Here is a 55,326-nt window from a genome sequence, read left to right on the forward strand (position 1 = left end):
ACGAGATGCCCGAATTCACCGTTCCCGACCCGATCACGGGCGAGGAGATATCGACGGCGCAGTTCGAGGGCGAGCGCGCGTTCCTGTGGACGATGTTCTACACCAACTGCCCCGACGGCGTCTGTCCGGCCCTCATCCTCCGCCTTCGGCGCGCGCAGGAGGTCGCCGCCGAGGAGGGGTTCGAAGACGAGGCGGCGTTCCTCCCCACCACGTTCGACCCCGAGCGCGACACCGCCGAGGTCCTCCGGGAGTACGCGGACCAGCGCGGGGTCGACCTCGACGCCGGCAACTGGCACTTCCTCCGCCCGGAGACGTACGAGCGCGGCCAGGAGCTGTTCGACGAGGAGTTCGGGCTCAAGATCGAGAAGGCGTTCGACAACGACTACGAGAGCTTGGAGTACACGTTCCCGCACTACGGGCTCATCCTCCTCGTCAACAAGCGTGGGATCGTCGAGCGCGCGTACCCGCGCGGCCCCGCGACCGACGTGGAACGGATCGTCGACGACTTCCGGCGGGTGGTCACGGCGTGAGGCGACGACACCTGCTGGCGGGGCTCGCGAGCGCCGGGGCGCTCGGCGGGGCCGGGGTCGTCGCGACCGGCGGGGTCCCGGACGCACTCGGGGGCGGCGACGCTCCAGAGCCGATCGAGCCGGTGACGCTCGACACGGTCGACGCGCCCGGGAGCCGAGGCGGTGAGGTGACGCTTCCCGCGCCCGGCCGGCCGACGTTCGTCGACTTCTTCGGGACGTGGTGTCCCCCCTGCGCCGAGCAGATGCCGGCCCTCGCGGCGGCCCACGATCGGATCGGCGACGAGGTGCTGTTCGTCTCCGTGACGACGGAGCCCGTCGGCGAGAGGATTAGCGAGGACAAGGTGGTGGATTGGTGGCGTAAACACGACGGTGACTGGCTCGTCGCCGCCGACGTCTCAGCCGAACTCGCGGCGCGGCTCGACGTCGGGAGGTATCCCAGTGCCCGCGCCATCGACGCCTCGGGACGGGTCCGGTGGGCGACCTCCGGGACGCACACCGCCGACGAGTTCGTCGCGGGCATCGAGCGGGCGCTCGACGGATGACGCGGCGACCCGACTCATGACCGACATCTCGCTCGCGACGAACGTCCCGCTGGCCGTGGCTGCGGGCGTAACAACGTTCTTTTCGCCGTGCGCGTACCCGCTCTTACCCGGGTACGTCGGCTTCTACGTGAACTCCGTCGACGCCGACTCCGCGTCCGTCGTCGGGGCGGGAGTTCGAGGTATCGCTGCCGCCGTCGGCGTGCTCGCGACGTTCGCGTTGCTCGCCGGCGCGACTGTCCGAGTCGGCTACTCGACGCTGTCGAACATCACCGTGTTCGAGACGCTCGTCGGAGCGCTACTGATCGCTTTCGGCCTGCTCGTGGTCGCCGGGCGCGCGCCGTCGGTGTCGGTGCCGCTGCCGGAGCGGCGGTCGAGCGTACTCGGATTCGGCGTGTTCGGCGCGGGGTACGCGCTCGCCGGCGCGGGCTGCGTGGCGCCGGTGTTCCTCAGCGTCGTCGCCCGCGCCATCGCGCTCCCGCTGGAGACGGCGGTACTGCTCGTAGGCATCTACGCCGGCACCGTCGCGGTCCTGATGGCCGCGACGACCGTCGCGACCGGCGTCGGCCTCGTCAGCAACGCGAACCGGGTGATGGCCCACGCCGGCCTGCTGAAGCGGATCGCCGGCGCCGTGATGGTCGTCGCGGGGATCGGACAGCTCTACCTCGCGCTGGTCGTGTACTGAGCCCGGGCGCGTCGCGGGCGCCCCGTGCGAGGCGCTCGCACGCCGCCCCATACCTTCTTAACCGATAGCGCGGAATTCCCGTACAGCCGAACCGCTGCGGTTCGGTCCCCGTACCATGAACCTAGACGAATTCACCGCCGCGAACGCACCGACGGACAGCGCGGAACCCTTCCAGCGCGAGAACAGCTACACCTTAGACGTCGACGTCGACGGCACCGTCATGGCGAAGGCCGGCTCGATGGTGGCGTTCACCGGCGACGTGTCGTTCACCGGGAAGGCCTCCGCGGAGGGCGGCATCACCGGCTTCCTCAAGGAGGCCGCCACCGGCGAGGGGACGCCGATCATGGCCGTCGAGGGGCAGGGCCACGTCTACTTCGCGGACGACGGCAAGAAGGTCCAGGTGATCGAACTCGGCGCCGGCGAGTCGATCACGGTCAACGGCGAGGACGTGCTCGCGTTCGAGGAGTCGCTCTCCTACGAGATCAACACCATCGACAGCCTCGCCGGCGCGCTTGCCGGCGGCTTCAGCAACGTCTACCTCGAAGGCCCGGGCTACGTCGCGATCACGACGCACGGCGATCCGATCGTCTTGGAACCGCCGGTGGCGACCGACCCGAGCGCGACGGTCGCGTGGGGCGGCACGTCGCCGGACGTGGAGGTCAACCGGAGCCTCTCGGACATGATCGGCCAGGAGTCGGGCGAGCGCTACCAGATGCGCTTCGACGGCGCCGACGGCTTCGTCGTGGTCCAGCCGCGCGAGGAACACGTCTAAGGCGGGAAGGCGACACCCCCGCGACCCGCGGTTACCGCGCGGCCAGCCAGTCGGCGAAGCCGCCGGTGAGGAAGCCGACGTAGTCGGTGACGCCGAGGACTAACGAGACGAAGATGACGAAGACGAGGGGGAGTCGAACGACCCAGATCCACGCGCCGTCGAAGCCGGCGGCGTCGCCCATCCCCGTCCGGAGCTCCTCGCGACCGACGCCGGGCACGACCCAGCCGACGAACAGCGCGAGCAGCAGCGATCCGAGGACGAGCAGGATGCCGTACGCGAGCCCGTCGTACAGGCCGAGGAAGATCGAGTCGACCGTCACCGGAACGCCGAGCAGGAACACCGCGGCGCCCAGCGCGGCCGACGCCGGGACGCGGGCGACGCCGACCTCGTCGATGAGGTAGGAGACGAGCACTTCGAGGATGCTGATCGCCGACGAGAGCGCGGCGATCCCGACCATGCCGAAGAAGACGATCCCGAGGATCCGGCCGCCGGGGATCCCGGCGAACGCGGCCGTGAGACTGACGAAGATCGCGCCGGGTCCGCCGGAGCCCGGTTCGATCCCGACCGTGAAGAGGACGGGGAAGACGACGAAGCCGACGAGGACGGCGACGAGCGTGTCGATCGTCGCGATGATCCCGGCGTCGGCAGCGAGGTTCCGGTCCTCGCCGAGGTAGGAGGCGTAGGTGATCATCACGCCCATCCCGAGCGAGAGCGTGAAGAACGCCTGTCCGGCCGCGGCGGGGAGTATCTCCGTCCAGTTCGCGGCGATCGTGCCGAAGTCCGGCGAGAGGTAGTAGGCGTACGCCGCGCTCGCGCCGTCTAGCGTGAACCCGTATCCGGCCAGGCCGACGAGGAGCACGAGGATGGCGGGGATCATCACCTTCACGCTCAGTTCGATCCCGCGCCTGACGCCGGCGGCGATGATGCCGACGACGAGCAGCATGAACAGGGCGTGGAAGACGAGCGTGTCGAGCCCCGTCGAGACCGTCTGGTACAGCGCCTCGGCCTCGGCCGGGTCGGTCAGCGTGTACCCCTCGGTGATCCCGATGAGCGTGTAGCGCAGGAACCAGCCGGCGACGACGCTGTAGTACGAGAGGATGATGAACCCGGTGACGACGAACAGCCACCCGGCGGACCCCCAGACGCCGCTGCCGAGTTCCCGCAGCGCGCCGACCGGGTTCCGGTCGGTCCGGCGCCCGATGACGAACTCCACGAGGATCGCCGGGAACCCGATCAGCGCGACGAACGCCAAGTAGGTGATCAGAAACGACGATCCGCCGTACTGGCCGGTGATGAACGGGAACCGCCAGACGTTCCCCAACCCGACCGCGCTGCCGACCGCGGCGAGGATGAAGCCCGCTCGCGTCGCCCACGTCTCGCGTGCCATTTGTGTGCCGGATGAATCCCCGTCCCCCGTAAAAACGTGTCTCTCCGGCGCTCTTACTACCGATAATCGAACATGATCAATCGGTCACCGGCGTCGGCGGAGGGGGGACGGCGCCGCGCGGCCGCGCAGGAACGGCGAGCCGGTTCGCGCCGCGCCGGGGACCGTGAATTTAATAGCCGGACGGGAACCTCTCGGTGTATGGAACGCGTAGACGTCGCGATCGTGGGCGGTGGGCCGGCCGGGTCGTCCGCGGCGCACGCGGCCGCGACCGGCGGCGCGGACGCCCTGGTCATAGAGAAGGGGGTCCCACGGGCCGACCGCGACCGTCTCGGTCCGGACTCGACCGACGCGGCCGGCATCCTGGACTACTGGGTGGACATCATGGGGATCCACCCCGACGAGTTCGACGACGGGGTCGTTCAGCGCGAGCTGAGCCGCGCGGAGTTCCGCGGGCCCGACGAGGCGGCGACGCTGACCTCGACCGGTATCGAGTCCTCGTACGACATGTTCGGCTACACCTTCCAGCGCGCCCGCTTCGACGACTGGCTCCGCGACCGCGCCGAGGACGCGGGCGCCGAGTACCGCGTCGGCACCTCGGTCCGCGGGGTCGACACCGACCTCTCGGTTGCGCCCGTCGACGACGGCCCGCGCCACGTGCTCGACCTCGCGGACGGGGGGAGCGTCGGCGCCGACTTCGTCGTCCTCGCCGACGGCCCGCAGCGGACGGTGACGAACCGCGTCCTCGACGAGTACCTGCCGGCGGACGCGCAGGCCTCCGAGCGGTTGGCCTCCCGCACGGCGAACCACATCGCCTACCAGGAGTACCGGCGCGTCCCCGAGGAGGTGTTCGAGGAGGTGAACGACGCCATCGTCTTCTGGTGGGGCGTGATGCCCGGAGAGACCGCGTACCCGTGGATCTTCCCGAACGCGGACCGGGTCTGCCGCGTCGGCCTGACGATGCCGATCGGCCTCGACATCGACGAGGTGGACGCCTCGGAGTACGCCCTCCTCCGCGAGGACGACGAGTCGATCCCGCAGGGCGGCGAGTACGTCCGCCGCCTCCTGGAGTGGCAGTACGGCGACGAGTACGACGTCGAGGAGGACTTCCCGCTGGTCGAGGAGGCGGGAAAGCGGAACGGGACGGAGACGTACCCGATCTCGTCGACGCGACCGATCGACTCGCCCGTAGACGCCGGCATCGCGGTCGCGGGCGGCGCGATGGGGACGACCTCGGCGTTCCACGAGGGCGGCGACCACGTGGCGGTCCGCACCGGCGCCATCGCGGGCGAACTCGCCGCCGAGGGCGACCTGGCCGCCTACAACCGCCGCTGGAAGGAGGCGATCGGCGACGAGGTCGTCCGCAACGTGACGATGGCCGACATGGTCGCCGACTACGGCCCGGACGACTGGAACCGCGTCATCGGGGCGGCCGACGCGATGCTCGCCGCCGAGGCCGGCGGGAACCTCCTCTCGCAGCCGTACCGGTCCGGCTGGGAGTCGCTGAAGCTGATGCTCGGCTACAAGTGGAACAAGCGCCGGGTGAAGGGCGACTACGTCGGCATCGACGAGAGCGAGTACGTCTACTGACCCGCGGCGCGCACCCCGGTCCGGAGCGGGATACCCAGAGCCAGCGCCGCGCTGGAGGCGCCGTTATCGGATGACCGGCGCCGCCAGTTCGACGGGCTCGCCGTCGAGTCCTCCGACGTCGACCGGCTCGACCTCGTGGGTCGGCCACCGACCGGTCTTCGTGAGCCGCTCGGTCAGCTCCGGCGCGACGAGGTGCGTGTCCTCGCTTTTCGTCCCCTGAACCGTCGGGTTCCACGCGTAGCCCATCGGCCACCGGACCGGCTCGTCGCCGCCGGGCGTCGCGAACCACTCCCGGCCCGCGAAGCCGGCCGCGCCGCCCTGGTGGTGGTTCTCCCACTCGTCGCCGAAGCCGACCGCGTCGTACGCGTCCCGGATGACGCCGAAGACGTCGCCGGCGGTGTCGGGAGCCTCGTCGCCTCTGAAGAGGGCACCGGCCGCCGCGGCCTCGGTAGCGCGGACCGCGGTCGCCGCGACGCGCGCCGCGGCGCGGTGGCGCTCCTCGAACCGGTCCGGGGCGTCGAAGGCGACGGTTCGCGTCATCGAGGCGTACAGGCCGGCGCGTTCGGCGGTGACGGACACGAGCGCGTAGTCGCCGAGCGCCGCGTCCGTCGGCGTGTAGTGGCGGAACGACTGCGCCCGCTCCGCGCCGCCGACGAGGACGACCGGCGTGTCCACGTCGCGGGAGGCGAGCGAGATGTCGATGCCGGCCGCGACCTCGTACTCGGGGTCCTCGGGTTCGAGGTTCCGGCAGACCGTCTCGACGGCGGCCGCGACCTCGCGGCCGAGCTCGCGGTACCGCTCGACGTCGTCGTCGGTGAGGGGCTGTCTGAGCCGGCTCCCGTCGACGGCCTCGAAGCCCGGCACGTCGAAGTCGGCGGCCGCGGGCGCGGGGGAGCGCTCGGCGACCGCCTCCGGGAGGGAGTCGGCGTGCCACGGGAACGACTCGACCGCGAACGCGTCCGGAAGCTCCTCCGCGGCGAGCCGCTCCGCCTCGATGTTGTCGGAGATTACGCGGAGCTCGCCGTCGTAACCGGCGGCCGCGACGCCAGTCGTCGCGTCGTCGTCGACGACGTTGTCGCCGCCGGTGAGCCACGCGAACCCGTTCGGGCGCGCGAACCAGACCGCTTCGAGCCCGCGCTCGGCGAGGTACGCGTCGAGCCTCTCCGTGCGGGCGGCAAGGTCGACCATACCCACGGACTCTCGCCGAACGGGTAAAACCGGTCGGAACCGCGCCGGCGGCCGAGAGGTCGCCGCGCGAGGTCGGTGGGGCTCGACCCCGGACGGCCCGAGACGACGCCGGATGACCCCGGCCGAACCCGAAATCGTCGCCGCGCCGTCTCCTGATCGGGCGCTCGACCCCGCGTCGGCGGGCGGGCGGAAACGAAAGGTTCAATTACGTCCCTCGGAAACGAGAAGATGCGTCAGCAAGCCCCTGCGGGTTGGTAGTCTAGTCCGGTTATGACACCTCCTTGACATGGAGGAGGCCGGCAGTTCAAATCTGCCCCAACCCACTTCCTTATACCCGAAAACCGCACGACGGCGAGAGACGTGTGTGCCGTCGAAGGAACTCGGATTACTGTGTTCTCAGATGGCGACGGGCACCGCTGGGGTGACCGCCGACCGACCGCTGATCGACCACCGACCGATGAAATCCACGAACCGTCGATCGAGTAGACTGTCGGAAAGGCGGCACCGCCGACTCGGTCGATCGACCGGTGGGGAACGGTACCGGACACGTACCTCTTTCCCTGTGTAGCGCAGTAAGGAGATATGAAACGAACAGGGGGTGCGCTCGAAGTCCTCCTGGTCGTGGGGATCGTCGTCCTCGCGGGCTGTGCCGGCGCGGCGCCCGGCGATCAGTCGCCGATTGGGCCGGACACGGGCGACGAGACCGCGGCCGAGACGGCGAACGGGACCGTCGAGGTCCACTACATCAACGTCGGACAGTCGGTCAGTACGCTGATCCGCGGGCCGCGGGGCGAGACGATGCTCGTCGACACGGGACATTACAACGACGACGGGGAGTACGTGCTGGAGTACCTCCGGCGACACGACGTCACGCGGATCGACCACCTCGTCACCTCGCACAACGACGCGGACCACATCGGCGGCAACGCGGCGATCATCGGGTACTACGAGACGGAGGCCGACGGGATCGGAGCCGTCTACGACCCCGGGGTCGCCGCGAGCACGCAGACGTACGCCGAGTACCTCGACGCCGTCGAGGAACACGACGTGACGCTGTACGAGACGCGCGAGGGCGACGCGATCTCGTTCGGCGCGGTCGAGGTCGACGTGCTCGGGCCGCCCGAGCCGTACCTCGAAGGCGAAGCGCGCAACGAGAACAGCATCGTGCTGAAGCTCGCGCACGGCGAGACGAGCTTCCTGCTCTCCGGCGACGCCGAAGACGACCAGGAAGCGTACCTGATCGACACGTACGGCGCGGAGCTGCGGTCGACCGTGCTGAAGGCCGGCCACCACGGCTCGTCGAGCTCGTCGAGCGGCCCGTTCGTCGACGCGGTGGCGCCGCGGGCGGTCGTGGTGTCGAGCGCGTACGACTCGCAGTACGGGCACCCGACCCAGGAGGTGCTCCGGCGGTTCGCGGAGCGGTCGATCCCGACGTACTGGACCGCGACGCACGGGAACGTCGTCCTCGTGAGCGACGGGAGCGGCGTCTCCGTGCGGACGCAGCGCGACGCCCCCACCGGCCCGCTCGCGCTCCGCGACGCCGAACCGATCGACCCCGGCGCGGGGGGCGAGGTCGTCGAGCGCGCTCGCCTCGGTGGCGACCCGGTCGCGGGCGGGACCGACGGCGAGACCGGGGGCGACGACGGGGACGACGGGACGGCGACCGGCGCGGACGCGCTGGCGGTCGCCGCGATCAACGCGGACGCCGAGGGCGCCGACGGGGAGAACCTCAACGACGAGTACGTGGTCTTCGAGAACACGGGCGGGGAGCCGATCGACCTGTCCGGGTGGACCGTCGCGGACGAGGCGGGCCACAGCTACGAGTTCCCGGAGGGGTTCGCGCTCGACGCCGGGGAGACGGTCACGCTGCGGACCGGGAGCGGCGCGGACACAGAGAGGGACCTATACTGGGGGGCGGGGTCGCCGGTCTGGAACAACGCCGGCGACACCGTGATACTCTCGAACGCCGAGGGGGACCGCGTGCTGGAGGTGAGCTACGAGTGAGCGACGTCGACCTCCCGGACGGCGAGTACACCGCGGTCGTCGACGCCGTCGAGGACGGGCTCGCGACCGTGTTCTTCGAGCGGGACGGGGAGGAGGTGGGAGACGCGGTGGTGGACGCCGCGCGGCTCCCGCCGGACGGGCGACGCGCCGACGCCGTCCTCTCGGTGACTCTCGACGGCGAGCGCATCGAGTCCGCCGCCTACGATCCCGAGCGGACGGAGGCGCGCTCGGAGGCGGCGCAGGACCGGTTCGACCGGCTCTCGGAGCGGCCGCCGTCCGACGAGGACGCCTGACCGCTCGGGCGGTCGGCGCGCGCCGCGCCGCACGGACCGGAAGCGGAGCGCGGCGGGGCTCGCGGGGGCGGGCGATGCGAAGTTTCTTTAGCGTCACCCCGGAGGGTACGGGTAGATGAGCGACGGAGGCGGCCGACGACCGGACCGGGGCGAATCGCCGACTTCGAAGCGTGACGCGTCCGATTCTCTCGCTTCGGAGGCGTCGACCGCGGCCGCTTCGGTTACCGACGACGGGTCGCCGTCCGGGCGGCTGGTCGTCGTCTGCGGGCTCCCCGGCGTCGGCAAGACGACCGTCGCCGAACGGGTCGCCGACCGCGTCGACGGCCGGATCCGCCGCACCGACGTGATCCGCAAGGAGCTGTTCGACGACCCCGAGTACACCGACGCGGAGACCGCGGCCGTCTACGCCGAACTCCTCTCGCGCGCCCGCGACGACGTCGACGCCGGCGACGCCGTCGTCCTCGACGCGACGTTCGCTGACGCGCGGTTCCGCGCGGACGCCCGCGAGACCGCCGCCGCGGCCGCCGCCGAGTTCGACCTGGTCGAGGTCGCCTGCGACGAGGCCGTCGTCGAGCGATGGATCGAGCGGCGCGACGGGATCAGCGACGCGGACTTCGACATCCACCTCCGGTTCAAGGAGCTGTTCGACGAGATCGCGACCGACCACGTGGTCGTCGACAACTCCGGGACGCAGGCGGAGACGTTCGCGCAGGTCGACGCCGCGTTCGGCGGCCGCGCGCCCGGCGAGGACGCGCCGAGCGAGGAGGCCTCCGCCGCCGGCGACGACCGCTCGGCCGCGGTCACCGACGCGGAGTGAGGGCCCCGCCCGCGACGCGGAAATCGTGTGAACAGACCGCATGACGGGGGTACACACGCGTCTCCCATCACTTATACGGGCGAGCGCACTACGGGTGGTATGAGCGAAGAATCCGGGCGGAAGAACCTCCGCATGCCCAACGACGACGAAGTGTTCGCCGTGGTGACGGAACACCTCGGCGGCAACCACGTTCAGCTGCGCTGCGCCGACGGCGTGGAGCGCCTCGGTCGGATCCCCGGCCGCATGAAGTACCGCACGTGGATCAGCGAGGGCGACGTGGTCCTCGCCGAGCCGTGGGACTGGCAGGACGAGAAGGCGAACGTCGAGTGGCGGTACGAGGACGAGGACGCCGACCAGCTGCGCCGCGAAGGCCACATCCAGTAATCGAAGCGCGTGCCGCGTCGCCGCCGACCGGCATTTCTCAGTCTCTCTCAGCACTCCGACGCGCCGCGTTCGGGCGGTCGCCCGGTCAGCGTCGTTTCCGGCTCCGACAGCGGCCGGGCCGGCTCGTACCGCGACCCGGCCGGAGTGACGACGCGGGTCGTGTCTCGTAGTATTGTGAGTTCTATCCAAAACCATTATCACGTCGAGGCGCGTAGGCGTGGGTATGAGTTCGACAGAAGCGGCCCCTGCGGAACCGATCCAGCTGACCGACGCGGACGCGTTCGAGGCGCACGTCGCCGATAACGATGTCGTCCTCGTGGACTTCTACGCCGACTGGTGCGGCCCGTGTCAGATGATGGAACCGGCCGTCGAGGCGGTCGCGGCGGACACCGACGCGGCGGTGCTGAAGGTCGACGTCGACGTCCACCAGGCGTTGGCCGGCGAGTACGGGGTCCAGGGCATCCCGACCCTGCTCGTGTTCGCGGACGGCGAACTCGTCGACCGGATGGTCGGCGCGCAGTCCGAGCAGGCCCTGACCGACGCGATCGAGAAGCACGCCGCCTGAGCCGTCCCGAACGCGCAGCACGCCGAAGCAGCCGGGGCGCGGTCGGCGGCCGATCCGCCGCGGCCCGAGTCGCCGAAACCGACACCATGAGAACGATTCGACTCGACGACGACGGTATGACCCCCAGAGAGCTCCGCGCGGACGTCCCGGCCCTCGGCGACGCGGCGTACTTCAACTTCGGCGCGCACGGCCCGAGCCCGGAGTACGTCGTCGAGGCGGCGGCCTCGTTCGTCGAGGACCACGAGTACGGCTCCGCGACGACCGACCCCTACGAGCGCGCGTTCGAAACGTACGACCGGGTGCGCGAACGGATCGCCGCGTTCGTCGGCGCCGACCCCGAAGAGATAGCGCTCACCGAAAGCACGACCGACGGGATCAACCGCGTCGCCGGCGCGGTCGACTGGGAGCCGGGCGACGTGGTCGTCCGGACCGACCTCGAACACCCCGCCGGCGTCCTCCCGTGGCGGCGTCTCGAACGCGAGGGCGTCGAGGTGCGCGTCCTGGAGACGGAGGACGGTCGCCTCGACCGCGACGAGTACGCCGCGGCCGTCGCGGACGCCCGCCTCGTCTGCTTCAGCGCGATCACGTGGACGCACGGCACCCGACTCCCGGTCGCCGACCTCGTCGAGGTCGCGAACGACGCCGGCGCGTTCACCCTCGTCGACGCGGTCCAGTCGCCCGGGCAGATGCGCATGGACGTACACGAGTGGGGCGCCGACGCGGTCGCGGCCGCCGGCCACAAGTGGACGCTCGGCCCGTGGGGCGCCGGGTTCCTCTACGTCGACCGCGACGCGGCGGCCGACCTCGCGCCCCGCGCCGTCGGCTACCGGAGCGTCGCGGACCCGACCGGCGACGAGATCGAGTTCAAGCCGGCGGCGGGGCGGTTCGAGATCGGGACGACCACGGCGGCGGCCCACGTCGGCCTCGTCGAGGCGCTCGACGCGATCGACGCGGTCGGGCTCGACGCGATCGAGTCGCGGATCGAATCGCTCACCGACCGACTGAAGACGGGCGTGCCCGACGACCGGCTCCTCAGCCCGCGAGCCTACGAGTCGGGGCTCGTCACGATCGACGTCGACGACCCCGATGCGACCGTCGAGCGGCTCGGCGAGGAGGACGTCGTCGTCCGCTCGCTCCCGCACCCGAACGGGGTCCGGGTGTCGGTCCACGCGGTCTCGACGGAGACGGAGGTCGACCGGCTCCTCGACGCGCTGGAATCGGAGTGGTGAGTCGCGGCGGAAGCCGGCGGCCCCGCACCGCGCGACCGGACGCGTTTTAGTACTCCGCGGACAAGACCGCGCATGGGATTCCACACGTTCGACGCCGACCAGGCGGACCAGCTGGAGCGCCCCGGGCGGTACCGCTGGGTGTCCGCGGAGGAGCTGGTCGGGCCGCTGGTCGAGGCCGACGCCGCGGTCGTCGCCGACCTCGGCAGCGGCACCGGCTTCTACACGGACGACGTGGCGCCGCACGTCGAGACCGTCTACGGCGTCGACGTCCAGCGCGAGATGCACGACCGGTACCGCGAGAAGGGGACGCCGGAGAACGTCGAACTCGTCGCGAGCGACGTGGAGGACCTCCCGTTCGCGGACGGCGAACTCGACGGAGCCGTCTCGACGATGACGTACCACGAGTTCGCGAGCGACGCGGCGGTCGCGGAGCTCGCGCGCGTCGTGCGCTCGGGCGGCGTCGTCGCGACGTTCGACTGGTCGGCCGACGGCGACGGCGAGCGGGGCCCGCCCGTCGACGAGCGGTTCGCCGCCGCCGACGCGGTCGCCGCGCTGGAGGCCGCGGGCTTCGAGGTCGCCTCGGCGGCGACGCGGACAGAGACGTTCGGCGTCGTCGCGCGGGCGCCGTAACGCCCGCCGCCGAGGGGACGAACCGACCGTCTCAGCCCCTTTGACGAACGTTCGTGAAGAAATAGCGTTAGGTGCGTCCGGCCCGTAACGCGGGCATGTCCGTTCGTCACCGATCGGTCGCCGCCGCCGCGGTCGCACTGCTCGCGACGCTCGTCGCGCGGCCGGTCGCCGCCCACGTCGACTACGTCACCGAGGACTCGGGCGACCCGCTCGACGCGGCGGCGTTCGTCGCCGAGGTGCTCTCGGACCCGTTCAACGCGGCCCTCTTCGCCGGGTCCGGGCTCGTCGCGGTCGCCGGGCTGGCCGCGTACCTCCGGGTGCGCCCGACCATCGTCGACGTCGTCGTCCTCCGGGAGAAGCTCGCCGGGTACGGCGACCTCGTCCCGTGGATGCTGCGGCTCGCCGTCGGGCTCCCCCTCGTCGGCGCCGGCTTCCAGGGGTACCTGTTCGCGCCGACGCTCTCGTTCGACCCCGCGGCGAGCCCGCTCCTCCGGCTCCTGTTCATCGGGCTCGGCTTCGCCCTCCTCTTCGGGCTCGCGACCCGGATCGCCGCCGCGGTCGGCCTGCTGACGTACGCGTGGGTGCTCGTCGCGGTCGACCCGCTCGTCGTCCTCGCGGTGGAGTACGTCCCGGTGTTCGTCGCGCTGGGGATCCTCGGCGGCGGGCGGCCGAGCGCCGACGACATGCTCCTAGAGGTCGCGAGCACGCCCGGGTCGTACTACGGTCGGGTCGACCCCGTTCACCACCTGAAGTCGTTCCTCGACGAGGCGACCGGACCGCTGCGGCGCTACGTGCCGACCGTGCTGCGCGTCGGGATGGGCGTCTCGTTCGTCTACCTCGGGCTGATCCAGAAGCTGGCCGACCCGGGGAGCGCGCTTCAGGTCGTCGAGAAGTACGACCTCACGTCGGTCGTGCCGGTCGACGCGGGGCTGTGGGTCGTCGGCGCCGGCGTGACCGAGGTCGCCGTCGGCCTCGCGCTGATCGCGGGTTTCTTCACCCGCGGCGCGGCCGCCCTCTCGTTCGCCCTGTTCACGACGACGCTGTTCGGGCTGCCCGACGACCCGGTCCTCGCGCACGTGGCGCTGTTCGGCATGGCCTCGGCGGTGTTCACGCTCGGCTCCGGTCCGCTGGCGTTCGACCGCTGGGTCGGTCGACCCGCGCTCGGCGAGGAGGAGGAACCGATCGCGGCCGCCGACTGATCGAGCGCCGATCGACCGGGGGCCGACCGAGCCCCGTCGCTCGCGCGTCGCGCCGACCGGCGGCGGGGCGACGGGCGACCGCCGTCCGCCGGCGGTTATTAAGTCCCTCTCGCGCGGTGAGACACGTATGCGAGTGGACCTCGGTAACGCCCTGGAGACGACCCCGGGGCTCACGACGGAGACGTTGGACAGGCTCGACGACCGCGTCGCGGCCGCGCACGAGCGGATCGCGACCGGGATGGCCGACGACGAGTTCGGGTACGCCGCCCTGACCCTCCCCGAGACAGCGGACCCGGACGCGATCTACGCCGCGGTCGACGGGTTCGACCGGCCCGAGGCGGTGCTGACGGTCGGCATCGGCGGGAGCGCGCTCGGCGCGGCGACGCTGTCGAACGCCCTCGCGAGCGACGTGGACGCCTACGTCCTCGACAACGTCGACCCCGACGACGCCCGGCGCCTGCTCGCCGACCTCCCGCTGGACGACACCGTCGTCAACGTGGTCTCGAAGTCGGGGACGACCGCGGAGACGCTCGCGAACTTCCTCGTCGTCCGCGAGGCGATGGCCGACGCGGGCGTCGACTGGACCGAGCGCACCCTCGTCACCACGGGCGAGACGGGGAACCTCCGAGAGCTGGCCGACCGCCACGACCTGCCTTCGCTGCCGGTCCCCGACGGGGTCCCCGGGCGGTTCTCGGCGCTGTCGACGGTCGGGCTCGCGGTCGCCGCGCTCCAGGGCCACGACGTGGAGGCCGTCCTCGCTGGCGGCCGCGACGGGATGGACGCGCTCGCGGGGTCGCTGTACGAGTCGCCCGCCTACGCCTACGGGGCGGCGACGTACGCGCTCGCGGATCGGGGCGCGCTCACCAACGCCGTGATGCCGTACGCCGAGTCGCTGGAGACGTTCGCGGAGTGGTTCGCCCAGCTGTGGGCCGAGAGCCTCGGGAAGGACGGGCTCGGGCAGACGCCCGCCCGCGCGCTCGGCGCGACCGACCAGCACTCCCAGCTCCAGCTGTACCGCGCCGGCCCGCCGGACAAGCTGGTGACGCTCGTGCGCCCGACCGAGCGCGCCGACGCGCCGATCCCGGAGACCGACCTCGACGGGCTCGCGTACCTCGGCGGCTCGTCGCTCGGCGACCTGCTCGACGCGGAGTTCGAGGCGACCGAGGCGAGCCTCGCGGCCGCCGGCGTCCCAAACGTGCGCGTCGAGGTCGACCGCGTCGACGAGCGCGCGCTCGGCGAGCTGCTGTTCGGGATGGAGGCGGCCTGCGTGCTGTACGGCGAGCTCGCGAGCGTCTCGACGTTCACGCAGCCCGCGGTCGAGTGGGGCAAGAAGGCGGCCCGGGGGCTCCTCGGCGGCGGCGACTTCGCGGAGGCCGAGGCGGTCGACGAGAAGCGCGAACTGCGGATCGAGTGACTTCCGCGCCCGCTCCCGAGTCAGACGCGCGGCGACCGCTGAGCGACATCCGGTGCGTCTAAGCCTCGGGGCGCCGTACGCCCTCCAATGAGCGACGACGCACCCGGCTCGGCGGTCGCCGAGCGAGTGCTCCGGGTCGCGAGCGCGCTGTTCGCGATCGTGTTCGCCCTCCTCGTCGCGAGCGCGATCACGGTCCCGGCGGCGGAGTTGGCGGTCTCGATCGGGCTGGTCGCGGAGGGGTCGACCGGCTACCAACTGCTCCGGACGGTGCTCCAGTTCGGCGGGTTCGCGGTCGCGGTCGCCGGGTACCTCGCGATCACGGGCGAGTGGGAGCTCGCCCGCGCGTCCCGGCCCGACGCGCGCCAGGCGGCGATCGTCGTCGGCGGCGGGGCCGTCCTCTTCGCGTTCCAGTACGGCGCGCTGTTCGCGCTCGATCAGGTCGGGCTCTCGACCGGACAGAACCAGGCGGTCGTCCCCGCGGGCGACCCGGTCACCTACTACCTCGCGATGATCGCGGTGTCGCTCGCGGTGGTCGGCCCGGTCGAGGAGCTGCTGTTCCGCGGCGTCGTCCAAGGGGGCGTCCGGCGCGCGTTCGACGCCGTCCCCGCGGTGCTCATCGCGAGCCTCGCGTTCGGCCTGATCCACCTCCCCTCGGTCTCCGGCACCCCGGCCGAGCGGTGGGCGTACGTGGGCGTCGTCGTCGTGCTCGGGTCCGTCCTCGGCGCGCTCTACGAGTGGACGGACAACGTCGTGGTCCCGGGGTTAGCGCACGGCGTGTACAACGCCGCCATCTACGTGGTGCTGCTCTCGCAGGCGCTCTGAGGGCCGGAGCGACGTTCCTACGGACACCTATCACCTTCGCGGTGGCGCGTGCCTGCGAGCGGCCGCCACCGGCGGCCGCGAGGAGCACGCGCGAGGGAGTCGCTGGCGGCGGTCGCCGCCAGCGACGAGGCTGGGGAGGCGTGAGGCGCCGTGCGGCGCAGTGCGGGGCGGGACTCAGAGGGGCAGCCGCGAGGCCGTCGCAGACGACGCAAGCACCGCAGTGAGTGAGCGAAGCGAACGAGCGAGGAGCACAGCGAGTGTGCGGCGGCCTCGCGGCTGGGGATTTGGAGGTCTCGCCGTCGTCACGGAGTCAGCTCGTTACACGAAGTCGACCGCGTCTCAGTACCCGTCCGTCCCCCAGCGCAGGTCGTCGTAGGTCGCCTGCTGGTCGCTGCCGAGCCGCTCCTCGAACTTCCGGCGGAGCGCCGCCTTCTCGGTGGCCGAGATCCGGGCCAGCTCGTCGGCCTTCGCGACCGGCTCCGGCGGGCCGCGCGTCGCGGCCACCTCCGCGACCACCTGCCGGGTGAGCCGCTCGCGGGTCGCCGGATCGCGCGCGAACGCGTACGGCGCCTCCAGCTTGTACGTCACGTCGGTCCGGGGGTCGTAGACGACCATGAACGTCGGCTCGTACAGCGCCGGGTCGAGCTCGCGCTCGACGCCGAGCGCGTCGCCGTCGGCGGCCATCGGCGCGTCCGCGCCGCCGCGGCTGCGGAACCACGTGGTGAAGGTGAGGTCGTCGTCGAGGCGGGCGCCGCGGTCCGCGTCGCGGTCGCCCGCGGCGCCCGCGCCGCCGACGCCGTCCCCGTCCGGCTCGCGCCGCTCCAGCAGGCGGGTGAACAGCGCGGTGTCGTCGGGCCACGGCGACTCGACGCCGGCGCGCGCGAGCGCCCGGACCGCGGTGGTGCTCGCGGGGTTCTTGACGAAGCCGGCCAGCGGCACGTCCCGCTCGACGAACCGCTCGACGAGGCGGACGTACTTCTCGACCACCGCGCGGGGTTTCGCCTCGCGGGCGAGCGCGCCCAGTTCCGGGTCGCGGTCGGCCCAGGTGAACAGCTCCTTCGGGTAGACGGGGCCGTCGAGGACGAGGAGCTCGTCGACCTCGTCGGCGTGGTCGAGCGCGTGGGTCCCCTCGGCGAGGTACAGGGCCAGCGCGTGGACGACCCGCTCCGCGTAGCGGTTCACCCGCGGGACGTGAAACACGCGCTGGCGAGTGTGGCCCTCGTCGCGGCGGGTCCACTCGCTGTCGAAGCCGGCGGTCGAGTCGCCGGCGTGGACGGTGGCGACGATGGTGCGGTCGCGGTGGAGGTCCAGGTCGGTCGGCGAGCTCGCCATCGCCGCGTGCGCGACGTCGACGACGAGCCCGTTCTTGAACGTCGTGGGGTTGATCGTCCCCGAGTCGAGGCCGTGGACCGTCTCGTACGGGCGCGCCGCGAGCGCCACGTCGTCGATGGCGGCGCGCCGGCGCTCGTGGTCGCCGAGCGCTTCGACGACGACTCGGCCGTCGGCGCGGAGCTCCGGGAGCCACTCGCGCCACACGCGCTCCGCGAGGTCGTCGTGGTCCGTCGCGTCCACGTCGCCGCCGATGCCGTACGCGAGCCGGGCGATGTTCTCGACGTGGATCGGATCGAGCGTCACGACCGTACCGCGGACCGGCCGAAGGTAAAACCCGTCGGCCGCGCCGGCGGCGGCGTCACCCGGCCGAGGGCGACGAGGCGACCGGGGCGACACCGCTCGCGTCCGCGAACACGTTCGACTATCGCCGAAGAAGGGGCAATAGCGGCCGGTAGCTGGTGTCAACTAGACACCACCAATTGTCTTAATTTCCGGCCCCTCAGAGCCTAAACGACGATATCAGCGATAATAGTTGGAGGCGATGTGCTTTTATGATATACGACAACCGACGGATATGGCAGAGACTGCGACGGGGGTCGACGCGGGGGGATCGGGCGGGCTGACGGAGAAGGTGCGCGAGGTGCTCCGCTACGTCCCGGACGGCACTTCGATGCCGACGGAGATGTGGAAGCCACGACACCGGAACATCCTGATAGCCACCGTTATTCAGGTGCCGTTCCTGGTCGCGATGGGGCTGTACAGCGGGACCGAATCGATCACCGGGGCGCAGATCCCCGCGACGCCGCTGTGGATGCTCGGCGGGTTCGTCGCCGTCATCCTCGGCACCGCCGGGCTGGCGAGCTTGTCGCAGCTCGACCGCCGCCAGCGGACGGTGCTCACGGCGTTCAGCCTGATGACCGTCTCGATGGCGATGGTGAAGCTGTCCGGCGGATACATCGAGGCGCACTTCAGCTTCTTCGTGTTCGTCGGGGTGCTCGCGCTGTACGAGGACTGGCTCCCGTTCGCCGTCGGCGTCCTGTACGTGGCGGTCGGCCACGGCGCGTTCAGCCTCATCGATTCGAGCCTCGTCTACAACCACACCGCGGCGATCGAGAACCCGGTGATCTGGGGGGGCATTCACGCCTTCTTCGTGCTCGGGCTGGTCGGCGCGCTGATGGTCAACTGGTACTCGATCGAGAAGTCGCGCGAGGCGGCCCGAGAGCAGCTCGAACTCGCGGAGCAGAAGCAGTCCGAGATCCAGGACGTCGAGGCCGCGAAGGCCGAGGTCGAGAAGCGCCGCGAGGAGGTCGAACGCCTGAACAGCCACCTGGAGACGAAGGCCGACGCGTACAGCGCCGCGATGGACCGGGCGGCCGACGGCAACCTGACCGTCCGGCTCGACGCGGACAGCGAGAGCGAGGCGATGGCCCAGATCGGCGAGGCGTTCAACGGCATGATGGACGACATCGACGAGGCGATGGGCGAGGTCCGCTCGTTCGCCGGGGAGGTGTCGACCGCGAGCGCGAACACGGTCGACGGCGTCGAGACCGCGGCCGACCGCAGCGAGGTCGTCAGCCAGTCGGTCACGGAGATCGCCGAGGGCGCCGACGAGCAGCGCGAGATGCTCCGGCAGGTGTCCGACGAGATGAACGACCTCTCGGCGACGATCGAGGAGGTCGCCTCCTCGACCGAGACCGTCGTGGACGTCGCCGAGCAGACGGCCGACATCGCCGACGACGGCGAGGAGACCGCCGAGGCCGCCATCGAGCGCGTCGAGGAGTCCCGCGAGGCGCTGGACAGCGCGGCCGACACCGTCCAGCAGCTCGACGAGCGGATGGAGGACATCGGCGAGATCGTCGACCTCATCGGCGACATCGCCGAGCAGACGAACCTGCTCGCCCTGAACGCGAACATCGAGGCGGCCCGCGCCGGCGGCGGCGGGGGCGGGAGCGACGGCTTCGCGGTCGTCGCCGACGAGGTGAAACAGCTCGCCGAGGAGACGCAGGACGCGGCCACGGAGATCGAGGAGCTGATCGGCGCCACGCAGTCGCAGACCGAGGGGACCGTCGAGGCGGTCCGGAGCGCCGAGGAGAACATCGCCGCCGGCGCCGACGCCGTCGACGACGCCGCGGACGCGTTCGCGCGAGTGTCGGACAACGCCGCGGAGGCCGGCGAGGGGATCCGCGAGATCAGCCGCGCCACCGACGATCAAGCGGCCAGCACGGAGGAGACCGTCTCGATGGCCGAGGAGGTCGCCGACATCAGCGGGTCGACGGCCGACGAGGCCGACGCGGTCGCCGAGGCCGCGGACGAACAGCTGAGCGCGATGAGCGAGGCGACGAGCGAGGCGGGGTCGCTCGCGGAGCAGGCCGAGCGGCTCGGCGCGCTCGTCCGCGAGTTCGACGTCTCCGGCGAGGGGGCCGACCCCGGCGCCGCGCCCGGCCCGAGCGTCGCGGTCGGCGACGGCGGACAGCCCGAGTAGCGACCCCCGAGACGGGCTCCCCCGCCCGTCGGCGACAATTTCTCACCCGGCGCGGATCACTCGGCGTCGGGCCCGGTTCGAAGCGCTTCGAGGACCGCGAGCGATCGCTTCACGGCCGCGCCGTCCTCGACGAACACCAGCGTCCGCGGCGGGCGGACCGCCTTCGGGCGGACCCGGAGGCCCGCGGCCGCCGCGGCGTCGGCGACCGCGTCCGGGGCCGTGAGCGCCTCGATCCGCGCGCGGTCCGGCTGGACGTACACCTCGGCGACGGGGTCGCCGGCCTCGCGGGCGATCCGGTACGCCAGCGCGCCGTCCGGCGTCGGCTCGACGTCGCGGTCGGCGTCGGCGACGGTCAGCCCGCGGAGCCCGCTCTCGTTGCCGGTCACCTCGGAGGCGAGCAGCTGCGCGATCCGGACGCCGTCGTCGAGGCGGTCGGCGACCATCTCACGCGACCTCCGGGTCGTCGGCGTCGGTCGGCTCCGCGGTCCCGTCGTCGCCCGCGTCGGCGGCGAGCGCCTCGCGCACGTCGGCCGCGAGCCGGTCGACCGCGGCGCCCTGCTCGCGGGCGTAGAGGACCGCGGCGGCCTCGATGGTGACCGCGAGCGCCCGCTGGCGCTCGTTGATCGCGGCGACCGCGCGCTGCTTCTCGACGCCGGCGGCGACGATGGCGTCGAGCGCGCTCTCGAAGGTGGACTGCTCGCGGAGGACGGACTCGTCGGGGACGAACCCCTCCGGGACGGTTACCTCCGCCGGGTCGAACTGCGGGACGAGGTCGCCGTCCTCGGACGCCAGCAGCCCCCGACCGACGGCGACGTCGACGAGCCGCTTCGCCTGGTCGGGCGAGAACCACTCCCGCTCCAAGGACAGCGCGACGACGAACTCCCCCTGGCCGAGCCGGTCCTGTGCCCGGGTCTTGAACGGGGCGGCGACGGCGACCTCCAGGCTCATGTGAGACGGACGGCGCGGCGGCCGCGTAAACGTGTCGAACGCGGGGCCGGTCGGTGCGCGCGTCAGTCAGTCGTCGCTGCCCGGCGCGGCGGCCGCGTCGGTCGCGGCGGGGTCGGCCGAGGCCGGGCTCGCGTCGAGCGTGTAGCCCGTCGCGGCCATGACGAACAGCACGAGCGGCGAGAGGAACGCGAACAGGTAGTACGGCGCGTACGCCAGCGTCGGCACGCCAGTGGCGCTCGCCATGAAGACGGCGCCGGCGTGCCACGGGAACAGCGCGCCGGTCGGCGTGCCGGCGGCCTCGACCGCGCGGGAGAGCTGGTCGGTGTCGAGCCCGAACTCGTCGTACGCGTTTCGGAGCGTGACGCCCGGGAGGACGATGCTCATGTACTGCTGGGAGGTGAGCGCGTTGATGAAGATCGCGGAGACGCCCGTCCCCCCGACGAGCAGGCCCGGGCTCCGCACGCCGGAGACGAACGCGTGGGCGATCACCGCGAGGACCCCGGTCCGCTCTAAGATTCCGCCGAGCGAGAGGGCGGCGACGACGACCGTGATCGTCCACGCGGAGCCGGTGAGCCCGCCGGTGGCGAGGAGGTCGTTCACCGTCTGGGACCCGGACTCCGGCGCGGTCCCGTACATGAATATCTCCCACGCGGCGACGAAGCCGGTTCCCTGGAGGAGCATCGTCGTGAACGCACCGGCGAACACGCCGGCGACGAGGGTCGGGAGGGCGGCGTAGCCGCGCAGCGCCAGCCCGAAGGTGACGACGAGGGGGACGAACGCGAGGACGGTGATCGCGTACGCCTCCGTGAGTCCGCCCTGAATCGCCGCGATCTCGCCCGTCGGTATGTCGCCGCTCGTGCGGAGGCCGAGGGCGGCGAAGCCGACGACCGCGAGGCCGAAGGCGATCGCGGTGCCGGTCCGCATCCGGCGGATGTGCGCGTACAGGTCGGTGTTCGTGACGCCGGCCGCGAGGTTCGTCGTGTCGGAGAGGGGCGACTGCTTGTCGCCGGCGTACGCGCCCGAGAGGACGGCGCCGACCGTCATCGGCGCGGGAACGCCGAGCCCCGCGCCGATCCCGACGAAGGCGACGCCGAGCGTCCCGACCGTGGTCCACGAGGAGCCGATCGCGAACGCGACGACCGCGGCGAGCACCGCGGCCGCGGGGAGGAATATCGTCGGCGAGAGGAACTCCAACCCGTAGTACATCAGGCTGGGGATCGTGCCGGCGCTGACCCACGTGGCGATCAGCCCGTAGATGGTGAAGATGATGAGCAGCGCCTGGAGGCCCATCACGAGGCCGTTGGCGATGCCGTCGAAGAGGTCCTCCCAGTCGTAGCCGAGCCAGAGGCCGAAGGCGCCTACGAAGGCGATACTCCAGATGAGCGGCGGGTGCGGGTCAAGGCCGAGGAGGGCCGAGCCGATTCCGAGGAACGCCACGACGGCGAGGACCGGGACCAGCGCCGCCGCCAGGCTCGGGCGACGGTCGGGGTCGAGGTCCTCGTACGACGTCGGCGTGAACGAGCGTGCCATGAGCGGTTGTATTTCTCTGAAGCATAAATATATCTCGAAATATGAGCGTAAAAGATAACTATCGTTCATCACAGACGCGGTCCCTCGGCGCCGGCCGCCCCCGCTGTCCCCACAGACCCCGCGTCCGCCCGTGTGCCGCCGTGTCGCGGCGGTCCGCGAACGGACGCTCTTATACGCGTCGGCGGTGAAACGCGGGTAACAATGATATTTGAGGGCCTCCCGACGACTCCGCGCGCGGAGGAACTCGTCGACAAGGCGTTCTCGCGGGCGTCGCGGGCCGGGCGCGCGAAGCGCGGCCACGAGGCGCAGGAGTCGATGCTACGGACCGCCGGCAACGTGCTCTCCGACAACTTAGAGAACGTCGTCACCTCGTGGCCCGACTTCGGCTTCGACGTGGACCCGTTCTACTACGAGCTCGCCGACGCCATCGTCGACGTGGACCGCCTCCGTCAGGCGCTCTCGCAGGTGATGTGGGCCAGCCGCCAGATCGAGGACCTCCGCGACGAGTACACGACGAAGATTCGGAACTCCGACGTCGACACCGCGCGGAAACACCGGAAGCAGGCGTTCGCTCGCATGGCCGACGTAATGGACCAGATCGAAGACGACCTGCGCTACATCGGGGACTCGCGGGACCAGCTGAAGGTCCTCCCCGACGTCAGGCCCGACGAGCCCGCCATCGTCGTCGCCGGCTACCCGAACGTCGGGAAGTCGTCGTTCGTCAACCGCGTCACCCGCGCGTCGAACCAGATCGCGGAGTACCCGTTCACCACGAAGGGCGTCCAGATCGGCCACTTCGACCGGAACCACGTCCGGTACCAGATCGTCGACACGCCCGGCCTGCTCGACCGCCCCGAAGACGAGCGCAACGACATCGAGCGGCAGGCGGTGAGCGCCCTCGAACACCTCGCCGACGCCGTCGTTTTCGTCATCGACCCCTCCGGGGACTGCGGCTACCCCCTCGACGTCCAGATCGAGCTGCGCGAGGAGGTCCGCGAGCTGTTCGGCGCCGACGTGCCGCTGCTCACGGTGGCGAACAAACACGACCGCTTCGAGGCGGTGAAGGCGGAGTCCGTCGACGCGACGATGAGCGTCACCGAGGATGAGAACGTCGAGGCCGTCCTCGACATGGCCGTCGAGGCGGTCGGCTTCGAGCCAGACCTCCCCACGCGCGACGGGGAGTAACCGAGCCGGGTCGGACGGAAAGAGAGCGGTCGCCGCCGGTCAGGCCGGGACGGCCTCGTAGACGACGTTCACCGAGACGCGCACGGTCACGTCGCCGGTCTGGACGCTCGTGGACGCGCCTCCGGCGTCGCCGCCGGCGGCCGCGTAGCGCTCCGCGACGAACGGCGTCGAGCCGGACTGCGCCGTGGAGACGTCGTACACGCCGACCACTTCGAGGTCGCTCGCGTTCGCGAGGACGGCGGCGTCGTCGTCGGCGTTCGCCATTGCCGCCGTGATCGCCTCCTCGCGGAGCTCGCGCTCGCGCTCCTCGCTCAGGCCGAACCGGATCCGCTGGACCTGGTCGGCGCCGGCGTCGATCGCGACGTCGATGACCTCGCCGACTGCCTCGACGTCGCCGAGTTCGATCGCGTACTGGTGGACGCCCTCGTAGCGCGTCCGGTTCGGGTCGTCCCGGGTCTCGTAGGCCTCCCGCACGTCGTAGCGCTCCGTGCGGATCGCCTCCTCGTCGAGCCCCCAGTCGGTCAGGGCCGCGCGGAGGTCGGCCTCGTCGGCGGCCAGCTCGTCGCGGACCGCCTCGGCGTCGCCGCCGGTCGCGGTGACCGCGACCCGGAGGGTGGCGCGGTCCGGGGCGGACGCCGCCTCGCCGGTGGCCGTCACTTCGATGCTCCGCTCCAGTTGCACGTCGTCGCCGCCGGTCGGGGTGGCGGTGCCCGCGAACCCCGCACAGCCGGCCAGCGCGACGAGCGCCGCGATGCCGATAAGTGCCGTCAGTCGCCTGTTCATACGCGACCGTTCGCGCCCGGACGACGTATAAACCGCAGATAACGCAAAGAGCCGTTTTGCCTATCGGTCGCCGTCGCGCTCGGCGTCCGCCTCCTCCGCGGCCTCCTCGTCCGCCGCGTCGTGGTCCGCGACGAACGTGTCGTCGAGGTGCGGCTGCTCGTCTTCTGGGCCGTCGTCGTCTGCGGCGGACGCCCCGTCGGCGTCGGCGGACGCCCCGTCGGCGTCGGCGGACGCCCCGCCGACATCGGCGAGGGCGCCGTCCGCCTCGCCGTTCCCGGTCGCGTCCGCGTGGTCGCCGGCGTCCGCCTCGTGGTCCTCGATCGACCGCACGTCGGTCCCCGCCGACCGCTCCGGGTCGCGCTCGACCCCGGGAGACAGGTCGGTGGCCCGGCGACCGGAGCCGAACAGGCGCTCGCGCAGCGACCGGCTGCTCGGCCGCTCGGTGAGCAGCACGGAGGCGTCGACGTCGTGGATCACGTCGAGGTGGAGGGAGTTCGAGACGAGCCGCGAGAGCAGCCCCTTCTCCGTGGCGCCGATGATGACGAGCGTCTTGTCGGCGGCGGCCCGGCAGATCCCGTCCTCCACGTCGCCGCCGTCGTCGACGACGAGTTCGGCGTCGTCGAGCCCGTGTTCGTCGGCCCAGCCCGCGAGGAACGCCTCGCCGCGCGCCCTGTCGCTCGGGTCGTCGACGACGTGGAGCAGCGTCACCTCGGCGCCGGTCGTCTCGGCGAGCACCCGCGCCACCTCGGCGCTGAGCGCCGAGTCGGGGCCCCCGGAGGTCGGGATGAGGATCCGCGAGGTGTCCAGTTCGTGCTCGTTGAGGATGAGGAAGTCGCAGGGGAGCTGGTTGGTGAGCTCGTCGATCGGCCGCTCGGCGCGGGCGGCGCTCCACAGCTGGTCGTCGCCCCAGCCCATCAGCACGGCGTCGGGGCGGGTCCGGCGCGCCATGTTGAACATCTCCTCGAACGAGCGGTGCGAGACGACCGTCGAGGTCGACACGTCCACGTCGTAGTCGGCCGCGGTCGACCGGAGGTTCCCCATCCCCTCCGCGGAGACGTCCGCGATGCGACGCCCGGCGTCGCCGGAGGACAGCGACATCCGCTCGGGCGCCTGGACGACGTGGACGATGTGGACCACGCCGTCCTCGTGGCTGCTCGCGAGCCGCGCCGCGAGCTCGACGATCGGCCCGTCGGTCCGGGGGTTCGTGATCGGCACCATGATCCGGTACCCCTCGCCGGCGAACAGCGTGGCCTCGGTCGCGTCCAGGATGGGGACGTACGAGCGCCCGGCCGCGCGGCCGAACACCCACTCCGGGACGGTGAGGCGGCGGCTCATGCCCTCGAAGCGCGCCTCTTCGAGGCGCTCCTCGCTGGTCTGGAAGTAGTTGACGAGCGTGACGAGCACGACCCCGCCGATCGTGTTCCCGAGCAGCACTGGGAGGACGAACCCGACGAGCCCTGCGAGGAGGCTGATCTCGGCGCCGTACAGCGGGATACCGTCCTCGAAGAACAGGAAGAGGACCTCGGTGAAGGAGACGACCACGTGGAAGAGGTCGCCGAGCGGGATCGCGAGGAACGCGAGGTAGACGACGAGCATCCGGCTGACGGAGTCGGTGGAGGCGAAGCCGACCCAGACGACGCCGGCGACGATGAGCCCGGCCATCGCGGCCTTGAAGAACAGCGGGACGAAGTCGACGGCGAAGCCGCCCTGCGAGATGTACCGCGCCGCGTCGACGGTCTCGCCGGTGAAGACGCCGCCGTACGAGAGGACGAGGGCCCCGATCGCGCCGCCGACGAAGTTGCCCGCCAAGACGATCGACCAGTGGCGAAGCAGGGTCGGGAGGCTCGCGAGCCGTTCGAGCGTGAGCGCCACCGGCGGCAGCGTGTTCTCGGTGTACAGCTGGTAGCCGCCGATGATGATGTAGATGAACCCGAGCGGGTACAGCAGGACGCTCAGGATGGGGTGCGAGTCCGTCGCCGCCGTCAGCGACGCGTACAGCATGAACGTGATCGTGATCGCCAGCCCGGCGGCGAGCCCGCTGAAGAACAGCTCACGGCTCCCCGAGGTCACCTCCTCGTCCGCGGCCGCGATGATCCGCTGGAACACCTCGTCGGAGGAGAAGCGGTCCCGGACGGCCTCGCCGACCGCGGGCGCCCCGCTCCGGGACCGCTCGACGACCTCCCGCATGGAATCGTCGTCGGGTTGCTGTGAGTCGGTCACTGGCGGGTCTCACGGCACCCCCGTAAAAAGTAGTTCCTCTTCGCCCCACCGCGGCGTCCCGCCGCGCGCCGCCGGTCTCAGGCGCGTTCCACGGTCACCGTGCGGACCTCCACGTCGACCTCGCGGTCGACGACCGACTCGATCCGGTCATCGAGCGCCGGCGCGGTCCCCGCGACGGTGCTGCCGGGCGGAACGCCGACGGTGACCACCACCCGGTCCGTTTCGAGCGGAGGGACGGTCCCCGTCCGCTCGACGCTCAGTTCGAGGAGCTCGAACTCGGAGTCGACCGCGGTCAGCTCGTCGGTGGCGGCCGCGCGGACGTCGGCCTCGGTGGTCGAGGCGACGTACGACTCGTAGGTGACGCCGCCGAGGAACACCGAGAGCAGCGCGATGGCGACCGCCAGCACGGCGACGCGCTTGAGGAACGCCGAGCGCGCGTCGTCCTCGCGGAACCACCGCTGGGGGCGGTACCCCTCGTACCACAACATTACGAGCGCCGAGAGGTTGATCGAGAGGACGTTCACGGCGACGATGACGCCCGCGCCGAGCACGAGCCGCGGGATCCGGAAGGCGATCCCGATCCCGACGGCGGCCGCGGGCGGGATGAGCGCCACCGCGATCATCACGCCGACGAGCGTCGCCGAGACGCCGGTCATCAGCGAGACGATGCCCGCGACCCCGGCGCCGACCGCGACGACCAACACGAGGACGTTCGGCGCGAGCCGCTCCGACACCTCCGCGAGCTCCAGCGGGTCGAGCCCGGGCGGGACCAAGGCGAGCGAGCGCAGCGCGAGCGCGAACAGCGTCGCCGCGAGGACCGCGACCGCGACGCCGACGACCTGCATCCGCACGCCCCGCCGGAACAGCGCCTCGTCGTCGACCACGGTGCCGATCGCGGCCGACATCGCCGGCCCGATGAGCGGCGCGATCACCATCGATCCGACCACGGTCGCGGGGGAGTCGAGCAGGAGCCCCGCCGTGGCGATCACCGCCGAGATGACGGTCATCAGCACGTAGGTCCCGAGCCCGGACGCGAGGTCGTCCGCCTTCGCCTGAAGCTCCTCGCGGGAGATCCGGTCGCCGCCGCGGTCGGCGTCTTCTTCGTACTGCTCCTCGAGCGCCTCGAACCGCCGCGAGATGACCGTCTCGGCCGCGACGATGACGGTGTAGGTGCTCTCGTCGATCCCGGCCTCCCGGAGTCGGTCGAGGACCGGCTCGACGGCGGCGGTCGGCAGCGGGAACGTCGCGACCGCGGTGTACTCCCGGCCGCTCGTCTCGTCGGTGACGACGTAGTCGACCCCCTCGTCGTCGAGCGCGCGGACGACCGCCGCCCGCTTGCCCGCCGGAATCATGACCTGAACGAGTCGCACGGTCCCCGGTCGCACCGGCGACCCTTATACTATCGGCACGCGGCGAGCGCCCCGGGCCACGAGAAACGGAACTTTAATGCGCGAATCGCTCGGACCTTCGGCCAAGAATGCTCTCGCCGCTGGTCATCGACACGTTCCTGCTCGACTACCACCTCGGGCACATCATCCTGTTCGGGCTCCTCGTGTCGCTCCTGGGGGCTGCGCCGCTGAAGTCACAGAAGGTCATCGCGTCGATCCTGGCCGTCTTCGGGGTCGTCTTCCTGATGGCGCCGTACACGACGATGCCGCCGACGTTCATCCTCCTCGGCGTCCCGCTCGTCCTCGTCGGCGCGCTGCTGTGGACGATGGCCCGGTAACGCCGCTGACCGACCGCCGACCGCGCCGCCCGCTCGAACCGCCCGCGACGCCGCTTTCTCCCGTCTCTCTCCGCCCGACCGCGACCGATTCGGTCCCCGTCTCAGTATCTGTTCGATCCCGCTCCTTTTTGCTCCGGGGGGGACACTCCCCGCCATGGTAACGGTACGGGCCCCCGCGACGAGCGCGAACCTCGGGAGCGGCTTCGACGTGTTCGGGGCGGCCCTCTCGCGACCGGCGGACGTCGTCACGGTCGAGAAGGCGGCCGAGACGACGATCGAGGTCACGGGCGTCGGCGCGCAGTACATTCCGGAGGACCCCGAGAAGAACACCGTCGGCGCCGTCGTCGAGGCGCTCGACGCGCCCGCGCGGATCCACATCGACAAGGGCGTGCGCCCGGCCTCGGGGCTCGGCTCCTCGGCCGCGAGCGCGGCCGGCGCGGCGGTGGCGCTCAACCGGCTGTACGACCGCGGGCGCTCCCGGAAGGATCTCGTCCCGATCGCGGCGGAGGGCGAGGCGGTCGTCTCCGGGGTCGCGCACGCGGACAACGTCGCCCCCTCGATCCTCGGCGGGTTCACCGTGACGACCGTCGAGGGGACCAGCTCGGTGGACGCGGCGATCCCCCTCGTCGTCTGTCTCCCCGACGTGGCGGTCTCGACCCGCGACGCGCGCCGGGTCGTCCCCGAGAGCGCCTCGATGGAGGACCTCGTGGAGACCGTCGGCAACGCGGCGACGCTCGCGGTCGGCATGTGCCGCTCGGACCCGGCCCTCGTCGGGGCCGGCATGAGCGACCCCGTGGTCACGCCCGAGCGCGCCCGCCTCATCACCGGCTACGACGACGTCCGCGAGCGCGCCTTCGGCGCCGGCGCGACCGGCGTCACCGTCAGCGGCGCCGGCCCCGCCGTGATCGCCGCCTGCCGCGAGCGCGACCGCCGGGACGTCGCGGCCGCGATGCTCGACGGCTTCGCCGGCGCCGGTATCGAAGCGCGCGCGTACCAGACCCGGATCGGACGCGGCACGACCTTCCTCGACGGCTGACTGGGGATGAGACGGTGCGGAGCGGCGCCCGCCGACCGCTTCGCCGACACTCCGGTACGCCGACGCCCGCCATCGTCACCGAAAGGGGTATATATGCAGAAAGCTAGGTTTAGATGAGTCTAATAATTGGATGTGGTAAGTGATATGATATCCGACGCGGACGACGGACGGTCGGTGACGCGGCGCGACGCGCTTCGCATCGGCGGCGCGACGGCCCTGGCCGGGGCGGCCGGGTGTACGGCGCTCCCGAGCGCGCCGGTCGGGTCGGGACGCGCCGAGCGCGACGACGGCGGGCCGGTCGCCGTCGCCTCCTTCTTCAGCTTCTACGACTTCGGGCGAAAGGTCGCCGAGGGGACCCCGCTGACCGTCGAGAACCTCGTTCCGACGGGGCTCCACGGCCACGGCTGGGAGCCGAACGCGAGCATCACGCGGCGGATCGTCGAGGCGGACGCGTTCGTCCACGTCGGCGAGGACTTCCAGCCGTGGGCGGACCGCGCCATCCGGACGGTCGAGGCCGACGGGACGGACACCGCGCTGATAAACGCCCGCGAGGGCATCGACCTGGTGGACCTCGCGGCGTCGCTCGACCGCGACGAGGAGGGCGTCGGCGCCCAGCGCGGGAAGGACCCGCACTTCTGGTTGGACCCGCTCCGCGCGAAGCGGTCGGTCGACAACATCGCCGAGGCGTTCGTGGACCTCGTCCCGGACCACGCCGAGACGATCCGCGAGAACGCGGCCCGGTACAAGAGCGAGGTGCTCGACCGCATCGACGCCGACTACGAGGCGATGTTCGAGCGGTCGGACCGCGACGTGGTCCAGTTGGCCGCGCACAACGCCTTCCAGTACATCGGCGTGCGGTACGGCGTCCGGATGCGCCCGCTCGTCACGAGCCTCGCGGCGAGCGGCGACGTCAAGCCCGCGGACATCCGCGAGGCGACGCAAGTGATCCGCGAGAACGACATCCGGTACATCGCGAACGGCGTCTTCGAGTCGCAGCGCCCGGCCCAGCAGCTCGTCCGCGAGACCGCCGTCGAGGCGTACTTCCCGGTCACGCCGTACGCCGGGATCCGCGAGGAGTGGCTCGCGGAGGACTGGGGGTACGAGGAGATCGCGTACAACATCAACATGCCGACGTTCGAGATCGTCTTAGGGAACGAGACGCCCGAGGCCGCGGCGCCGACGGACGGGTGGGTCGAACAGTGGCGGAACTTCGAGCCGGTATGAGCGCGGACGACGCTGACCGGGGGGCGGTCGTCGAGCGCGCCGACCGCTCGGCCGAGGCCGGCGCCGCCGGCGCGGCGGAGCCGGTGATCGACCTCGCCGGCGTGACGTTCGGCTACACGGCGACGCCGGTCGTCGAGGACGTGTCGCTGACGGTCGATTCCGGCGAGTACGTCGCCGTCGTGGGGCCGAACGGCTCCGGCAAGTCGACGCTGATGCGGCTCATGCTCGGGCTGCTCGGGCCCGACGCGGGGACGGCCCGGCTGTTCGGCGAGGACGCGGCGGGGTTCGACGACGGCGAGCGGATCGGCTACGTCGCCCAGCAGGCCAGCGCCGCCCGGGACATGCCGATCACCGTCCGCGAGGTGGTGAAGATGGGCCGGTTCCCGTACCTCGGGCTCGACCGGCTGGCCGACGGCGCGCTCGCCGACGGGCTGTCCGACGACCCCGTCCGCACGGCGCGGTGGGCCGCGAACGTCGTCTCGGGCCGGCTCACGGCCGCCGACTGGGCGGTCGTCGACGACGCGCTCGCGACCGTCAGGATGGGCGCGTTCGCCGACCGGCGCGTCGGGCGGCTCTCCGGCGGCCAGCGCCAGCGGGTGTTCATCGCCCGGGCGCTGGCGGGCGAGGCCGACCTGCTCGTGTTAGACGAGCCGACCGTCGGCGTCGACGCCGAGTCCGTCGAGGCGTTCTACGACCTGCTCGACGCGCTCAACGACGCGGGGATCACCGTGGTCCTCATCGAGCACGACCTCGGCGCGGTCGTCGAGCACGCCGACCGCGTCGTCTGTCTCAACCGCGAGGTCTACTTCGACGGCCCGACCGAGGAGTTCGTCGAGAGCGACGCCCTGGCGCGGGCGTTCGGGACCGAGGCGCGCTTCCTCGCCGGGGGTGCCGAATGAGCGACCCGCTGACCGCCGCGCTCGCCGCGTGGCTCCTCGCCGCGGCCGACCAGTCGCTGCCCCTCGCCGCGGGCTCGCAGCCGGCGGCGCTCGCGTTACAGGGCGGCCTCGCCGGCGTCGGGGAGGCCCTCTTCGCCGCCCTCCGCTGGGTGTTGGCCCAGTGGTACTGGCTGATGGACTGGGCGTACTACCTCTCCGGCCTGGAGATGCTGAACCCGCGCTACCGGTACATGCACCGGGCGGTGCTCGTCGGGCTCTGCGTGGGCGTGATGGCGCCGCTCATCGGCACCTTCCTCGTCCACCGCCAGCTCGCGCTGATCGGGGACGCACTGGCGCACACGGCGTTCGCCGGGGTCGCGGTCGGCCTCTTCCTCAACGCCGTCATCGACCTCGGGGTGTCGCCGTACCTCACCGCGGTCGTCGTGGCGATGATCGCCGCGCTGTTCATCGAGCTCATCTCCGAGACGACGGACGCGTACAACGACGTCTCGATGGCGATCGTCCTCTCGACGGGGTTCGCGCTGGGGACGACGCTCATCAGCCTCAACGCCGGCGGGCTCGCGGTCGGCGTGAACCAGTTCCTCTTCGGGAGCCTCTCGACGGTGTCACCCCAGAGCGCCGGGATCCTGCTCGTCCTGTTCGTCGTCATCGTCGGCACGGTCGCGGTGACCCGCAACCAGCTCCTGTACGTGACCTTCGACGAGACCGCGGCCGCCGTCTCCGGCATCTCCGTCAACTGGTACAACCGCGTGATGGTGATGCTGACGGCGATGGTCGTCGTCGGCGCGATGCAGATCATGGGCGTCATCCTCGTGGCGGCGATGCTCGTCGTGCCCGTCGCGGGCGCGACGCAGGTGTCCCGCAGCTTCACCGAGTCGCTCGTCGTCTCGGTCGTCTTAGCGGAGCTCGCGGTCCTCCTCGGCATCGGCGTCGCCTACTACGGCGGCGTCACCGCCGGCGGGGTGATCGTGCTCGTCGCCGTGGGCATCTACGTCTGCGCGGTCGCCGTCGGGAAGGTCCAGTCCGCCCGCGGCGGGCGGGAAGTCCCCGAGATGGAGAGCATCGAGACCGACGACGCGGCCCCGGACGCCGGAGCGGGGGGTGACTGACCGTGGCGGGCGACGAAAACGGCGTCGACGCGGGCGACGGGAACGGAGCGGGCGGAAGCCCCGAGACCGACGCCGACGACGGGCCCGGACCGAGGGCGTCGTCGGACGTCATCAGCGCGGTGATGGAGGACTACATCAAATCGATCTACGCCATCGAGCGCGACACAGGCGAGCGGGTGTCGACCTCGGCCCTCGCCGACTACCTCGAGGTCACCGCGCCGACCGTCTCCTCGATGGTGAAGAAGCTCGAAGAGCGGGGGCTCGTCGACCGCGAGGAGTACAAGGGCGTGACGCTCACCGAGGAGGGCGAGGTCGTCGCGTTAGAGATCCTCCGGCACCACCGGCTCTTGGAGGCGTTCCTGACCGAGCAGCTCGACTACAGCTGGGTCGACGTCCACGACGAGGCCGACAGGCTCGAACACCACGTCTCCGAGAAGCTGAGCGACCGCATCGCCGAGGCGCTCGGCAACCCGCCGGTCGACCCGCACGGCGACCCCATCCCCGACGCCGACCTCTCGCTGCCGACGGCGGACGACACCGTCCGACTGGTCGACGCCGCCGAGGGCGACCGCGTCGTCGTCCGCCGGATCCGCCACCAGGGCGACGCCGAGCTGCGCTACCTCTCCGACGCCGGCGTCCGCCCGGGGGTCGAGCTCGCCGTCGTCGACGTGGCGCCGTTCGGGATGGTGACCGTCGAGACGCCGACGGACGACCAGAGCCTCCCCGAGGAGATAGCGCGTCTCATCGAGGTCGAGCCCGTGGACGCCGCGAGCGACGGCTCCTGACGCTCGTGCGGGGCAGGGACAGGCCGGACGCGGGGCCGAACACCGCCGTCGGCGCGGCTCAGTCGCGCTGAACGAACGGGCCCGAGCAGTCGTACTCGATCAGCTCGAACCGGTTCGCGGCCTCCACCGTCCCGTTGTAGGGGTTGGTTCGCTCGTACGACTGGTAGATAGTCACGTTCTCCACGGCCGTCTCGTGGGTGCGGTTCCACTCCCCGCAGAGGTAGTTCGCGAGGTACGAGCGGTGGTTCTCGTTGTCGGCGCCGTAGACGTTCTTCAGGTACTTCCGCCAGCGCGAGGTCGGATAGGTGGTCTCGGCGCGCGCCGGTCTGTCGAAGGTGACCGGGGCGTCGCGGAACACGTCCCGCTCGCTCCCGTCCTCGAGCGTGCCCGCCGCGACGTACCAGCGCGTCGTGTGTATCGGGTCGGGGGCGAACATCTGCCACGACTGGTCCATCTCGGCGGCGTCTAGGGCCTCGTCGGCGGGCTCCGGCACCTCGGCGTAGCCGACCGACGCCGCGCTCGATAAGAGGATCAACACGAGGAAGACGTACGGCAGGACCGTCGTGAAGAGGACGCGCCCGCGGGCGAGGCCCGCGCCGAGGTCGCTGCCGCGGACGGAATCGAGGCGTTCAGACGCGGCCGGGCGGGGGAGCGACGGGCCGGCGGAGAGCGCGGTCCGCGCGAGGGACTCGGAGCGGGCCTTCCAGCGCGCGAGCGGCGCCGACAGGTTCAGGCGGTCGGCTACCCGTTTGAGGGCGTCCCAGACGGGCGTCTGGAGGAACGGGATGAAGCCGACGACGACGATTATCGGGAAGAGGCCGACCCGTATCGTGACCGCCATCCCGAGGTGCATGCCGACGAACAGCGAGGCGAGGCCGGCGCGCGGGAGCCCGGTCAACAGGAGCAACAGCGGCGACGCGAACAGCAGCGCGACCCACAGGACCGTGAACACGCGCAGGAGGCCGGTGAAATCGGCGAGGTACGCGCCGAGCAGGTAGGTGAACTGGTCGGCCTGCATGACGTACGCGACCGCCTCTCCGCTCATCCAGGGCTCGCTCGCGAACTTGTGGACGGCGTTCGTCAGGTACATCACGAGGATCTGTAGCAGCACCGCCATCGTGGCGACGCTCGCAACGGCGGTCCCGCCCGAACTCGGTGACGGCGAATCGCCGTCGCCGCCGCCCTCGCGGTCGGCGCGCCTGACGGCGTCGACCGACCAGCGCGCGCCGAGCGGAAGGAAGACGCTCCAGAACAGCAGCATGCGGAGCAGGGTGTCGCCCGAGTTCAACACCATCGGGTTGCGGGCGTGGAGCGAGACCAGCAGCAGCCACGAGGCGATCGTCGCGAGCCGCGTCCGGTACCCGACGGCCAGCGAGAGGGCGAGGGCGCCCGCGAGCGCGAACAGCAGGGCGACGGCCCACGGCTCGCCGGAGAGCGCGTGGAGCGAGTTGTTCGTCGCGTAGTCGGAGGCGAACGCTCGGAGCGGCAAGACGCCGGCGTCGGTGTAGAAGGCGGTGAACGAGCGCGAGCGGAGGAGCAGGTCGACGATCAACAGGGTCCCGAGCCCGATCCGGAACGCGGCCAGCGCGCGGCGGTCGACCGAGACGCGCGCGGCGACGGCGTCTCCGAGGCGTCGGACGGCCGCCGAGAGCCGCGACCGGGCGGTCGAGTCGGAGGGGGTTCCAGCCATAGTCTTGCGTTCCAACTTGTTGGTGACGACGAGGAACGCGTATAAGTTTTCCGTGCGACGGCACCGTCGTCGCCTCGCGCCGCCTCCACCGGAATCCTGAACTGCGACGGCCGCGTACGTCCGTCAGGCAATGGACGAGGACATCCCGGACGACGCCGCCGTCGTGCTCTTCGACGGCGTCTGTAACCTCTGTAACGGGTTCGTACAGTTCGTCCTCCCCCGCGACCCGGAGGGGAAGTACCGGTTCGCCTCGCTCCAGTCCGACGTGGGACGGTCGCTGCTGGCGGAACACGACCTCGCGACCGACGAGCTGGACTCGGTCGTCCTGATCGAGGACGGCGAGAGCTACGTGAAGTCGGCGGCGATCATCCGGATCGCGACGGGGCTCGGCGGGGCCTACCGGCTGCTTTCCCCGTTCCGGTTCGTGCCGCGAGCGGTCCGGGACCGCGCGTACGACTTCGTCGCCGACAACCGGTACCGCTGGTTCGGGAAGAAGGACCGGTGTATGATGCCCCCGGGCGACGCCGAGTCGCGGTTCTTAGAGTGAGCGGCGGTCCGTGGGCGATCGAAAAGCCACGTCTCGGCGCCCGTCACTCCGCGTCGCGCCGCTCGTAGGTGACGAACGCGAGGTCGCCGTCGGTCTCGCGGTCGCGCTCGGTCCACGCGTCGGCGTCCCACTCCGGGAAGCGGGTGTCGCCCGCCGGTCGCTCCGGGATCTCCGTGATGACCATCCGGTCGGCGCGGTCGAGGTAGGCCGCGTAGACGGTCGCGCCCCCGATGACGTAGACGGCGTCGACCCCGCGCTCGGCGGCGTCGGCGGTCGCTCGCGAGAGCGCGGACTCGACGTCGTGCGCGACGACCGCGCCGTCGGCGAGGTCGGCGTCGCCGATCGACCGCGTCGTCAGCACGACGTTCGTCCGGTCGGGGAGCGGCCCGCCGATGCGCTCGGCGATGCGCTCGTACGTCTTCCGGCCGACGATCACCGGATGCCCGGTCGTGAGCCGCTTGAAGTGCGCGAGGTCGGCGGGGTAGTGCCACGGCATCCCGCCGCCGTCGCCGATCACGCCGTTGTCCGCGACGGCGGCGACGAGTACCACGTCCGGATCGGCGTCGCTCTCCGATTCGGGCGCGTCGGCGTCGCGCTCCGACCCGGGCGCGTCGGCGTCCCCCATCACTCCGCGACCGCGAACGAGATGCCGTCCGCGGAGTCGTAGTCGACCACCGAGACGTCCTCGTAGGTGAGCTCGTCGAGGGGCTTGTCCGCGATCTCGATCCGCGGTCGGTCGCGCGGCGTCCGCGAGAGCTGTTCGAGGAGGCCCGGGACGTGGTCGTACCCCTCCTGGCCGTTGGGCTCGTCCGGCGCGGTCCGCTCGACCCAGCTTTTCACGTCGAGGTACGCCTCCTTGCTCTCGACGTTCGCGATCCGCTCTTGGACGTACCTGAGGTTGTTCGCGTACCACTTCCCGCGGTCGCCGCGGCCGCAGTAGACGTGCGCGTCGACGACGGTGTGCCCGAACTCCCCGACCTCGAAGCCGGTCCGCTGGGCGAGCGCGTTCGCGAGCAGCGCGTACGCGGCGATGTTGAACGGGACGCCGAGCGCGATGTCGCCCGAGCGCTGCGTGAGATGGAGGTTGAGCCGGCCGTCCTGGACGTTCACCACGAAGGTGTAGTGACACGGCGGCAGCGTCGAGACGGCGGCGTTCGCCGGGTGCCACGCGTTCACGACCATCCGGCGCGAGTGGGGGTTCTCCTCCAGCGTGTCGAGGACGTACTGGATCTGGTCGAAGGTCCGTCGGGTCGTCCCGTCGGCGTCCTCCTCGACGGTGACCCAGCGGTGCGCGTCGTCCGGCCACGTCTCGCCCGGGAGCGCGGCGTCGTCCTTCGGGACCGGATAGCGGCGCCAGAACCGACCGTAGGCGGTGTCGAGCGTCCCCTCCTCGTCGGCCCACGCGTCCCAGATCTTCGTCTCCTCGCGGAGGTTTCGGATGTGCTCCTCGCCCGAGAGGTACCACAGCACCTCGTGGATGAGCGAGTTCCACCGGTAGCCGTCCATCTTCTTCGTGGTCAGGAGCGGGAACCCCTCCGCGAGGTCGACGGTGTACTGCCCGCTGAACGTCGCGATGGTGTCGACGCCGGTTCGGTTCGGTTTGTACGTGCCGGACGAGAGCGCGTCGTCGACGAGGTCGAGGTACTGTTGCATGGTGGGTTCCGCGCGCCGGGACGGGCGGTCGCCGGCGCGGACTGTTATCGACTGGTGTGCGGCGGGGAAAGTAAGCGCTTGGTTCCCGGAGTTCGCCGGGGGGTCACCGGTACCGCTCGGGGAGGTACGGGTCGAGCGACGACGGGAGCAGCGGGATCACGGCCGCCGCCATCTCTGCGAGCCGCCGGCGGAGCGCGGTGTACACGACCGCGACGGCCAGCGTCCCGATCACGACCGCGCGGAGCGGGGGGTCGACCAGCACGAGCAGCGGGACCGAGAGCCCGACCGAGAGGGCGAGGTCCTCGACGGCCCCGTCGTACCGGACGCCGCGCCGCGGGGCGACCCACGTCTCGCGGTGGTGGTCGTACACGGCGCGGTCGGAGTTCCCCTCCCACGGGCGGAGCTCCAAGCCGCCGCCGTACATGTCGGCGACGCTGTGGAGCGCCGCGCCGAGGAGGAAGAGCGCGACGGCGACGGTGAGCGCCGACGGCGCGACCGCGGCCGCGACGAGCGCCGGGACGGAGAGGACCGAGTAGTAGACGGGGTAGTGGAGGGTCCGCCGGTGACCGGTGTACATGTCGAGGTCGGGGACGAGCCCGCCGAGGAACCCGGCGACCAGCCCCACCGGCGCCAGTTCCGGCGCGACGCGCACCAGCGGGGCCGCGAGCAGCATCCCCGCCAGCACGTGGGTCGGAAGCATCATCGTACCGGAACGCAGGCGACAGAAACATATGAGCGTGTCGGCGCGGCGGTCGGGGGCCCGCACCCGCGTCGACGGCCTCTTCGGCCGCCGCAGCCGTCGTTTCGCGGTCCGTTTATGCCTCGTCGCGCGAACCGGGGCGTATGCTCATGACGCCGGGGCCGACCGCGGTCCCAGAGCCCGTGCGCGAGACGATGTCCCGCGAGCTGATCAACCCCGACGTGGACCCGCGGTTCCGGGAGATATACGACCGCCTCACGGAGCGGCTCGCGACCGTGTACGGCGTCGACGCGGCCGACGCCGCGGGGAACGGCGCGTCGCGCGACGTGGTCGTCCTCGGCGGCGAGGGGATCCTCGGACTGGAGGCGGCCGTCGCGTCGCTCGTCGAGCCGGGCACCGAGGTCCTGTGCCTGTCGAACGGGCTCTACGGCGAGGGGTTCGCCGACTTCGTCGGGTCGTACGGCGGCGACCCGACGCTCGTGGCCGCCGAGCACGACGAGCCGCTGCCGCTCGACGCGCTCGACGATGCGCTGGCGGCCGACGACGCCGACGTCGACCTCGTCACGCTGGTCCACTGCGAGACGCCGACGGGGACGCTCAACGACGTCGAGGCCGCGCTCGACCGGATCGAGGCGGCGGCCCCGGCGGCCCTGACGGTCGTCGACGCCGTCTCCTCGCTCGGCGGGGTCGAAGTCCCGACCGACCGGATCGACGTGTGCCTCGGCGCGTCCCAGAAGTGTTTCAGCGCGCCGCCGGGGCTGGCGACCGCCGCGGTGAGCGACCGCGCCTGGGCCGCGATGGAGGCCCGAGACCCGCACTCGCTGTACGCGAACTTCCTCCCGTTCCGCGACGTGAGCGACGGGTTCCCGTACACGCACCTCACGACCGAGGTCGTCGCGCTCGACGCCGCGCTCGGACTCCTGCTCGACGAGGGGCTCGACGCCGTCCGCGAGCGACACGCGGCGGCCGCCGCGCGGTGCCGGGAGCGCGGCGCGGAGCTAGGCTTAGCGCCCGTGCCGGACCCCGAGCGCAGCTCTCCGACGGTGACCGCCTTCGAGGTGCCCGGGCGGGCCGAGGCGCTCCGAGAGCGGCTGCGCGAGGAGCACGACGTGGTCCTCGCGACGGGGCTCGGCGAGGGGTCGGAGGACGTCCTCCGCGTGGGACACATGGGCCACAACGCGCGGGTCGATCGGGTCGAGGAGGCGATGGACGCGCTCGCCGCGGTGCTGTGAGCGCGGGGTGAGAACACGTCGCACGCCGCCGGAACGTTGAACCGTCGCGCGACGGGGCGTCCGCACATGGCGTCGCCACGCGAGGCGATCCGGGAGCGGGGCTGGACGGTCGAACACGTTCCCCACGAAGAGATAGCGAAGTACAACGCCTGCTACCGCGTCGTTCTCGACGGCGAGCTCATCTATCCGCCCGCGGCCGACGACCTCGGAATCCCGCGCAACGAGATCTGGGTCTCCGAGAAGTGGGCGAAGTACGACCGGTTCATCCTCTACCACGAGCTCAGGGAGATCGAACACCGCGCCGCAGGTCACGACAAGGCGACGGCCCACGAGCTCGCGGAGCGCGACGAGCGCTCGCTGTGGCTGGACAACCCTCGCTGGCGGGTAATGAACGCCGAGTGGGACGAGGGGCGGGCGCACCTCCCGTTCCCGGGCGAGTAGGGGCTCAGTCGCGGGGTTCCCACAGCGACAGCGCGATCCCGGAGAGCGACACCGACACCCCGAACAGGATCGCGCCGAGGTATCCGACCGCGACGGAGCCGATATCAGCTATCTGCGAGTGGTACCTGTCGGTCACGTGTGCGTAACGCACGAGGGTGCCGGCCGCGCTGATCGGCAGACCGGCCGCGTTCACCGCCAGTCCGAGCCGCTTCATGGCACGCCCGAGTCGTTTCGGTTCCACGTTACAACGGGTGACGTCCGGCGATGACGGCGATCACCCGCCTCCGGAACGCCCTTGCGTCCGGCCGAGGAACGTTCGGGCGACATGAACCACCGCGAACTCGGCGACGTCGGCGCGGTCAGCGAGGTCGGCTACGGCGCCTGGCAGATCGGCGGCGACTGGGGCGAGGTCACGGAGGCGGAGGCGGTCGCGGCCGTCGAGGCCGCCCGCGACGCCGGGGTCGACTTCTTCGACACCGCCGACGTGTACGGCGACGGCCGGTCGGAGCGGATCGTCGGCGAGACGCTCGCGGACGAGGTCGCCGCGGGCGACGTGACCGTCGCGACGAAGGCCGGCCGCCGGCTCGACCCCCACGAGGCGGACGGCTACGCGGAGGCGAACCTCCGGCGGTTCGTCGACCGCTCCCGGGAGAACCTCGGGATGGACACGCTCGATCTGGTCCAGCTTCACTGCCCGCCCACGGACGTGTACTACCGGCCGGAGACGTTCGACGCGCTCGACGCGCTCGCGGACGAGGGACGGATCGCGAGCTACGGCGTCAGCGTCGAGCGCGTCGAGGAGGGGCTGAAGGCGATCGAGTACCCGGGCGTCGAGACCGTCCAGATCATCTTCAATCCCTTCCGGCAGCGGCCGGCCGAGCTGTTCTTGGAGGAGGCCGCCGCGCGCGACGTGGGCGTCATCTGCCGGGTGCCGCTCGCGTCCGGGCTGCTCACGGGCGCGCTCTCGCGCGACGCCGAGTTCCCCGAGGACGACCACCGCAACTACAACCGCGAGGGCGACGCCTTCGACGTGGGCGAGACGTTCGCGGGCGTCCCCTTCGAGGCGGGCCTCGACGCGGTCGACGCGCTCGGCGAGCGCCTGCCGGACGACCGCCCGCTGCCCGAGTTCGCGCTGCGCTGGATCCTCGACCACGACGCCGTCTCGACGGTGATCCCGGGGTCGACGACGCCCGAGCACGTCCGGGCGAACGCGGCCGCGAGCGAGGCGCCCCCGCTCTCCGACGCCGAGCGCGACGCCGCGAGCGAGGTGTACGACGAGCACGTCCGCGAGCACGTCCACCAGCGCTGGTGAGGGCGGGCGAGCGCCGGCGAGCGGGACGCGGAGCGGCGTGAGGACGCGGCGCGCGCCCCGTCACCTCACTCGTCGAGCGCCGCCGCCAGCTTCTCGATCGGATGGGGCGGCGTCTCGGCGCCCTCGCGGTCGCCGAGCTGCGACCGGCAGGAGGCGCCGGGCGCCGTCGCCGCGTCGCCGTCGCTGTCAGCGACCTGCCCGAAGAGGATGCGGCCGATCGCCTGCGAGAGCTCGTAGTGCTCGCTCTCGTAGCCGAACGAGCCGGCCATGCCGCAACACGAGGAGTCGAGCGGGTCGACGCCGTAGCCGGCGCGCCGGAGGACGCCGACCGCGTGGTGGTCCGTGTTCGCCGCCTTCTGGTTACAGTGCCCGTGGTAGGTGAGCGTCTCCGCCGGCGCGTGGAACGAGAGCCGCTCGTCGACCCGGCGCGCGTCGAGGTACTCGCAGACGCCGGCCGCGGCCGCTGACACCGCCTCGACGTCCGCGCCGTCGAGCAGGTCCAGGTACTCGTCCTGGAACATCACCGCGTCGGAGGGCTCGACGAAGAGGACCGACTGCCCCTCGCGGACGCGGGGCGCGAGCGCCGCGACGTTCTCGGCCGCGCGCTCCCGGGCCGTATCGAGGAAGCCGGTCGAGAAGGCGGCGCGGCCCGAGGGCGCGAGGCCGTCCGGGACCTCGACGCGGACGTCCGCGGCCTCCAGCACGCGCACCGCCGCCTTCCCGGCCGCCGGGTAGCTGTAGTCGGTGTAGGTGTCGGGGAACAGGACGACGGTGTCGACCGCCTCGGAGCGGGCGACCGCGGGGCCGCCGCGGGCCGCGAACCACGCCTCGAAGCTCTCGGACCGGAAGGTCGGCAGCGCGCGCTCGGGAGCGATCCCGACGAGCGCGTCCATCGCCCTGCGGGCGCCCGGAACACTCGCCGCCGCGTTCGACAGCGGCGCCAGCCGGCTCCCGAGCGCCGAGAGCCGGTCGACGTCGCGGAAGAGCCGCTCGCGCAGCCCCGCGCCCTCCCGCTCGTGGTGCTCGTGTTTCACCTCCGCCTTCAGCTTCGCGAGGTCGACCCCGGTCGGACAGTCGCTCTGACAGCCCTTACAGCCGACGCAGAGGTCTAACACCTCCGCCTGGAACCGGTCGGAGTGGATCTCCTCGTCGTCGAGCTCGCCGCTTATCGCGGCCCGGAGCATGTTCGCCCGCCCGCGGGTCGTCTGGACCTCCTCGCCGGAGGCGCGGTACGTGGGACACATCGTCCCGGAGTCGGTCTCGCGGCAGGTACCGCAGCCGTTACACAGCTCGACGAGCTCCGAGAAGCCGCCCTCGTCGGAGAAGTCGAGGTTCGTCTGCGGCTCGATCGACCGGTACGTCGGCCCGTACCGGAGGTTCTCGCGCATGTCGGTGTCGGCGGCGGCCTCGGGGTAGCCGCGCTCGGCCGCGGTCTCGCCGTCGACGTAGACGACCTTCCCGGGGTTCATCCGCCACTCGGGGTCGAACGCGGACTTCAGCTCCTGGAACGCCGCCCAGAGGTCCTCGCCGTACATCCTCGGGTTGAACTCGGTGCGCGCGAGCCCGTCGCCGTGCTCGCCGGAGAAGGCGCCGTGGTGCTCCAGGACGAGGTCGGTGACGTCGTCGGCGATGGCGTGCATCGTCTCGACGCCCTCGGACTCCTTCAGCGAGAGGATCGGGCGGATGTGGAGCGTCCCGACGCCGGCGTGCGCGAAGTACGCGGCCGAGGTGCCGTGGTCGTCGAGGACCTCCTCGAAGGCGGCGACGTAGTCGGCGAGCTCCGCGGGCGGCACCGAGGCGTCCTCGATGAACGGGTACGGCTTCGCGTCGCCGTCCATGCTCATCAGGAGCGGTATCGCGGCCTTCCGGAGGTTCCAGAGGTCCGCCTGCGCGCCCTCGTCGTACGCCTCGATGACGTCGAAGGCGTCGCGGTCGCCGTCGCCGCGGAAGCGGTCGTTCGCGTCGGCGACAGCCGCCTCGAAGTCGTCGACCAGCTCGGAGTCCCACTCCAACATGAGCGCGGCCGCGGCCCGGTCCGGGATCGGGTCCGCGTACTCGGCGTACTCCGGCGATCCCGCAGCCAGCTCCACGACCGCGTCGTCCATCAGCTCGACCGCGCTCACCGGGAGCGCCAGCGCCTCGGGGACCGCGCGCATGGCGGCGTCGAGCGTGTCGAACGAGTACAGCGCCAGCGCGGTCGCCTCGGGGCGGGTGACGAGCGAGAGGGTGGCCTCGACGACGACGCCCAAGGTCCCCTCGGCGCCGACGAACAGCTTCGAGAGGTTGATCACCTCCTCGCCGTCGTCATTCTCGTAGATCACCTTGTGGAGGTTGTACCCCGAGACCGACCGCTTGAGCGTCGGGTATCGCTCGGCTATCTCGTCGGCGTTGCCCTCGACGAGCGCGCGGACCGTCTCGTACAGCGCGGCCTCCCGCTCGCCGGCCGCCTCGCCCGCGACGATGGCCTCGTACTCGGGGGAGTCGAGGACGACCTCCCGGGTGTGAACGAGCGAGCCGTCCGCCAGCACCACGCGCAGCTCCTCGGTGTAGGCGTCGGTGATCCCGTACCGCACGGAGTGGGCGCCGGTGGAGTTGTTGCCGATGCCGCCGCCCACGGTCGCGCGCGCCGAGGAGGCGGGGTCGGGCGCGAACTTCAGGCCGTCCGCTGCGAGCCGGTCGTCGAGGTCGTCCTGGACGACGCCGGGCTGGACCGTGGCGCGGCGGGCGCCGGGGTCGACCGACAGGATCGCGTCCATGTGACGCGAGCAGTCGAGCACGACGCAGCCCGGCCCGACGGTCTGTCCCGCGAGCGACGACCCCGCGCCGCGCGGTAGCACGGGGACGCCGTGGTCGGCCGCGACCCGGGTCGCGGCCCGCACGTCGTCGACGCCGCGGGGGTAGACGACGCCCGCCGGGCGGGCCTGGTAGACGCTCCCGTCGGTCGCGTACAGCACCTGCGCGTACTCGTCGAACTCGACGCCGCCCGCGACCGCGCCGCGTAAGTCGGCCGCGAGCGACCGGTACGCCTCGACGTCCGGGCGGTCGTGGCCGAGCGCGGCCGCCGAGACGCCCGATCGGTCCGCCCCGGCCGATCCCGCGGCCACTCCGCCGTCGGACGCGGCCCGCCGCGGTCGGTCGTCGGCGGCCTCGTCTCGCGATCCCCCCGAGCCGCCGTCGCCGGCGAGTCCTCCTCCGTTCATGGGGTAGGTGGACGGGATGAGCGTGATAAATCTATTGTGAACGATAATTATATTCATTTAGGCCGTCGCCGTCGCCTTGACGTACGCGGTCCGTGCGACGCTGGTGGGCGCCCCGGCGGTCGTCGCGGGAAGCGGGGTCGGACTCGTGGCGTACGCGGCGTCGCTCCGGCTCATCGGCGTGGACCCGCGCGACCGCTTCGTCGCGCGGCGGTACCGGGCCGCGCTCGCCGACCGGGTCGACCGCTGATCCCGCCGGGCGCGGATCGCGACGATTTATGGGCGGACCGCGACGTACTGACGGTATGCAAACGTTCGACCGCGGGTCGGCGGGGTCGGCCCGCGTCGCGATCGTCGGCGGGATCCACGGCGACGAGCCCGCCGGCGTGCGGATCGTAGAGCGGCTCGCAGCGGAGCTCGCGCCCCTCGACTCCTCCGACGGTGAGGAGGGGTCCGCGGGGCTCGTCCGGCTGATACTCGCCAACGAGCCGGCGATCGAGGCCGGAACGCGCTACACCGACGCGGACCTGAACCGGGCGTTCCCGGGCGACGCCGACAGCGACGAGTACGAGCGGGCGCTGGCGCCGCGGCTCGCCGCGGAACTGGAGGGGTTCGACGCCGTGCTCGCGCTCCACACGTCGCACAGCGCGCCGCCGCCGTTCGCCATCTTCAGCGACCTCACGGAGTCGGTCCGCCGCACCGTCACCGGCCTCCCCGTCGACCACGTCGTCGACGCGAGCGGGCTGCGGTCAACGACGCTCGACTCCACCATCCCGCACACCGTCTCGATCGAGGTGGGCCGGCAGGGCAGCGAGGAGGCCGTCGAGTTCGGCCACGAGGCGTGTCGCGCGTTCCTCCGGGTCCACGGCGCGCTCGCGGACGAGCAGCCGACGTTCTCGGAGACGACCGTGGTCGCGGGCAGCGAGGAGGTGCCGAAGGGCGGGGGGACGCCGCACGTCCACTTCCGGAACTTCGAGCCGATCCCGGAGGGCGCGGTGTTCGCCGAGGACGACGTGTACACCCACCGCGTCGAGGAGCCGGGCGTGGTCCCGATCCTCGCGAGCGAGGACGGGTACGACGACATCTTCGGCATCTACGGCCGCGTCACGGGCACGCTGAAGCCGCCGGGGGAGGGCGACCTGCGGGTGTACCCGCGCGACGAGGAAGGGGACGACTGAGAGAACGGGGCTGACCGATCGCTCGAACGGTCTACGGCCGGGCCGGGACCGTCACTTCGCGGTGGGCGTGATGTCGCCGACGGCGTCCATCACTTGGACCGCCGCGCTGGCGGCGAGCCCGCGGGCGACCTCGTCGGTGTCGGACTCGGCGATGCCGGCGTCCAAGTCCTCCGGGTCCGGCGTGAAGCCGGCCGAGACGGGGTGGCCGGCCGGGGGGTTCACCGCGACGGTCGCCTGCGGGCCGTCCGCGCCGACGGACAGCTCGGAGCCGACGGCGTAGCTGTCGGGCAGGTACGATTCCGTGCGCGATACGATTCCGGCGACCGCGCGCCGGAGCTGTTTTTCTTGGTCCGGAGAGAGGTCGACGGCCGCGGGCGAGCCCGCGTCCGTCACACCCGGCGCCCCGGCGTACGGGTTGTTGCCGTTCATTCGAAGACACGACCCGTACGCGGAGCCGAGTCAAAAAGGCGTCGGCGACGGCGACCGGGGCTCCGGCGCGGCCCGGCCTCTCTCCGCGCGGCCCGTTACAGGATCGGCTCGGACTCCCCGTACGCGGCGATGACGACCGCGGTCGCGTACCGGTCCGGCTCGGCCGCGACCGTCTCGACGCGCGTCTCCCGGTCGGGGAGCTCCCAGTTCCGGAGGTCGCCGCCGGCGTCGAGGCCCGCCTCGATCCGCTCGCGCACGTCGTCGGGGTCCTCGCCCGTCACCTCGTAGAAGAGCCCCGGCCCCGGACCGGTCGCCCAGCCGAGCCCCGCGACCGCGTCGGGGCGACGGCGAGGCGCGCGCTTCGACTCGGCGCCCTCGGCGCCCGCGCGACCGCCCTCGCGGAAGTCGACCTCGTCGCCCGGCCCGACCGTCCGGCGCGCCTCGACGACGGTGAGGCGGTTCCCCGCGGGCCCGAGGTCGGGCGCCGCCGCGACCGCCTCGACGGTCGCCTCGGCGGGGACGACCGAGGAGACCGCCACGAGGTTGTAGTTGTGGAGGTTCGCGTCCGCGAGCGCGGCGTCGTAGGAGGCCATCGCCGTGTCGGCGATTCCGACGCCGCCGGCGACGTGGATGGTGTTCATTACGGGCGAGTCGGCGGCGGGCGCGCTAAGGGGTTACGAACTGACCGCTCCGAAACGCGCACGGCGAGGACGGGGACCGAGGGTTCAGTACTGGTAGTTGATGACCCGCTCGTCTTCGGTGTCCGCGTCCTGAAGCTTGTCGCGGGCCTGCTCGAAGTCCTCCTGGGTCACCTCGGTGCGGCCGTCGCGGATGGCGAACATCCCGGCCTCGGTCGCCAGCGACGCGATGTCGGCGCCGCTGTACCCGTCGAGGTCGCGGGCGACGACGCCGAGGTCGACCCCGTCGGCGACGTTCATGTCGTCGGTGTGGATCTCCAGGATGCGCTCGCGGCCCTCGGCGCCGGGCTCTGGCACCTCGATGAGGCGGTCGAAGCGACCGGGGCGGAGGATCGCCTCGTCGAGCATGTCGAAGCGGTTCGTCGCGGCCATGATCCGGACCTCGCCGCGGTCGTCGAAGCCGTCCATCTCGCTGAGGAGCTGCATCATCGTGCGCTGGACCTCGGCGTCGCCTGAGGTCTTCGAGTCCGTCCGCTTGGCGGCGACGGCGTCGATCTCGTCGATGAAGATGACGGCCGGCTCGCGCTCGGCGGCCAGCTCGAACAGGTCGCGGACGAGCCGCGCGCCCTCGCCGATGAACTTCCGGACGAGCTCGGACCCGGCCATCTTGATGAAGGTGGCGTCGGACTCGTTGGCGACGGCCTTCGCGAGCATCGTCTTCCCGGTGCCCGGCGGGCCGTGGAGGAGGACGCCGCTCGGCGGCTCGACGCCGACCGTCTCGAACTGCTCGGGGTTCTCCAGCGGGTCCTCGACGGCCTCGCGCACCTCCCGGATCTGGTCGTCGATGCCGCCGATGTCGGCGTACGTGACGTCGGGGGACTCGGTGACCTCCATCGCCTGGGCCCGGGAGTCGGTCTCGTCGTCGAGCACCTGCTGGACGGCGAAGGAGTCGTTGATCGCGACGCGGTCGCCGGGGCGGAGGTCCTCGTCGAGCCGCGAGGCGGCCTGCGTGAGCACCTCCTGGTTGTTGCCGTGCTGTTTGATGACGACGCCCTCGTCGGTGATCTCCTCGACGGACGCGATGTACAGCGAGGTGGTCTTCAGCACCTCGTTCTCGCGCTTCAGCTGCTCGACGTCGTCCTTCAGCTCGCCGCGGCGCCCCTCGGCGTCGGCGAGCCGCGATTCCAGTTCCTCGTTCACCTGAACGATCCGCCGGTAGTGCTGGCGGATCGCCTCCAACCGCTCCGCGTCGCTCATCTCGGGGTCGAGCTCCAACCGCGGGCGGTCGGGCAGTGAGGGGCTGTGAGACATTCGTTGAGCCCGACTAAGATGCGGGCGTAAATGTGCCTTTGGGTCACGGAGAGACCGTTGGATCCGCCGAGAGGACGCCGGCGTCACGGCTCCGGTTACCCCTCTGTCGACCCCGCCCGCAACCCCGGAATCATCTCTGATAATCGGGTGTCAACGTTTTAACGCGGAGGGGAGCAACGTGGCCGTATGGACGTACGAACGGCGGGCGGACGCGCCGGTCCGGGGGTCGCGAACCGCGAGACCGGGAGGGCCCGCCCATGAGCGGCACTCCGGACGCGACCGTCCTCGCGGTCGACGACGAGCCGGACCTCGCAGAGCTGTACCGGGTGTACCTCGACCCGGAGTACGACGTTCGCATCGCGACCGGGGGCGAGGAAGCGATCGACGCGATGGACGAGACGGTCGACGTGGTCCTCCTCGACCGCCGGATGCCCGACATGTCGGGCCACGAGGTGCTGAACGCGATCCGCGGCGAGGGGTACGACGCCCGGGTGGCGATGCTGACCGCGGTAGAGCCCGATGTCGACATCGTCGAGATGCCGTTCGACGACTACAAGACGAAGCCGGTCACGAAGGAGGACCTCCTCACGCTCGTCGAGGTGCTCCTCCACCGCGCCGCGTTCGACGAGCGGAGCCAGGAGTTCTTCGCGCTCGCCTCGAAGAAGGCGGCGCTGGAGGCCGCCGGCACGACGAACTCCGAGGAGTACGAGGAGCTCATCGAGCGGATGGAATCCGTGCGCGTCGAGGTCGACGACACGCTCGACCACCTCTCGGCGCGGGACGCGTTCGCCGAGGTCCCGGGCGAAGTACCGTAGCGAGGCGGAGGGCGCCTCCGGACCGTCACTCGATCGTCAGCTCGCCGTCCGCCGCCTCCTCGCCGGCGTTCTCGTCCCACTCCAACTCGAACTCGACGCTCAGCTCGCCCGGCCCGTCGGCCGGCCCCTCGCGCTCCGCCTTCACCTCGAAGGTGGGCCGCGCGGGCGGCTCCAGCGTCGTCGACTCGGCGCCGCGCGTGAGGGTGATCGCGTTCCCGGCGTCGAGCGAGTCCGCGACCGTCCGCAGGTACGCGGCGATTTCCTCGCGGCTCCGACGGCTTTCCGACTTGAACAGGACTTCTTCTGGCATGCGTGGACGTACGCGCCCACGAGTGATAAACACCGACGCGGCGCCAGCGGGACCTCGCCCCCGATCGTTTTGTGTTCGCCGACCGAACCCGCACCCCGTGTCCGTCCCCGACTCGCTCCGCACGGTCGTCGCCGTCGCCGTCTACTGGACGGCGATCGCGCTCGGCGGGAGCGTCCTCCTCCCGGACCCGACGAGTCCGCTCGCCGCGGTCCCGATCCTCGGCGGCGGCGCCGTCGTCGCCCACGCGGCGCGCACCGGCCGCCTCGTCGAACTCGGGTACGCGGTGGGGACGATGTGGCTCGCCGTGCTCGCGCTGTCGGTCGGCACCGGCGTCGTCGACCTCGTCGCGCCGCCCGCGGGCGAGATCGCGCCGCTCGCCGGCTACCCGGGGATCGCGGCGATCGGCACGGTCGGGCTGTTCGGCGTCCTCCTCGTCGCGTACGCGGCGTTCGCCCGCCGGACCGCGGCGCGAGGCGCGGGCGAGTGAGTGGACGCGAGGCCCTCAGAACCCGTCCTCGAAGACGAACGTCCCGTTCCGCTGGACGACCTCGCCGTCGACCTCGATGACGGAGTCCTCGCTCATGTCGACGATCATGTCGACGTGCTCGGCGGACTCGTTGACCGCGTTCTCCTCGCCGACGGTCTCCGGATACGCGGAGCCGACCGCCATGTGGACGGTGTCGCCCATCTTCTCGTCGAACAGCATGTTGTAGGTGAACCGGTCGATCTGGCGGTTCATGCCGATTCCGAGCTCGCCGAGGCGCCGCGATCCCTCGTCGGTGTCGAGGATGCCGGAGAGCAGCTCCTCGTTGCGCTCGGCGGAGTGCGAGACGACCTCGCCGTCCTCGAACCGGAGCCGGACCCCGTCGATCTCGCGCCCGTAGCGGTACAGCGGGAGGTCGAAGTGGACCTCGCCGTCGACGCCGTCGCGCGTCGGCGCCGTGAACACCTCGCCGCCGGGGAGGTTCGCCTCGCCGTAGTCGTTGAGCGTGGAGTTGCCCGACACGTCGAGCGTGAGGTCGGTCTCGTCGCCGGACCTGATGCGCACCTCGTCGGCCGCGTCGAGGATCTCGACCATCTCCGCCTGGAACTCGCGCTGTTCGTCCCAGTCGAGCGAGACGGCGTCCCACACGAAGTTCTCGTACGCCTCGGTGCTCATCCCGGCGAGCTGGGCGTGGCTCGCGGTCGGGTACTGCGTGAGACACCACGTCTTCGAGAGCCGCGTGCGCTTGACCTCCTCCATCGCGCGGTTGTACGCGGCGTTCGTCTCGGGGTCCACGTCGGCGTCCTCGGTGGCGTTCGCGCCGCCGCGCGCGATGACGAAGGCGTCGGCCTCCTCGTAGAGCGCGCGCCGGTGGCTCGGCTCGGAGAAGTCCTCGGAGGCGCGCTTGAACGCGCGCTGGGCGCGCTTCGAGTAATTGAGGTAGACGGGGTTCGCCCCGCGGTCGCCGCAGACCTCGTGGAGCGCGACCGCGAGGTCCTCGGCCTCCTTCGGCATCTGGATGACCACGTCGTCGCCCGACTCGATGCCGGTCGAGTGGTCGGCGATGATCTCCGCGTGTTCGCGTACGCGTGCGTCCATGACAGCCGGTTTCGCGGCCGGGGAATTACCGCTTTTCCTTCCGGCGGGCCGGGTGGGGGAGCGACCGATCCCGTCGCGGCCCTCCCGGCCGCAACGCGTTTGCCCCGCCGTCGCGTAGCCTCGGACATGCCTCGGCTCGCGTTCCGCGCGGCCGCCGCCGCCGTCGGCGTCGCCCTCCTCGTCGGCTACCTGACCGCGGCGCTGTTCGTCGCCGACCTGCTGCGCGCGGCCTGGGCGGCCCGACCGGACCTCCCGGTCCTCGTCGCGCTGCTTGCCGCGGTCGCGCTCGGGTCGGCGTACCTCAGCTACCGGCTCGGCACCGCCCAGATCCTCGCGAACCTGGAGGGCGACCGCGTCCCGCGGAGGCGGGCGCCGGATCTCCACCGCCGGATCGACTCGCTCGCGGCGCGGATGGACCTGCCGCGGCCGGCGCTGTACGTCACCGACGCCCGCGCGCCGAACGCGTTCGCCGTCGGCGGCGGGTCGGGGAGCGGGGCGCTCGTGATCGACCGGTCGCTGTTCCGGCTACTGTCCGCCCGCGAGATCGAGGCGATCCTCGCGCACGAGCTGGCGCACTTAGAGGGCAACGACGGGTTCGCGATCGCGATGGCGGACGGGGTCGGCCGCTCGCTGGTCGGGGTCGCCACCCTGGTCGCGCTGCCCGCGCTGCTCGCGCTGTCGGGGCTCGCGGCCGCCTCGGCGTGGATCCGCGGGCGACCCGGCGACCGGTCGGGGCCGTTCGCGCGGCTTCACCGCGCGCTCGCCGGCGCCCTGTTCGCCGCGTTCGTCCTCGCGACGCTCGTCGCCCGGTCGCGGTCGCGCAAGCGCGAGTTCGCGGCCGACGACCGCGCGGCCGAGGTGACGGGCGACCCCGCGGCGCTCGCGCGGGCGCTCCGCCGAATCGAGCGCGCGACCGACCCGGAGTGGCCCCTCGCGCCGTTCTCGTCGCAGAAACGGACCGACGAGACCGCAGAGCGCTGGCTCTCGACGCACCCCTCGACCGACGAGCGGGTCGAGCGCCTGCGGGAGCGGGCCGAGTCGCAGGGGCCGACGCGGCGGATCCCGGCGGGGCCGTCGCGGGCGAGCAGCGGACGCGGATCGTCGTGGCGGTGAGGGCTTACAGCCCGTACTGCTCGCGCGTCACGTCGTCGAGGCCCGACTCCGCCAGCACGTCCGCGGGCACGAGCATGTCTAACTGGACGACGCCGGGGAGCCGCCCGATCTGCACGCCACCGGTGAACGTGCACCGGGCGCGGACCTCGCCCTCGCTCATGCCGAGCAGCGTCCCGGCGCGGTCGAAGGCGTTCTGCGTGGCGTCGTTGACCGTCGCGCCGGAGCCGATCACCTGGATCGGGGCGGCGTCGGTGTCCACGTCGACGCCGTGCTCCGCGCCGAGACCCTCGCCGGCCGCGACCTCGTCGTCGCTGTAGGGCTTGCTGATGAAGGGGAGGTCCTCCTCGTTCGGCAGGAGGACGGGCCCGTCGAGGTCCACGTCCTCGATCACCTCCACGTCCATCGTGACCGTCCCGCTCACGTCGGTGGTGTGGAGGGAGAGCTCGCCGTCGCCCTGGTTCGCGTGGAGGTCGCCGACGTAGATCCCGCCGCCGTCGACGGCGACCGGGCAGACCAGCGTCGCGCCCGCGCGGACCTCGGGCACGTCCATGTGGCCGTCGGTGCGCAGGTCCAGGTCCGCCTCGGTCTCGACGCCGTAGTCGTGGTCGGCGCCGACGAGGTTCTGCCCGAAGTCGCCCGCGTTGTGCGAGTCGGGCATGGTGACCGGCGGCGTGGTGCCGATGTTGCCGATGAACGGTAGCAGGCGGCCGAGCGTGCCTGGCATCTCGTCGGGCTCGTACAGCAGGATCGGGTGCTGGCGGGCGTTCTCGGGGATGTCCATCACGCGCTCGGCGTCGGTCGCGAGCGCGTGGGCGCCCTCATCGTCGAGCGTGATCCCGACCGCGTTCTCGTGGTCGAAGGCGACGGTGTAGCCGTACTCGAACCCGAACGAGGAGGCGTTGGCGCCGCACTCCGCGCAGCGGATCGCGTCCTCGCCGGTGCCCTCGACGACGGACTCGGGCCACGTCGTCCCGCACTCCGGGCAGCGGTGGTCGACGAACGGGTCGTCGCCGAACGCCTCGTCGCGTTCCGCCATCGACCCCGTGCTGGTGGCCATGCTCGTCACCTCCACGTCGCGGATGTGGATCGCGACGGCGTCGCCGACCTCGGCGCCCTCGACGCGGATCGGCCGCGTCACCTCGTGGCCGCCGCGGAACGAGGGCGTCACCATCGGTCCCCAACAGCCCGGCGGCGTGTACGTCGTCACCGTCCCGCCGTCCGCGACCGTCCCGGCCCACTCCTGGTCGGGCCCGACGAGCCCGAGCGTGTACTGGTCGACGTACAGCTCCTCTTCGACCTCTGTCTGCGCCATACCGTGTAGTGGTACGGCATGGCACATCATAACCGTAGGGGAGGCGGCACTCAGACCGGGAACCGCGAGGGCCGCCAAGCCCGAGGACCACGAGGCGCGCTCGCTCGACGGGCCGTCCGGGGCGAGAGCCAACCGCGCGCTCGCGGTCCGCCCGGCTCGCGGTCCGCCCGGCTCGCAGTCCGCGAATTTCGGCCCTCGGTCCGCGACCCCGCAGAGGGGTCACCGACCCACGATCCGGAGTTCGCCTGCGAGACCGTACGTATCGTTCGAAGATCGCGATTCTGAACGGACTCGGAGAGCATACGACTAGCCAAACCGAACTATTGAAGACAAAATCTTTTCACGACACAGTTCTGTGAGCGAATACGCGACGGAGACTCAGAATGCCAGCAATGGAAACCGCCGAGTTCGATACCGAACTCAGTCTCTTCAAATACGATAATCTCGAACAGCTTCCGTCTAAATACCGCGACCTCGACGAGAGCGAGCGAACGCGCCGGATCGAGGGGGCGCTGGACGCGCTCGGCGACGACGTGGTGATCCTCGGTCACAACTACCAGCGGCGGGAGATCGTCGAGCACGCCGACTTCGTCGGCGACTCCTACCAGCTGAGCAAGGAGGCCGCGGCGGCCGACGCGGCGTACGTCGTCTTCGGCGGGGTCACGTTCATGGCCGAGTCCGCGGACATCATCACCGACGACGACCAGACGGTCGTCCTCCCGAGCATGGAGGCGTCCTGCCCGATGGCGGGGATGGCCGAGGCGCTCCAGGTCGACGCGGCGTGGGCGGAGCTGACGGCCGCGACCGACGCGGACATCGTGCCGGTCACGTACATGAACAGCTACGCCGACCTCAAGGCGTTCTGCGCCGAGCACGGCGGCTTGGTGTGTACCTCCTCGAACGCCCACCGCGCCTTCGAGTACGCCCTCGAAGAGGGCGACAAGGTGCTGTTCCTCCCCGACAAGCACCTCGGGGAGAACACCGCCCACCGGCTCGGGCTCGAAGACGAGATCGCCGAGTGGGACCCGTGGGACGCCGCGTCCGCCGACGCGTCGGCGGTCGTCGACAGCGACGTGATCCTCTGGGACGGCTACTGTCAGGTCCACGAGCGGTTCAGCCCGTCGCACGTCGAGCGGGTCCGGGCGGTCCACGAGGACGCGCGCGTCGTCGTCCACCCCGAGTGCCGCCGGGAGGTCGTCGAGGCGGCGGACGTGGTCGGCTCCACCGCGACGATCCGCGAGACCGTCGCCGAGGCCGACCCCGGCGAGACGTGGGCCATCGGGACCGAGGTCCACCTGACCCGGCACCTCCAGCGGTGGCACCCGGAGGTGGACGTCGTCCCGCTGTGCGGCGAGGCGTGTATGGACTGTAACGCGATGCGCCAGATCGACCCGAACTACCTCGCGTGGGTGCTCGAAGAGCTGGCCGCCGGACGCGAGCGCAACGTCGTCGAGGTCGCGCCCGAGGAGAAGGACCTCGCGCGCGTCGCCCTCGACCGCATGCTGGAGGTGTGAGATGACGGGCCACGAGACCGCGGACGTGCTCGTCGTCGGCTCGGGGGTCGCCGGGCTGACGACCGCGCTCGCCGCCGCGCGCGAGGGCCGCGAGGTGACGGTGGCGACGAAGGCCACGCGCCCCGCGGACGCCGCGTCGTGGTGGGCTCAGGGCGGGATCGCAGTCGCCCGCGACCGGCCGGTGCGGTTCAAGCGGGACGTGCTGGCGGCCTCGGACGGCACCGCCGACCCGGACGCTGTCGACGTGCTCGTCGAGAACGCCGACGACGCGGTCCGGGACGTGCTCGTCGACACGCTCGGCGTCGAGTTCGACCGCGAGGCGGACGCCGGGACGTTCGACTACGGCCGCGAGGCCGCCCACAGCGAGGACCGGATCCTCCACGTCGGCGCGGCGACGGGCGAGCACGTCCACGTCCCCCTGTTGAACCACCTCGACGGACGCGACGGCGTCGAGATCGTCGACGACGCGGCCGCGCTCGACCTGATCGCGAGCGAGGGGCGCGTCCACGGCGCCGTCGTGGCGTCGGCCGACGGGCGCGTGCCGGTGTACGCGAACGCGACCGTGCTCGCGACCGGCGGGATCGGCGACCTGTTCCCGCGGTCGACGAACCCCCGCGGGGCCACCGGTGACGGGGTCGCGATGGCCGCGCTCGCGGGCGCCGACGTGACGGACATGGAGTTCGTCCAGTTCCACCCGACGGCGTACGACGCGGGCCCGGACGAGGAGGGGTTCCTCGTCAGCGAGGCGGTCCGCGGCGAGGGCGCGCTACTGCGCAACGGCGACGGCGAGCGGTTCATGCCCGGGTACCACGACGACGCCGAGCTGGCGCCGCGGGACGTGGTCTCGCGGGCCGTGGCCGCCGAGCGCGACGCCACGGGCGAGGTCCGCCTCGACGTCGGCCCGCTCGACTTCGCGGGCGCGTTCCCCGGCCTCGCCGAGAAGTGCGCCGACCGCGGCGTCGACTCCGCGCAGGGGATCCCCGTTGCGCCCGCCGAGCACTTCCTCTGCGGCGGCGTCGCGGTCGACGACCGGGGGCGGACGAGCCTC

General features: G+C 71.7%; 55 protein-coding genes and 1 tRNA gene (2 of these 56 running past the window's edge). 35 read left to right on the plus strand and 21 right to left on the minus strand.

Going from position 1 to position 55,326, the window contains the following annotated elements; all coding sequences use genetic code 11:
* From EXE50_RS04990 to EXE50_RS05005, 4 genes are all read left to right on the plus strand, one after another.
* Nucleotides 1-530, plus strand: partial view of an SCO family protein gene (locus EXE50_RS04990; RefSeq protein ID WP_053771030.1) — the 3' portion only. Its footprint begins 166 nt before the window's first position; the window shows 530 of its 696 coding nt (coding positions 167-696); its start codon lies off the left edge, out of view; it ends in the stop codon at nt 528-530.
* Complete coding sequence (locus EXE50_RS04995) at nt 527-1,072, plus strand: TlpA disulfide reductase family protein (protein WP_053771029.1); 546 nt, start codon at nt 527-529, stop codon at nt 1,070-1,072. The genes EXE50_RS04990 and EXE50_RS04995 overlap by 4 nt, the downstream gene beginning before the upstream one ends.
* Nucleotides 1,073-1,088: 16 nt before the next feature.
* On the plus strand, nt 1,089-1,754 hold the full coding sequence (locus EXE50_RS05000; RefSeq protein WP_053771028.1) for a cytochrome c biogenesis protein CcdA: 666 nt from the start codon (nt 1,089-1,091) through the stop codon (nt 1,752-1,754).
* 115 nt (nt 1,755-1,869) lie between these two features.
* Complete coding sequence (locus EXE50_RS05005; protein ID WP_053771027.1) at nt 1,870-2,526, plus strand: AIM24 family protein; 657 nt, start codon at nt 1,870-1,872, stop codon at nt 2,524-2,526.
* A 31-nt stretch (nt 2,527-2,557) separates the two neighbouring features.
* Here EXE50_RS05005 and EXE50_RS05010 read toward each other — a convergent pair whose 3' ends face one another.
* On the minus strand, nt 2,558-3,913 hold the full coding sequence (locus tag EXE50_RS05010) for a sodium-dependent transporter (protein ID WP_053771026.1): 1,356 nt from the start codon (nt 3,911-3,913) through the stop codon (nt 2,558-2,560).
* Nucleotides 3,914-4,111: 198 nt separating this feature from the next.
* Here EXE50_RS05010 and EXE50_RS05015 point away from each other — a divergent pair, with 198 nt between their 5' ends.
* Nucleotides 4,112-5,500, plus strand: a complete 1,389-nt coding sequence (locus tag EXE50_RS05015) for an NAD(P)/FAD-dependent oxidoreductase (protein WP_053771025.1) — start codon at nt 4,112-4,114, stop codon at nt 5,498-5,500.
* Nucleotides 5,501-5,563: 63 nt separating this feature from the next.
* Here the strand turns inward: EXE50_RS05015 and EXE50_RS05020 are convergent, their stop codons facing one another.
* Nucleotides 5,564-6,688, minus strand: a complete 1,125-nt coding sequence (locus tag EXE50_RS05020; RefSeq protein WP_137704503.1) for a Xaa-Pro peptidase family protein — start codon at nt 6,686-6,688, stop codon at nt 5,564-5,566.
* A 248-nt stretch (nt 6,689-6,936) separates the two neighbouring features.
* Between EXE50_RS05020 and EXE50_RS05025 the strand changes: the two genes are divergently transcribed.
* The 11 genes from EXE50_RS05025 (at nt 6,937) to EXE50_RS05075 (ending at nt 16,045) form a co-directional block, all read left to right on the plus strand.
* Nucleotides 6,937-7,011 (plus strand) — tRNA-Val (locus tag EXE50_RS05025).
* Between the two features lie 259 nt (nt 7,012-7,270).
* Nucleotides 7,271-8,692: a lamin tail domain-containing protein gene (locus EXE50_RS05030; RefSeq protein WP_199241414.1), complete on the plus strand. Its 1,422-nt coding sequence runs from the start codon at nt 7,271-7,273 to the stop codon at nt 8,690-8,692.
* Complete coding sequence (locus EXE50_RS05035; protein ID WP_121599739.1) at nt 8,689-8,985, plus strand: DUF3006 family protein; 297 nt, start codon at nt 8,689-8,691, stop codon at nt 8,983-8,985. Before EXE50_RS05030 ends, EXE50_RS05035 begins: the two co-directional genes overlap by 4 nt.
* 115 nt (nt 8,986-9,100) lie before the next feature.
* Complete coding sequence (locus tag EXE50_RS05040; protein ID WP_137704504.1) at nt 9,101-9,802, plus strand: AAA family ATPase; 702 nt, start codon at nt 9,101-9,103, stop codon at nt 9,800-9,802.
* Nucleotides 9,803-9,901: 99 nt separating this feature from the next.
* On the plus strand, nt 9,902-10,186 hold the full coding sequence (locus EXE50_RS05045; protein WP_006628131.1) for a translation initiation factor eIF-1A: 285 nt from the start codon (nt 9,902-9,904) through the stop codon (nt 10,184-10,186).
* Nucleotides 10,187-10,409: 223 nt separating this feature from the next.
* Nucleotides 10,410-10,751 (plus strand): thioredoxin, encoded by a 342-nt coding sequence (trxA, locus tag EXE50_RS05050; RefSeq protein WP_053771021.1) that lies wholly within the window; start codon nt 10,410-10,412, stop codon nt 10,749-10,751.
* Nucleotides 10,752-10,837: 86 nt separating this feature from the next.
* Nucleotides 10,838-11,980, plus strand: coding sequence for an aminotransferase class V-fold PLP-dependent enzyme (locus EXE50_RS05055; protein WP_137704505.1), 1,143 nt, complete (start codon nt 10,838-10,840; stop codon nt 11,978-11,980).
* Between the two features lie 72 nt (nt 11,981-12,052).
* On the plus strand, nt 12,053-12,610 hold the full coding sequence (locus EXE50_RS05060; protein ID WP_137704506.1) for a class I SAM-dependent methyltransferase: 558 nt from the start codon (nt 12,053-12,055) through the stop codon (nt 12,608-12,610).
* A 95-nt stretch (nt 12,611-12,705) separates the two neighbouring features.
* Nucleotides 12,706-13,809: a DoxX family protein gene (locus EXE50_RS05065; RefSeq protein ID WP_053771018.1), complete on the plus strand. Its 1,104-nt coding sequence runs from the start codon at nt 12,706-12,708 to the stop codon at nt 13,807-13,809.
* Nucleotides 13,810-13,936: 127 nt separating this feature from the next.
* Nucleotides 13,937-15,223: a glucose-6-phosphate isomerase gene (locus tag EXE50_RS05070; protein ID WP_137704507.1), complete on the plus strand. Its 1,287-nt coding sequence runs from the start codon at nt 13,937-13,939 to the stop codon at nt 15,221-15,223.
* A gap of 87 nt (nt 15,224-15,310) precedes the next feature.
* Entirely contained in the window at nt 15,311-16,045 is a 735-nt protein-coding gene (locus EXE50_RS05075) for a CPBP family intramembrane glutamic endopeptidase (RefSeq protein ID WP_053771016.1), read from the plus strand.
* A gap of 339 nt (nt 16,046-16,384) precedes the next feature.
* Here the strand turns inward: EXE50_RS05075 and EXE50_RS05080 are convergent, their stop codons facing one another.
* Nucleotides 16,385-17,680, minus strand: coding sequence for a DNA double-strand break repair nuclease NurA (locus tag EXE50_RS05080; protein ID WP_053771015.1), 1,296 nt, complete (start codon nt 17,678-17,680; stop codon nt 16,385-16,387).
* 271 nt (nt 17,681-17,951) lie between these two features.
* Between EXE50_RS05080 and EXE50_RS05085 the strand changes: the two genes are divergently transcribed.
* Complete coding sequence (locus tag EXE50_RS05085; RefSeq protein ID WP_137704508.1) at nt 17,952-19,859, plus strand: methyl-accepting chemotaxis protein; 1,908 nt, start codon at nt 17,952-17,954, stop codon at nt 19,857-19,859.
* 56 nt (nt 19,860-19,915) lie between these two features.
* Here the strand turns inward: EXE50_RS05085 and EXE50_RS05090 are convergent, their stop codons facing one another.
* From EXE50_RS05090 to EXE50_RS05100, 3 genes are all read right to left on the minus strand, one after another.
* Nucleotides 19,916-20,302, minus strand: a complete 387-nt coding sequence (locus EXE50_RS05090; protein ID WP_053771013.1) for a hypothetical protein — start codon at nt 20,300-20,302, stop codon at nt 19,916-19,918.
* 1 nt (nt 20,303) lies between these two features.
* Nucleotides 20,304-20,807, minus strand: coding sequence for a DUF2240 family protein (locus tag EXE50_RS05095; RefSeq protein WP_199236369.1), 504 nt, complete (start codon nt 20,805-20,807; stop codon nt 20,304-20,306).
* A 66-nt stretch (nt 20,808-20,873) separates the two neighbouring features.
* Nucleotides 20,874-22,337 (minus strand): Na+/H+ antiporter NhaC family protein, encoded by a 1,464-nt coding sequence (locus EXE50_RS05100; protein ID WP_053771012.1) that lies wholly within the window; start codon nt 22,335-22,337, stop codon nt 20,874-20,876.
* A gap of 201 nt (nt 22,338-22,538) precedes the next feature.
* Here EXE50_RS05100 and EXE50_RS05105 point away from each other — a divergent pair, with 201 nt between their 5' ends.
* The gene (locus EXE50_RS05105; protein ID WP_053771011.1) at nt 22,539-23,522 is read left to right on the plus strand and encodes an NOG1 family protein; all 984 of its coding nucleotides are present in this window, start codon (nt 22,539-22,541) and stop codon (nt 23,520-23,522) included.
* 39 nt (nt 23,523-23,561) lie between these two features.
* Here the strand turns inward: EXE50_RS05105 and EXE50_RS05110 are convergent, their stop codons facing one another.
* The 3 genes from EXE50_RS05110 to EXE50_RS05120 form a co-directional block, all read right to left on the minus strand.
* Complete coding sequence (locus EXE50_RS05110) at nt 23,562-24,305, minus strand: SIMPL domain-containing protein (protein ID WP_137704509.1); 744 nt, start codon at nt 24,303-24,305, stop codon at nt 23,562-23,564.
* A gap of 60 nt (nt 24,306-24,365) precedes the next feature.
* Nucleotides 24,366-26,525 (minus strand): formate/nitrite transporter family protein, encoded by a 2,160-nt coding sequence (locus EXE50_RS05115; RefSeq protein WP_137704510.1) that lies wholly within the window; start codon nt 26,523-26,525, stop codon nt 24,366-24,368.
* Nucleotides 26,526-26,602: 77 nt separating this feature from the next.
* Complete coding sequence (locus tag EXE50_RS05120; protein ID WP_137704545.1) at nt 26,603-27,877, minus strand: TIGR00341 family protein; 1,275 nt, start codon at nt 27,875-27,877, stop codon at nt 26,603-26,605.
* 125 nt (nt 27,878-28,002) lie between these two features.
* Between EXE50_RS05120 and EXE50_RS05125 the strand changes: the two genes are divergently transcribed.
* The 6 genes from EXE50_RS05125 (at nt 28,003) to EXE50_RS05150 (ending at nt 33,304) form a co-directional block, all read left to right on the plus strand.
* Nucleotides 28,003-28,251 carry a hypothetical protein gene (locus tag EXE50_RS05125; RefSeq protein WP_053771008.1) on the plus strand — a complete coding sequence of 83 codons (249 nt, stop codon included), beginning with the start codon at nt 28,003-28,005 and terminating at the stop codon, nt 28,249-28,251.
* A 154-nt stretch (nt 28,252-28,405) separates the two neighbouring features.
* Nucleotides 28,406-29,287 (plus strand): homoserine kinase, encoded by an 882-nt coding sequence (locus EXE50_RS05130; protein ID WP_137704511.1) that lies wholly within the window; start codon nt 28,406-28,408, stop codon nt 29,285-29,287.
* Nucleotides 29,288-29,461: 174 nt separating this feature from the next.
* The gene (locus tag EXE50_RS05135; protein ID WP_137704546.1) at nt 29,462-30,511 is read left to right on the plus strand and encodes a metal ABC transporter substrate-binding protein; all 1,050 of its coding nucleotides are present in this window, start codon (nt 29,462-29,464) and stop codon (nt 30,509-30,511) included.
* Nucleotides 30,508-31,410, plus strand: coding sequence for a metal ABC transporter ATP-binding protein (locus tag EXE50_RS05140; RefSeq protein WP_137704512.1), 903 nt, complete (start codon nt 30,508-30,510; stop codon nt 31,408-31,410). Before EXE50_RS05135 ends, EXE50_RS05140 begins: the two co-directional genes overlap by 4 nt.
* On the plus strand, nt 31,407-32,519 hold the full coding sequence (locus EXE50_RS05145) for a metal ABC transporter permease (protein WP_053771004.1): 1,113 nt from the start codon (nt 31,407-31,409) through the stop codon (nt 32,517-32,519). Before EXE50_RS05140 ends, EXE50_RS05145 begins: the two co-directional genes overlap by 4 nt.
* A 122-nt stretch (nt 32,520-32,641) precedes the next feature.
* A complete protein-coding gene (locus tag EXE50_RS05150) occupies nt 32,642-33,304 on the plus strand; it encodes a metal-dependent transcriptional regulator (RefSeq protein ID WP_053771483.1) in 663 nt (220 codons plus the stop codon).
* 58 nt (nt 33,305-33,362) lie between these two features.
* On the opposite strand, the gene EXE50_RS05155 is transcribed toward EXE50_RS05150, so the two are convergent.
* A complete protein-coding gene (locus EXE50_RS05155) occupies nt 33,363-34,994 on the minus strand; it encodes an HTTM domain-containing protein (RefSeq protein ID WP_053771003.1) in 1,632 nt (543 codons plus the stop codon).
* A 130-nt stretch (nt 34,995-35,124) separates the two neighbouring features.
* Here EXE50_RS05155 and EXE50_RS05160 point away from each other — a divergent pair, with 130 nt between their 5' ends.
* The gene (locus EXE50_RS05160) at nt 35,125-35,541 is read left to right on the plus strand and encodes a thiol-disulfide oxidoreductase DCC family protein (RefSeq protein ID WP_121599755.1); all 417 of its coding nucleotides are present in this window, start codon (nt 35,125-35,127) and stop codon (nt 35,539-35,541) included.
* Between the two features lie 43 nt (nt 35,542-35,584).
* Here EXE50_RS05160 and EXE50_RS05165 read toward each other — a convergent pair whose 3' ends face one another.
* The 3 genes from EXE50_RS05165 to EXE50_RS05175 all read right to left on the minus strand — a co-directional run bounded on the left by EXE50_RS05165 (nt 35,585) and on the right by EXE50_RS05175 (nt 37,894).
* Nucleotides 35,585-36,166 carry a dihydrofolate reductase gene (locus EXE50_RS05165; RefSeq protein ID WP_137704513.1) on the minus strand — a complete coding sequence of 194 codons (582 nt, stop codon included), beginning with the start codon at nt 36,164-36,166 and terminating at the stop codon, nt 35,585-35,587.
* Nucleotides 36,166-37,194 (minus strand): thymidylate synthase, encoded by a 1,029-nt coding sequence (gene thyA / locus EXE50_RS05170; protein ID WP_137704514.1) that lies wholly within the window; start codon nt 37,192-37,194, stop codon nt 36,166-36,168. Before thyA ends, EXE50_RS05165 begins: the two co-directional genes overlap by 1 nt.
* A gap of 103 nt (nt 37,195-37,297) precedes the next feature.
* Nucleotides 37,298-37,894, minus strand: a complete 597-nt coding sequence (locus EXE50_RS05175) for a metal-dependent hydrolase (protein WP_199236373.1) — start codon at nt 37,892-37,894, stop codon at nt 37,298-37,300.
* A 143-nt stretch (nt 37,895-38,037) separates the two neighbouring features.
* Between EXE50_RS05175 and EXE50_RS05180 the strand changes: the two genes are divergently transcribed.
* Both EXE50_RS05180 and EXE50_RS05185 read left to right on the plus strand, forming a co-directional pair.
* Complete coding sequence (locus tag EXE50_RS05180) at nt 38,038-39,126, plus strand: alanine--glyoxylate aminotransferase family protein (RefSeq protein ID WP_137704516.1); 1,089 nt, start codon at nt 38,038-38,040, stop codon at nt 39,124-39,126.
* A 66-nt stretch (nt 39,127-39,192) separates the two neighbouring features.
* Nucleotides 39,193-39,567: a hypothetical protein gene (locus EXE50_RS05185; protein WP_053770954.1), complete on the plus strand. Its 375-nt coding sequence runs from the start codon at nt 39,193-39,195 to the stop codon at nt 39,565-39,567.
* 4 nt (nt 39,568-39,571) lie between these two features.
* On the opposite strand, the gene EXE50_RS05190 is transcribed toward EXE50_RS05185, so the two are convergent.
* The gene (locus tag EXE50_RS05190) at nt 39,572-39,781 is read right to left on the minus strand and encodes a hypothetical protein (protein WP_137704517.1); all 210 of its coding nucleotides are present in this window, start codon (nt 39,779-39,781) and stop codon (nt 39,572-39,574) included.
* 111 nt (nt 39,782-39,892) lie between these two features.
* Here EXE50_RS05190 and EXE50_RS05195 point away from each other — a divergent pair, with 111 nt between their 5' ends.
* The gene (locus EXE50_RS05195) at nt 39,893-40,879 is read left to right on the plus strand and encodes an aldo/keto reductase (RefSeq protein WP_137704518.1); all 987 of its coding nucleotides are present in this window, start codon (nt 39,893-39,895) and stop codon (nt 40,877-40,879) included.
* 65 nt (nt 40,880-40,944) lie between these two features.
* Here the strand turns inward: EXE50_RS05195 and EXE50_RS05200 are convergent, their stop codons facing one another.
* Nucleotides 40,945-44,079 (minus strand): FAD-binding and (Fe-S)-binding domain-containing protein, encoded by a 3,135-nt coding sequence (locus EXE50_RS05200; RefSeq protein WP_137704519.1) that lies wholly within the window; start codon nt 44,077-44,079, stop codon nt 40,945-40,947.
* 76 nt (nt 44,080-44,155) lie between these two features.
* Here EXE50_RS05200 and EXE50_RS05205 point away from each other — a divergent pair, with 76 nt between their 5' ends.
* Entirely contained in the window at nt 44,156-44,326 is a 171-nt protein-coding gene (locus tag EXE50_RS05205) for a hypothetical protein (RefSeq protein WP_240471126.1), read from the plus strand.
* A 55-nt stretch (nt 44,327-44,381) separates the two neighbouring features.
* Nucleotides 44,382-45,254, plus strand: coding sequence for a succinylglutamate desuccinylase/aspartoacylase family protein (locus EXE50_RS05210; RefSeq protein WP_137704520.1), 873 nt, complete (start codon nt 44,382-44,384; stop codon nt 45,252-45,254).
* A 51-nt stretch (nt 45,255-45,305) separates the two neighbouring features.
* On the opposite strand, the gene EXE50_RS05215 is transcribed toward EXE50_RS05210, so the two are convergent.
* The 3 genes from EXE50_RS05215 to EXE50_RS05225 form a co-directional block, all read right to left on the minus strand.
* Nucleotides 45,306-45,683, minus strand: coding sequence for a DUF5811 family protein (locus EXE50_RS05215; protein WP_053770950.1), 378 nt, complete (start codon nt 45,681-45,683; stop codon nt 45,306-45,308).
* 95 nt (nt 45,684-45,778) lie between these two features.
* Complete coding sequence (locus tag EXE50_RS05220) at nt 45,779-46,324, minus strand: pyruvoyl-dependent arginine decarboxylase (RefSeq protein WP_137704521.1); 546 nt, start codon at nt 46,322-46,324, stop codon at nt 45,779-45,781.
* An 84-nt stretch (nt 46,325-46,408) separates the two neighbouring features.
* Entirely contained in the window at nt 46,409-47,632 is a 1,224-nt protein-coding gene (locus EXE50_RS05225) for a proteasome-activating nucleotidase (protein WP_053770948.1), read from the minus strand.
* A 257-nt stretch (nt 47,633-47,889) separates the two neighbouring features.
* Here EXE50_RS05225 and EXE50_RS05230 point away from each other — a divergent pair, with 257 nt between their 5' ends.
* Nucleotides 47,890-48,447: a response regulator gene (locus EXE50_RS05230; protein ID WP_053770947.1), complete on the plus strand. Its 558-nt coding sequence runs from the start codon at nt 47,890-47,892 to the stop codon at nt 48,445-48,447.
* A 25-nt stretch (nt 48,448-48,472) separates the two neighbouring features.
* On the opposite strand, the gene EXE50_RS05235 is transcribed toward EXE50_RS05230, so the two are convergent.
* The gene (locus EXE50_RS05235) at nt 48,473-48,757 is read right to left on the minus strand and encodes an amphi-Trp domain-containing protein (protein WP_053770946.1); all 285 of its coding nucleotides are present in this window, start codon (nt 48,755-48,757) and stop codon (nt 48,473-48,475) included.
* Nucleotides 48,758-48,854: 97 nt separating this feature from the next.
* Between EXE50_RS05235 and EXE50_RS05240 the strand changes: the two genes are divergently transcribed.
* Nucleotides 48,855-49,244, plus strand: a complete 390-nt coding sequence (locus tag EXE50_RS05240) for a hypothetical protein (RefSeq protein ID WP_053770945.1) — start codon at nt 48,855-48,857, stop codon at nt 49,242-49,244.
* A gap of 15 nt (nt 49,245-49,259) precedes the next feature.
* Here EXE50_RS05240 and EXE50_RS05245 read toward each other — a convergent pair whose 3' ends face one another.
* The gene (locus EXE50_RS05245) at nt 49,260-50,339 is read right to left on the minus strand and encodes an aminopeptidase (protein WP_053770944.1); all 1,080 of its coding nucleotides are present in this window, start codon (nt 50,337-50,339) and stop codon (nt 49,260-49,262) included.
* A 126-nt stretch (nt 50,340-50,465) separates the two neighbouring features.
* On the opposite strand from EXE50_RS05245, the gene EXE50_RS05250 reads away from it, so the two are divergent.
* A complete protein-coding gene (locus EXE50_RS05250; RefSeq protein ID WP_053770943.1) occupies nt 50,466-51,452 on the plus strand; it encodes a M48 family metallopeptidase in 987 nt (328 codons plus the stop codon).
* A 4-nt stretch (nt 51,453-51,456) separates the two neighbouring features.
* On the opposite strand, the gene EXE50_RS05255 is transcribed toward EXE50_RS05250, so the two are convergent.
* A complete protein-coding gene (locus tag EXE50_RS05255; RefSeq protein WP_137704522.1) occupies nt 51,457-52,764 on the minus strand; it encodes an acetamidase/formamidase family protein in 1,308 nt (435 codons plus the stop codon).
* 383 nt (nt 52,765-53,147) lie between these two features.
* Here EXE50_RS05255 and nadA point away from each other — a divergent pair, with 383 nt between their 5' ends.
* Together nadA and EXE50_RS05265 are read left to right on the plus strand one after the other, a co-directional pair.
* Nucleotides 53,148-54,278 (plus strand): quinolinate synthase NadA, encoded by a 1,131-nt coding sequence (gene nadA, locus EXE50_RS05260; protein ID WP_137704523.1) that lies wholly within the window; start codon nt 53,148-53,150, stop codon nt 54,276-54,278.
* 1 nt (nt 54,279) lies between these two features.
* On the plus strand, nt 54,280-55,326 hold the 5' portion of the coding sequence (locus EXE50_RS05265) for an L-aspartate oxidase (RefSeq protein ID WP_053770940.1). Its footprint extends 501 nt past the window's final position; only the first 1,047 of its 1,548 coding nucleotides appear in the window; it begins with the start codon at nt 54,280-54,282; its stop codon lies beyond the right edge, outside the window.

The sequence above is a fragment of the Halorubrum sp. ARQ200 genome (assembly GCF_005435115.1).
In the GTDB taxonomy this organism is placed as follows: Archaea; Halobacteriota; Halobacteria; order Halobacteriales; family Haloferacaceae; genus Halorubrum; species Halorubrum tropicale.

Bases quoted from the DNA above. Each gene is read 5' to 3' on its own strand.
- EXE50_RS05000 (WP_053771028.1), top strand. From the start codon at position 1,089: ATGACCGACATCTCGCTCGCGACGAACGTCCCGCTGGCCGTGGCTGCG.
- EXE50_RS05005 (WP_053771027.1), top strand. From the start codon at position 1,870: ATGAACCTAGACGAATTCACCGCCGCGAACGCACCGACGGACAGCGCG.
- EXE50_RS05010 (WP_053771026.1), bottom strand. From the start codon at position 3,913: ATGGCACGCGAGACGTGGGCGACGCGAGCGGGCTTCATCCTCGCCGCG.
- EXE50_RS05015 (WP_053771025.1), top strand. From the start codon at position 4,112: ATGGAACGCGTAGACGTCGCGATCGTGGGCGGTGGGCCGGCCGGGTCG.
- EXE50_RS05020 (WP_137704503.1), bottom strand. From the start codon at position 6,688: ATGGTCGACCTTGCCGCCCGCACGGAGAGGCTCGACGCGTACCTCGCC.
- EXE50_RS05030 (WP_199241414.1), top strand. From the start codon at position 7,271: ATGAAACGAACAGGGGGTGCGCTCGAAGTCCTCCTGGTCGTGGGGATC.
- EXE50_RS05040 (WP_137704504.1), top strand. From the start codon at position 9,101: ATGAGCGACGGAGGCGGCCGACGACCGGACCGGGGCGAATCGCCGACT.
- EXE50_RS05045 (WP_006628131.1), top strand. From the start codon at position 9,902: ATGAGCGAAGAATCCGGGCGGAAGAACCTCCGCATGCCCAACGACGAC.
- trxA (WP_053771021.1), top strand. From the start codon at position 10,410: ATGAGTTCGACAGAAGCGGCCCCTGCGGAACCGATCCAGCTGACCGAC.
- EXE50_RS05055 (WP_137704505.1), top strand. From the start codon at position 10,838: ATGAGAACGATTCGACTCGACGACGACGGTATGACCCCCAGAGAGCTC.
- EXE50_RS05060 (WP_137704506.1), top strand. From the start codon at position 12,053: ATGGGATTCCACACGTTCGACGCCGACCAGGCGGACCAGCTGGAGCGC.
- EXE50_RS05065 (WP_053771018.1), top strand. From the start codon at position 12,706: ATGTCCGTTCGTCACCGATCGGTCGCCGCCGCCGCGGTCGCACTGCTC.
- EXE50_RS05070 (WP_137704507.1), top strand. From the start codon at position 13,937: ATGCGAGTGGACCTCGGTAACGCCCTGGAGACGACCCCGGGGCTCACG.
- EXE50_RS05075 (WP_053771016.1), top strand. From the start codon at position 15,311: ATGAGCGACGACGCACCCGGCTCGGCGGTCGCCGAGCGAGTGCTCCGG.
- EXE50_RS05085 (WP_137704508.1), top strand. From the start codon at position 17,952: ATGGCAGAGACTGCGACGGGGGTCGACGCGGGGGGATCGGGCGGGCTG.
- EXE50_RS05090 (WP_053771013.1), bottom strand. From the start codon at position 20,302: ATGGTCGCCGACCGCCTCGACGACGGCGTCCGGATCGCGCAGCTGCTC.
- EXE50_RS05095 (WP_199236369.1), bottom strand. From the start codon at position 20,807: ATGAGCCTGGAGGTCGCCGTCGCCGCCCCGTTCAAGACCCGGGCACAG.
- EXE50_RS05100 (WP_053771012.1), bottom strand. From the start codon at position 22,337: ATGGCACGCTCGTTCACGCCGACGTCGTACGAGGACCTCGACCCCGAC.
- EXE50_RS05105 (WP_053771011.1), top strand. From the start codon at position 22,539: ATGATATTTGAGGGCCTCCCGACGACTCCGCGCGCGGAGGAACTCGTC.
- EXE50_RS05110 (WP_137704509.1), bottom strand. From the start codon at position 24,305: ATGAACAGGCGACTGACGGCACTTATCGGCATCGCGGCGCTCGTCGCG.
- EXE50_RS05120 (WP_137704545.1), bottom strand. From the start codon at position 27,877: ATGATTCCGGCGGGCAAGCGGGCGGCGGTCGTCCGCGCGCTCGACGAC.
- EXE50_RS05125 (WP_053771008.1), top strand. From the start codon at position 28,003: ATGCTCTCGCCGCTGGTCATCGACACGTTCCTGCTCGACTACCACCTC.
- EXE50_RS05130 (WP_137704511.1), top strand. From the start codon at position 28,406: ATGGTAACGGTACGGGCCCCCGCGACGAGCGCGAACCTCGGGAGCGGC.
- EXE50_RS05140 (WP_137704512.1), top strand. From the start codon at position 30,508: ATGAGCGCGGACGACGCTGACCGGGGGGCGGTCGTCGAGCGCGCCGAC.
- EXE50_RS05145 (WP_053771004.1), top strand. From the start codon at position 31,407: ATGAGCGACCCGCTGACCGCCGCGCTCGCCGCGTGGCTCCTCGCCGCG.
- EXE50_RS05150 (WP_053771483.1), top strand. From the start codon at position 32,642: ATGGAGGACTACATCAAATCGATCTACGCCATCGAGCGCGACACAGGC.
- EXE50_RS05155 (WP_053771003.1), bottom strand. From the start codon at position 34,994: ATGGCTGGAACCCCCTCCGACTCGACCGCCCGGTCGCGGCTCTCGGCG.
- EXE50_RS05160 (WP_121599755.1), top strand. From the start codon at position 35,125: ATGGACGAGGACATCCCGGACGACGCCGCCGTCGTGCTCTTCGACGGC.
- EXE50_RS05165 (WP_137704513.1), bottom strand. From the start codon at position 36,166: ATGGGGGACGCCGACGCGCCCGGGTCGGAGCGCGACGCCGACGCGCCC.
- thyA (WP_137704514.1), bottom strand. From the start codon at position 37,194: ATGCAACAGTACCTCGACCTCGTCGACGACGCGCTCTCGTCCGGCACG.
- EXE50_RS05175 (WP_199236373.1), bottom strand. From the start codon at position 37,894: ATGCTTCCGACCCACGTGCTGGCGGGGATGCTGCTCGCGGCCCCGCTG.
- EXE50_RS05180 (WP_137704516.1), top strand. From the start codon at position 38,038: ATGCTCATGACGCCGGGGCCGACCGCGGTCCCAGAGCCCGTGCGCGAG.
- EXE50_RS05185 (WP_053770954.1), top strand. From the start codon at position 39,193: ATGGCGTCGCCACGCGAGGCGATCCGGGAGCGGGGCTGGACGGTCGAA.
- EXE50_RS05190 (WP_137704517.1), bottom strand. From the start codon at position 39,781: ATGAAGCGGCTCGGACTGGCGGTGAACGCGGCCGGTCTGCCGATCAGC.
- EXE50_RS05195 (WP_137704518.1), top strand. From the start codon at position 39,893: ATGAACCACCGCGAACTCGGCGACGTCGGCGCGGTCAGCGAGGTCGGC.
- EXE50_RS05200 (WP_137704519.1), bottom strand. From the start codon at position 44,079: ATGAACGGAGGAGGACTCGCCGGCGACGGCGGCTCGGGGGGATCGCGA.
- EXE50_RS05210 (WP_137704520.1), top strand. From the start codon at position 44,382: ATGCAAACGTTCGACCGCGGGTCGGCGGGGTCGGCCCGCGTCGCGATC.
- EXE50_RS05215 (WP_053770950.1), bottom strand. From the start codon at position 45,683: ATGAACGGCAACAACCCGTACGCCGGGGCGCCGGGTGTGACGGACGCG.
- EXE50_RS05220 (WP_137704521.1), bottom strand. From the start codon at position 46,324: ATGAACACCATCCACGTCGCCGGCGGCGTCGGAATCGCCGACACGGCG.
- EXE50_RS05225 (WP_053770948.1), bottom strand. From the start codon at position 47,632: ATGTCTCACAGCCCCTCACTGCCCGACCGCCCGCGGTTGGAGCTCGAC.
- EXE50_RS05230 (WP_053770947.1), top strand. From the start codon at position 47,890: ATGAGCGGCACTCCGGACGCGACCGTCCTCGCGGTCGACGACGAGCCG.
- EXE50_RS05235 (WP_053770946.1), bottom strand. From the start codon at position 48,757: ATGCCAGAAGAAGTCCTGTTCAAGTCGGAAAGCCGTCGGAGCCGCGAG.
- EXE50_RS05245 (WP_053770944.1), bottom strand. From the start codon at position 50,339: ATGGACGCACGCGTACGCGAACACGCGGAGATCATCGCCGACCACTCG.
- EXE50_RS05250 (WP_053770943.1), top strand. From the start codon at position 50,466: ATGCCTCGGCTCGCGTTCCGCGCGGCCGCCGCCGCCGTCGGCGTCGCC.
- EXE50_RS05255 (WP_137704522.1), bottom strand. From the start codon at position 52,764: ATGGCGCAGACAGAGGTCGAAGAGGAGCTGTACGTCGACCAGTACACG.
- nadA (WP_137704523.1), top strand. From the start codon at position 53,148: ATGCCAGCAATGGAAACCGCCGAGTTCGATACCGAACTCAGTCTCTTC.